A 57,671-nucleotide genomic window follows, 5' to 3' on the forward strand; every position below is an offset into this window, starting at 1 on the left:
GTCTTGGTTTGAGTTCCAGTTTCTCGCGCAGGTGCGTTATCAGCGCTTTCACGATCGGACTCCCTTTCCTCTATGGTTACCGCGCACCGGGGCCGGCCCCTTTCACAGCAACGTTTTGGAAGAAGACAGTTGGGTGGGTAACGCAGAAACCCGAAGCATTCAGACAGCGTTTCAGGCGGCGGGTTCAACGATCAGCGGGTGCATGAGCATGTCGAGGTAATGCAGGGCGGCGTCGAAACTGGCGGCCGAGTAGAGCGTACCTTCACCTTCCACCTCGACCCGGTAGAGGGTTTCACTGGCACTGGTTTCGTCTTTGATCAATCGGACCACGTCGTGATCGTGCAGTACGGATCGCATGGGGCACCTGTTCGGAATCGCTGAAAAAGCCAGCCATCCGTGGCTGTCCAGTCGATGCCATCCAGCATCGTTCATTGGCAACACGTTCGTTTCGACTGACAGATAAGCCGAAACCAGGTGCATTAAAACGACGCTGCGTGACAATCCGGTGAAACAGGGCCACGCCGGGGTACGTGGTTACCACGATGCGCCGGGTGCGCCATGTGGCCAGCACGCGTCAGAGGGTCACGGTCTTGCGATCGACCAGCGTGTCGTCGGTGTCGTATTCGAAGTATCCGAAGAAGTCGTTGTCGACCTGCCAGGCCTTGTAGCGGCACACCAGGTTGTCCCTGGCGTCCAGCAGTTGGAACCGTTCGCTCTGACAGGTTGATACCCGGTCCTCGTCGGCCTCTGCAGCATCCGCCGCCTGGCGGACCAGCCGATGCCCTTGGGGAATATAGATACAGTCGCGCAGGTGCTCTTCGATCATGCTTGCCTCCGATGTTCATCAGTGAAATGCGGGGCGCCACAGCCACATGGCCATGGTCCATGGATCTGTCTGGGTGGCGAACGCTCTCCTGCCAGCGCTTCATAGGGTAGCTTTGGGCAAATGGCAATGCGATGACACTTTTATGACGGCCGGGGCACGACCAACCCACAAGCCGGGCGAAGGGCAAGGCTGGCTCAGCAACGGGAACAGCCGCCGGAAGGGAAGATGCCAGGAAACGAGGGAGAATCGCTCAGGCTGGAAAAGGTTTCGTTCGAACGTGCGGGAAAAAAGGATGCCCTTTCACGTGACCTCCGGGGGGACTCCGGCAGGCCCAGGGCATCAACGACCCATGAAAAAAGTCCGACTGCTATACGGACAGGCTCGACAGACCAATCTCTCTGATCGGTGTGTTACACGCAATCCATCCATTAGAGACGTCACCAGAATAACGACAACACGCACCGGGTTTGAGACGAAATGGATGAGGCGGATGTAGGAAAATGGCCAACGCTATTCGGGTCAGTGGACCACAGCCGATGGCTACAGAGCGAAAAGGGCCTCAAGCAGACATAAAAAAGCCAGGCAAAAGCCTGGCAAGCAACGATGTCCACTCCAGAAGAGTCTGAGCACTGAACTTTTTCAGAGGCTCTTGGCACTGCTGAATAAAGCTACTGACAGATGATGACAGCTGGATGACAAAATGCCGGCAGAATCGCCGGCCACAATCGTTCAGCCCTGACCTCCCGGTCCAGGCCAAACAGGGATCAACCAGATGCAGGATCCATCCTGGCGCAGTCGTGTTTCATTTGCGTGAAGCCAGGAAGCTCAGGCCACGGTTCCGGTATCGACGGGGTGAACCAGCATCTCAAAATAGTGCATGACAGCCTCGAAGCTGACATGGCTGTAGAGCGAGCCTTCGCCTTCCACCTCAATGCTGTAGAGGGGAACGTCGTCCTGACGCTTTTCCTGGACGAGTTGTACACAGAAATGTTCGAGAATCACGGATCGCATAGGACTCACTTTGAACGTTCAATCGAGTTCCGGATCGTCCCTGATCTCAACCACTGCCCCGACATAATGACCCGGCCGGAGCAGGCGCTTTTTATATCAACCGGCGGCAGCGGGCCGACACATCATCGCCCCTCAAAACCGGCCGCTATCCAGTCCGATCTCCAGATCGATCTAGACCGGGAATTCATACTCCACCGGCTGCTTCATGCGAAACAGTCGATGCAACAGGTGCGTGCCGTCCGGGTGATACCTGTGGTAACCGAAATAACCGCAAGCCATCCGTCGTGCATCGAAAAGGGCGATGATACGGTTGCTGTCGTCACGAAGGCAGAAGTGCTGACACTTGCCCGCCGGGGCGTCCGGCAAACGGGTCATCATGGCTTCGGGTTCAACCGGTCGGAGTTGGTGACCGGGCGACAAATGGAGGGTACTGCAGAGGCAATGTTCGAGCATGGGTGGTGCCTCCGTGCTGGCCGCACGTTTTTCGTATTGTTCGGTTTGGCGCTCGCCTTATTCCTCCCTGTTCTGATCATCCCTCCATGGGGAAAAACAGCTTAAGAACTGATCACCCCGGGTGCAACCCGAAATTCATGAAGACGCGGCAAGGATTCCCGCATCCAGTCCTAGCCTTTTGATCTGCCATGAAAAGAAAAAACTGGCCTGTGAGGGCCCTTCGCAACAGATTGACGGTCGACGTTGCGTACCGGTCATGGAATAGACAACGCCGCGCCCCATTCGCTATGCTGCCATCATCAGTCAGGAGACGTTTCTTATGTCCGTGGGATTCTTCGGATTTTGGAAAAAAGGGAAAGACAGCAGCGGTAAGGACGCCGGCCGCTATCGCGTGGATCGTGATGGCAATGTCAAACTGAACCTCGAAAACGAAGAGGTCGTCCGCTCCATTCGCGCCCAACTCCAAAGCCTCAAGGATTTCGAACCCGACCGCAAAACCGCCTGAAGCGCATGGGCGTCCTTTACGTTGCGTTTGTCCTCGTCTGCGGTTTCATCTTCACGTCCCTGCACCTGCCGGCACGCTACCAGCAAAAGCGCCTTTCCGGCTGGGAAAGCTATTTCTCGGTGGCCCTGTACGGGTTTGTCTTTGTTATCCTGGCGACCCTGATCGTCCTGCTCATCGACGCATTCGACCTGCCCTCCGGCGCCCTGCCCCTCCTGGACATCACACTGGATCATCTGACCCGCAACATCGGCGACTACACCAGCCAGGCCATCACGCCCCGGGAGTTGCTGATCGCCCTGCTCGCCTTTTTCCTGGCCACCGTCAGCGGCTACGCGAGCAAGCGCCGCACCCGACACCCGGCCGTGCGCCTGAAGAAGCTGCGCAAGGCCTGTCTGGGGGATGAGCTGGAAGGCATTTTCCTCGACGCCGTGCGCGGCGAGCAGTGGGTCTCCCTGACCCTGGACACCCGCAAGTGCTACATCGGGCTGGTGACCCACGTGCACACGGAGGCGTCGCTACTGGACTCCATTTCCATCATCCCCACCCTGAGTGGCTACCGGCGCGACGACGACCTGGAGCTGGTGCTGCTGCGCAACTACTACCACCACTACGAGGAAAAGGGACTGCTGGAAGAAGGCGCGCGGATGGCCGGGCTGTCGGATTTCCGCATCGTCATCCCGACCCGGCACATCGTGCACGTGTCTTTCTTCGACCTGAACGCCTACAAGAGTTTGCGCGAGAGCCAGACGATCCCGGCCAGCGGCTGACCGGGACCGGGACCGGGAGCGCCGTTTACTGCGCTGTCTGGAAGCTGTCGATAAAGGACTGGGACTCGGCAATGGCGGCTTCCATGTTCTGGATCAGCGCGTCCACATCCTGCTGGATGCGGCCCAGTTCGCTTTCCAGGGAACCAATGGCCTGGGCATTGAGGTTGTGCTTGAGGAACAGTACCTGGTCCTCGAACGCTTCCAGCACCGGGTCCATGCGCGATTCGGCCTGATGCATCCGGTCAATGAGCTGGGCATAGCGCTGCTGGGTTTCCTGCAACTGACGCTCGCTGGAACGGCGCAGCGACGCGCTTTCATAGCGATCCAGCTCGTCCTCCCACTCCTCGAACAGCGCCCCGGAAACGTCTTCCACGGCGTCGATCCGGTCGCGCACGTCGGCGGCCACCGCTTCGCTGTCTTCATAAGCATCGCGGATCTCCTCGTACTTCGCCTTGAGATCGGTATCCGGCGTATTGACCACACTCTGGAAGCGCTCCAGCGAGGAACGGAAGGTCTCCTGCGCCTCGCCCTGGGCATCTCGCGCCTCTTCCACCCGGTCGACCAGGATATCCCGCTTCTCGAACCCCAACTGCTCCATGGCGTCGTAATACATCGAGCTGCAGCCGCCGACCAGCACCAGCGCCAGCAGTACCAGGACGGCCGCATAGGATCGGCGCACAGAGTTAATCGATGGGGTCATGGTTTTCTCTCCCTGAATCGGCAAGGTCGGGACCGGCGGCAAGCTGTCAGGCCCGCAAAGACTTGCGAAGCCGCGCCAGTCAGTTACAACTATGGATAGAGCCAACAACAATACAAGGACACGCCATGGCCTTCACATCCGACCAATTGCATGAACTCAACCTGTTGACCCTGTTCAATCTGCATTCCACCCGCGAAGGTATCAAGGTTCACAGTCACGAGGCGACCTTCGATGCGGTCGCGGCGGCCGAGCGCCTGTACGATAAAGGCCTCACCACCCAGAAAGACGGCGGCTATCTGACCCAACTGGGCATCGAGGCGGCAGAGCATGCCCAGAGTCTGCTGTCGATCCTGGGCGAAAAATAGCAGGAGCGCGGGCGCGGGCCTTCAGGAGTCATCCGGGGCCGGCGCCACCATATCGAGGAACTGGCGTGCCTCGTCAAAGGTGGGGAACGTCTTGAGAATCTCCTGCCCGGCGATTTCCACATCATAGGCACGCCGGGTCACCGACTCGTCGGGATCGCAGGCCCTCGCCGTCACCCGCAGCAGGCCGCGCTCAAGCAAGACATCGTTATCGGAAAAAACCATTCAACGTGTACCCGTTCTTGTTCTTTGGGGTACTCCCTTACACGTCTGCTTCATCCCTGTCCGGCCGTAAACGGCCGATCAACACCAACGTTTTACCTTAAAACGCCAGCTTTCCACCTTAACAGGTTGGCCCATCGAATCGGTTATTTTTTGTCACCGGGCGGAAGCACTCCGCGCCACTTCGGGAGCCCCTAACCCGCTCATGTAGCGATGCTTTTCAGGATGCCCGTGATACATCGCATCGCGAAGCATGTTGACGCCGAACAGGCCAACTATTGATTTTTATCGCAACAGTCCGTAAAACTTGGCGCTATTCAACCGCACTCCCGGTAAGCAATCGGTGTCAGCCACGCGCTTTAAAAGAGCCGCTGACCCAGGCCGGGGCAAGACGGTCCAAAAAAGAGAAGGGCAATGCGGCCCGCCGGCGATCCCGGTCGCGGCTGCTGGAAAAAGCAGATGCAAAGCCTTCAGATGACGACAGACCCATCGACAATCCCCACGGTGATTCGCCCGCGACTCCAGCCGGCAGCCCTCATCGGCCAATCGCCCGTGGCCAAGCTCGTCCTCGCCAAGGTCCTCGACGAGTAGATCTCCCCCTTTCCCGACTGCTTCGGATGCCAGCCCAATCGTCACGCGTGCTCGTGTTTCCGCGGGTTAGTGCAGCCACTCGAATGCGACTATCTTTACTTCAGATATCGGTCCAACTCAGATATCGATCGTTACCGACAGGCCCAGGAGTCATTCATGGCGGACAATGCGCCCTTGATCTGCAAAGACATCCACAAAACCTTCAATGACAACGAAGTTCTCAAGGGAATCTCCCTGGAAACCCGCAAAGGCGATGTGGTGTCGCTGATCGGCAGTTCCGGCTCCGGCAAGAGTACTTTCCTGCGTTGTATCAACATGCTGGAAACGCCCACCTCCGGGGACGTTATCGTCCACGGTGAACCAATCCGGTTCAAAACCAACCGCAAGGGTGTCCGCATTCCCGCCGATAACAAGCAGGTGGAACTGATGCGCGCCAAGCTGTCGATGGTCTTCCAGAGCTTCAACCTCTGGTCCCACATGACAGTGCTCGAGAACATCATTGAAGCCCCGATCAACGTGCTCAAGGTACCCAAGAAAGAGGCCATCGAGCGCGCCGAAGCCTACCTGCACAAGGTCGGCATCTACGAGCGCAAGGACTATTACCCGTCGCAGATGTCCGGCGGCCAGCAGCAGCGCGCGGCCATCGCCCGGGCCCTGGCCATGGAGCCGGAAGTCATGCTCTTTGACGAACCCACTTCCGCCCTCGACCCTGAGCTGGTCGGCGAGGTGCTGCGCGTTATGCAGAGCCTGGCCGAGGAAGGCCGCACCATGATCGTCGTGACCCACGAGATGGCGTTTGCCCGTGATGTGTCGTCCCAGGTCCTGTTCTTGCATCAGGGCCGCATTGAAGAACAGGGGACGCCGGAAAAAGTCTTCGACAATCCGGACTCGGAGCGCATGAAGCAGTTCCTGGCGCCCAAGTTCTGATCACCCGTTCTGTTCCAACCACGGCGGGATTGGCCCGCCGGAAAGCGTTCAGAAAAAAGAGAAAACAGTGATCCCGAATCACTGGATAAAAAGGCAAAACAATGGAGAAGCGACTCATGAAAAAGCTGATTGTTGCAGCAACCTGTGCCCTGGCCGTCGCAGCGGGCTCCGTCCAGGCACGCGACTGGAAAGACATTCGCATTGCATTCGACGTGCCCTACGAGCCGTTCGAATACAAAAACCCGGATGGCACCCTGACCGGTTTCGAAGTGGAACTGGCCGAAGCCATGTGTAAGGAACTGGAAGCCAACTGTGACTTCGTCATCCAGTCCTGGGACGGCATGATCCCGGGCCTGCTGGCGCGCAAGTTCGACGCCATCATGTCTTCCATGTCCATCACCCCGGAGCGCGCCGAGAAGGTGCTGTTCTCCGAGCCGTACTACATCACCCCGGGTGGCTGGTTCGCCAAGAACGACGAAAACACCGACCCGTCTGACATGGACGCCATGAAAGGCAAGATCGTCGGCGTCCAGCGCGGTACCACCATGGACACCTACGTCACCGAGAACATGAGCGGCACCGTGGAAATCAAGCGTTACACCACCGCCGACGACATGGTCCTGGACCTGGAAGGCGAGCGCCTGGACATGGTCTTCGTCGACTACCCGGTGGGCGAGCAGACTCTGCTGGGCCGTGAAGGTTTCCACGAAATCGGCGAGCCGGTGAAGCTGGGTGAAGGCGTGGGCGTTGCCATGCGCAAGCGCGACGCGGATCTGGCCGAGCAGATCAACGCCGCCCTGGAGACTCTGAAAAATGATGGCACTTACGACACCATCATGAAGAAGTACTTCTCCTACGACATCAAGATGTAAACCCGGCACGGCCGCCGGCAACGCTGCCGGCGGCCTGTCCCCAACACGGACCTATCCATGCTCGACCTGCACGGCTACGGCCCTTCATTAATGAAAGGCGCAGTGGTTACCGCTGAACTGGCGTTGTTGTCGCTGGTGCTTGCGGTAGTCCTCGGACTGATCGGCGCCTCGTCCAAGCTTTCCGGCAATCGCGGCCTGTACGCTGGCGCGACCTTCTACACCACCGTTATCCGCGGCGTACCGGATCTGGTCATGATGCTGCTGCTGTACTACGGCGGCCAGGTCATGGTGAACAGCCTGTCCGACTTTCTCTACTACGAATTCGAAATCGACTGGTTTATCCAGTTCGATCCGTTCATATCCGGTGTGCTTACCATCGGCCTGATCTTCGGCGCCTACATGACCGAAACCTTCCGCGGTGCCTTCCTGGCCGTTGAGAGCGGTCAGATTGAAGCAGGCAAGGCGTACGGCTTCAGCCGCTGGCACACCTTCCGCCGCATCATGTTCCCGCAGATGCTGCGCCACGCCCTGCCCGGTATCGGCAACAACTGGCAGGTGCTGCTCAAGACCACGGCCCTGGTCTCCATCATCGGCCTGACCGACATGGTCCGCATCGCCGAACAGGCCAGCAAGGCCGAACACGCGCCCTTCAAGTTCTTTGTGCCGGTAGCGATCATGTACCTGCTGCTGACGGCCGTGTCCGAACTCTTTATCAAGTGGCTCAATTCCCGGGTCAGCGTCGGTATCGTCAAGGGGGACTGAGCAAATGCCAGAATTCATTACCGAGCTTCTCAACCAGAACCAGGTGTTCACCGCCACCACCATGCTGCATTACTGGGATGGCCTGGTGACTACCGTACAACTGGTTTTCCTGTCGCTGGTCATCGGCCTGGTGCTTTCCGTTCCGCTGGCGGTGATGCGCACAGTGCGTAACCCGTTCGTGTCCGGCCCGGTATGGCTCTACACCTACCTGTTCCGCGGCACGCCGCTGCTGATCCAGCTTTACATCATCTACTACGGCATCGCCCAGATTGAGGGCATCCAGGACACCTTCTGGTGGGTGATCTTCAAGGATCCGTTCTACCCGGCCCTGCTGGCGTTCGTGCTGAACACCGCGGCCTACACCACGGAGATCATCCGCGGCGCCCTGGAAGCCACGCCCTATGGCGAGGTGGAAGCGGCCAAGGCTTACGGCATGTCCTGGATGAAACGCATGCAGCGGATCATCCTGCCCAGCGCCGCCCGCCGTGCCCTGCAGGCCTATTCCAACGAAGTGATCTTCATGCTGCACGCCAGTGCCATCGCCAGCGTGGTGACCATCGTGGACCTGACCGGCGCCGCGCGTGACATCTACTCCCGCTTCTACGCGCCGTTTGATGCCTTCATCGCCGTGGCCCTGATCTACATGGCCCTGACCTTTACCATCGTGTTCTGCTTCCGCCTGCTGGAGAAGCGAATGCTGCGCCACCTCAAGCCGCTGAGTTAAGGGCCTGAGACATGTTTATCCGTACCATCCTGTTTGAGGGCGAGCCGGACTGGCTCGCCCACACCCTGGCCCACGCCAGTGAATCCTCGGCGCCGGCCGAAGTCAAACTGGCCGACGGCACCGTGATCCGACGCCTGGACACCGGCCTGCTGGACCTGATTCCGGCCGACGCCGACGATCGCCGCCTGATCATTTCCGCCGGTGTGCACGGCAACGAAACCGCCCCCATCGAAGTGGTCAACGGACTGCTCAACGAGCTGATCGACGGTCGCTGGACCCTGGGCCGGCGCACCCTGCTGATTCTGGGCAACCCGCCGTCCATGGTCGCCGGCGACCGTTTCGTCGAACACAACATGAACCGCCTGTTCAGCGGCGCCCACGCCAAAGCGGAGTATGCCGGCAGCGATGAGGCGACCCGCGCCGCCCAGTTGGAGCAGGCCTGCCGGGACTTCGCTGGCAACGCCCAGGACGTGGTCCACTACGACCTGCACACAGCCATCCGCCCCTCCCTGCGGGAGAAGTTCGCGCTCTACCCGTTCGTCGCGGGTCGCCAGGTGCCGCAGAGCCAGTGCGACTTCCTGCTGGAAGCGGACGTCCATACGCTGCTGCTGCAACACAAGGCGGGCACGACCTTCTCGTCATTCTCGTCCAGCCACCTGGGCGCGGAGAGTTTCACCATCGAGCTGGGCAAGGTGCGGCCATTCGGTCAGAACGACCTGCTGCGCTTCAAGGGCATCGAAAACGCCCTGCGCCGCCTGATCGCCGACGAGCCAACACCGCCACCCCGCGACTCGGACGAGCTGACCGTGTTCGAAGTGGTCCACGAGATCCTCAACACCGGCGACCGGTTCCGCTTCCACGTGCCGGACGATGTCTCCAACTTCACGCCCTACAAACCGGGCACCGTGATCTGGGAAGACGAAGAGACCCAGCACAAGGTGGGCGACAGGCCGGAGGCCATCGTCTTCCCCAACCGCAACGTACCTGTCGGGCAGCGGGTGGGGCTGCTGGTGCGGGAGAAGGCCTGACGGTCTTCTTCACGAGGCTCACCTTGCCTGCCTGTAGCCGGAGCTTTAGCTTCGGAGCAGGCCGCCGGCCTGCCGTCGTCTTGCGCCGGGGCCTGGACGGCCCCTCCGAAACTGAAGTTTCGGCTACATTTCAGGCCCTGCCTCGCATCCTTCAGGCCGCGTCCGGCGCCATATCCACCACCGGCCCGCGAATCACCTTCACGCACAGCGCCGGCACCACCAGCAGCGTCAGCACCGTTGAAGCCAACAGGCCGGAAATGATCGCCCAAGCCATAGGCGGCCAGAGGGTCGAGCTGGAGAAGGCCAGCGGCAACAGGCCCGCCACCGTGGTCGCCGTGGTCAACAGGATCGGCCGCGTGCGCTGCTCGACCGCCTCGCGCACGGCGTCACGAATATCGGCTCCCGTTTCCAACTGACGATCCATCACATCCAGCAGGACGATGGCGTTGTTCACCACTATCCCCACCAACGCGATCACGCCCAACAGCGACTGGAAACCGAACGGCGACCCGGACAACACCAGCCCCGGGAAAATCCCTACCGTCGCCAACGGCACCGTGAGCAGGATGATTCCGACCCGCTTGAACGAGTTGAACTGCAGCAACAGGAAGAACATCAGCAGCAACACGCCGATGGGCGCGGTGGTCAGGATTGCGTTGTTGGCGTCGCTGGAGCCCTCCGCGTCGCCGCCGTATTCCAGGCGAGCGCCCGGCGGCAACGGATGCTCCGTCAGATAGGCTCCCAGCCCGTCCAGGGCCTGGCTGAAGCTGTAGCCGGTTTCCAGATTGGCCGTCACGGTGTTTACCCGAACGCCGTTACGCAGGTAGCGCGCGGCCGGCTCCCAGGTGGTCCCCACGGTGGCCACGGCAGACAGCGGCACGGCGCGGCCGTCGTTGGTGTAGACGTTGATCGACAGCAGACGCGAGAGCGAGAGGTCCGTGCCGTCCCGGGAACGCAGCACCAGCGGAATGGGATCATCCTCGCGACGGTACTGCTCAGCGACCATACCGAAGCTCTGTCCGTAGAGGCTGCGCGCCACATCGGCACGGGTCACGCCATAACGGGCGGCGATGGCATCGTCCACATTGACGCGCACGCTGGGCACGCCGGGGTCCAGGTCGTGGCGCACGTCCACCGCTCCCGGGGCCCGCCGCAGGCCAGCATAGACCGTCTCCACCGCCTGCGCGCGGATCGCATCGTCCGGGTGGTACAGGCGCACTTCCACCGGCGCTACCCGCGGCGGACCCTGCCCCAGGATGCCCACGGTCAGGTCCGCCTCGGGCAGGGCCTCGGCGGCGTAGTCGCGCACCCAGTGCACCAGGGCCGTGGTCTCCGACAGGTTATGCGTCCTGACCACCAGCCGGCCCCGGTTGGGCGCCTGCGGCGCGCGGCTCAGGTTGTAGTAGAAACTCGGCCCGGTAAAACCGACGAAGCGGTGCACGTTGACCGTTTCCGGGCGTGTACGCAGGGCCCGCTCCAGCTCCGCCGCCACCATGGCGGTGCGCGCCTGGTCGGTGCCCTCCGGCATGTAAAGCTCCACCACCACCCGCGGCCGGTCGGCGTTGGGGAAAAACTGCTGCTTGAGGAACGGCGTCAGCGCGACACTGGCGACGACCATCAACAAACCCAGGCCGACCAGCAGACCGGGCAGCCGGGCGACCAGGCTGCCCAGCCGGCGCGCCAGCCCCGCCAGGGGATCGACGTTTACACGACGCCGCGGCTTGAGAAAACGGGACGCCAGCAGCGGCACTGCGGAAATCGCCAGCAGATAGCTGATGGACAGGGTAAGCATGATCATCACCGGAATGCCCCGGGTGAAATCCGCCGTCCCGCCCTTGGACAGCAGCAGCGGTGCAAACGCCGCCAGCGTGGTGCCGGTGGACGCGCCCAGCGGCCCGGCCAGCGACTTCACCGACTGCACCAGCGCCTCGCGCCGGGCCGCTCCCTGGTCCAGCCGGCTCTGGATGTTCTCGACGATCACGATGGCGTTGTCGATCAGGATCCCCAGTGAGATGACCATGCCGATCACCGCAATCTGGTGCAGGACGCCGCCGCCGAGATCGTAAAGCCCGATGCTGATCAGCGTGACCATGGGCAGGATCGTCGCCACCAGCAGGCCCATACGCAGCCCCATGCCGGTAAACACCACGGCGATGATGATCAGCACGGAAAACAGCAGGCTCCAGGCCAGGTTGTCCAGGCGCGCCTCCACCTTGTCGGGCTGGAAGAACATTTCCTCGATGGTGTAAGGGGCAAAATCGGGCGCGATCTGCGCCAGCCGTTCCCGCACGCGCTGGCCGAAGCGAATGGCGTCGGTGGTGCCCTCTTCCAGGATCAGCGACACCAGCACCACCCGCTCACCGTCTTTCCAGGTTTCCGGCTGGCGCGGTTCTTCCGGCCCGCGCCAGATGTCGGCGGCGGCGGCCAGCGGCACCTGGGAACCGTCCGGCAGGGCGATGGGCGTGGCGCGAATGGCATTGATGTCGGTGAATTCGCTGTTGGGCAACACCGACAGGCGCTGGCCGTCGACCACGAGGAAGCCGCCGGGAATCACCTGATTGCGCTGGGCCAGGGTATCCAGCACCCGCGATGGCGAGATGCCCAGCCGGTACAGCGCCGCGTCGTCCAGGGCCAGGGTGATCTGTTCGTCCACATCACCGTCCACCTCAATGCGGGACACGCCGGGGAGATCCAGCAGGTTGTCCTTCAGGCGTTCGGCCTGCTCCGTCAGCGCCGTGACCGACGGTGAACCGCCCACCGCCAGTACCACCGCCGGTATATCGATCAGGCGGTCGTCCAGCCGCAGTGGCCCCACGCCGTCGGGAAACTCCAGCCGGGCCCGATCCAGCGCCTGACGCACCCGGTCCCAGGCGGCATCCGTATCGTAGAGGGTGTCGTTAAGACGGATATTGACCACCGCCACGCCGGTGCGCGCGGTGCCGGTACTGAAATCCACCTCCTCCACCTGGCGCAGCTCGTCCGCCAGCGGATCAAGCACCAGGCGCTCCACCGTGTCGGCGTTGGCACCCGGATAGGACACGGTCAACAGCCCGGCCCGGTAGGGAAACGACGGATCCTCCTGGCGCGGCATGGTATTGTAGGCGGCGGCCCCCAGCAGGCAAAGCATGACCACCACCATGCCCAACAGGCGCCGGCAGCGCATCAGTTTGCCGATCATGGCAGGACCTCCAGCGCGTCTCCAGGCGTGACCCGGGTCATGCCGGCGTAGACCACGCGATCGCCCCGCTGCAGCCCACCTTCCTCGAGCAGCGCCTGCTCGCCCACGATGCGGCGGACGGCCACGTCCACCCGTTCCGCCGTGGGCCGGTCACCGTCCGCCGCCACACGAAACACGCTGGTGCCCGAAGGCGAGCGCATGACCGACAGCAACGGCACTGACAGGGTCGTCCGGTCCGAAGCCGCAATCCCCACTTCCACCGGCACGCCGGCGTCGAGCGTGTGCTCCGGCAGGTTCACCAGCACCGCATGCAGCTCGCCGCGCAGACCGCTGGGCTGTGCGATTTCCACCACCGTGCCGGTCACCGGCGCCTGCTCCCGCGCCTGCACGGACCAGACCTTGACCGCATCCCCCAGGCGAACCTGGCCCAGCAAGTAAGCCGGCACCCGCACTTCCACTTCCTGCCCGCTGGGCGAGGACAGGCGCGCCACCGGCTGGCCGGCGGAGACGAACTCGCCCGACTCCACGAGCAGCGCCTCGATGCGGCCGCTGAATGGCGCTTTCAGCGTGCTTTCCGCCACCATGCGCTCAGCCTCGGCCAGGGAAGCCCGGGCGGTGGACACGCTGGCCTGCAGCGCATCACGCCGCGCCGCCAGTTGCTCCAGCGCCTGCTCCGACACCACGCCCCGCTCGAACAGGCTTTGCGAGCGACGCCACTCACGCCCGGCTTGGTCGAGCTGGGTCCGCAGCTCCTGCAGGCGGGCCCGGGCGGAATCCCGGGCCGGCTCCAGCCCCGGGTTGTACAGTCGGGCCAGCGTCTGGCCCTCAGCCACCTGCTCCCCCAGCTCCACCGGGCGTTCCCGCAGCGTGCCGCTGACCTGGAACGTCAGGGTGGCGCGCTGACGCGCCTGGACGATGCCTGCAAAGCGCAGCGGTTCACTGCGCTCACCGCCGAGCTGCACTGGTGCGGTACGCACACTGACCGAGGTGTTCATGGCCGCCGGTGCACTGACGGATTCCGAGCAGCCGGAGAGAACGGCCACCAGCCACACAAGACATCCTGAAAGGACAACGGAACGAGCACTTCGGGGAGCGGAGATCATGGCGTTCACCTGCGTTCTGACGCGATCCGGATCATTCGGGCAGCGTCGCCGCCCTTGCATTAGTTCAGTAACTGAACGACTATTTCGACATCATGTCACTCTTTGACACATTGTCAATAACTGGAGCGCACATAAATTCGCGGGATGGCTTGCCAGCCCAGTAAGATGGTCCTCAAGCAATCGGAAAGGTCGGAAGTATGAGCAACCTGCAGGAACGTCGGGAACGGGAAAAACAGCAAAGGCAGTTATCGATTCTCGACGCGGCCGAAACCATGTTCGCGGAGAAAGGCTACGACCGCACCTCGATGGACGACATCGCGCGGACCGCCAGCCTCAGCCGAGCCCTGCTCTACGTCTATTTCAAGGACAAGGCGGCGATCCAGCGGGGCATCATGCTGCGTGCCGCCGAACGCTTGCGGGAACGCTTCCGGGCAGCCCTGGAGACGGGCGTCACCGGGCTGGACAAGATCCAGGCCATCGGCACAGCCTACTACCACTTCTGGCAGGAGGAGCCGGACTACTTTGCGGCGCTGACCAAGGCCACCACCGCCATGCAGGAGGCCGAGACCGAGGAAGCGCAGGTCATGGTCGGTTGCGAGATGGAAACCATGCAGTTGATGGTGCAGGCGCTGGATATGGGCATCGCCGACGGCAGCGTCGATGCGCAACAGGTCAGCGACAGTTTCCAGACCGCCCTCTACCTGCGCGGCGCGCTGCACGGGGTGATCATGATGTGCCAGCAGGAAATGGGCGACGACGGGCCGCTGGCGACCTACCCGGGTGACGCGCTGATCCGGCACACCATGGAGATGCTGCTGCGCTCCATCAAGGCATAGCGTTCAACACGCCGGGGTCAGCAACAAAAAAGGGCGCCGAAGCGCCCTTTTTGGTCCAAGCCACGATTACCGCTGGAAATCGTAGATCGAGCCCAATCCCAGAATCCCGGTCAGTTCATCCAGCGCATGCCGGCTCTCGTCCAGCAGCATGGGATCGGCCAGGTCCGCCTGGGTCAGCTCGCTGCGGTAATGGCCTTCCACCCAGGTGCACAGGCGCTCGTAGAGGGCGTCGTTCATCAGCACACCGTCGTGCATGGCCTTGAGCTCGTCGTCGGTCAGCACGACGCGCAGACGCAGGCACGCCGGCCCGCCGCCGTTGCGCATCGACTGCTTGACGTCAAACACCTCCACCGCGGCGATGGGCCCGCCCTGGGCCACCAGCTTGTCCAGATAGCGGCTCACCGATTCGATCTCACGGCATTCGCCCGGCACCGCCAGCAGCATGGAACCGTCCTGGCGGGTCAGCAGCTGGCTGTTGAACAGGTAGGAGCTGACCGCATCGGCAATCGGCACCTCGTCGGAGCTGACCCGCACCGGCTGCAGCTCGGCGCCCTTCAGGCGAGCCCGCACGTCAGTCAGGACCTGGTCTTCATTGAGGAACGCCATGTCGTGATAGAACAGCACGTTGCCGTTGCCCACCGCGATCACGTCGTTGTGGAACACGCCGGCGTCGATGGCGTGCGGATTCTGCTGGGCAAAGACCGAGTGGGCGTCGCTCAGCCCGTGCAGTCGGGCAATGGCGCGGGACGCCTCCAGGGTCTGGCGCGCCGGGAAGCGCTTGGGCGCCGGCGCGGTCTCATCAAACGCCGACTGCCCGAACACGAACAGCTCCACCCCGGGGTCGCCATAGGCGCCGCACAGGCGGGTGTGGTTGGCCGCACCTTCGTCGCCGAACTGGCTCACCGCCGGCAGGGCCGGATGGTGGGCGAAGTAGGCGTCGTCGGAGAACATGGACTTCAACGCCCTACCGGTCACCTCGTGCTCGATGGAGCGGTGGAACTTGGCGTTCAGGTTGGCCGGGGTGAAATGCACCCGGTGATCCGCGGTATCGGCGCTGGGAGACACCGTCGCCGCGTTGGCCGTCCACATGCAGGAGGCGGAGGAGGCCGCCGCCAGCACCACCGGATTGTCTTTGGCGGCGGCCGCCAGCACGTCCGCGTCGCTGCCGCTGTAACCCAGCTTGCGCAGCGTGGGAATGTGCGGGCGCTCGTGGGGCGGCAGGATGCCCTGCACAAAGCCCCGGTCGGCCAGGGCCTTCATCTTGGCCAGGCCCTGCAGGGCCGCTTCCTTCGGGTTGGAGACCGCGCTGACGTTGGACTTGGAGGCCACATTCCCCCAGGACAGGCCCGCGTAGTTGTGGGTCGGTCCAACCAGACCGTCGAAATTCGCTTCTGTGGCGTGTTGGGTCATGAAAACCTCACCAAAATTCGTCAGGGTGACATTCGGGTATCACCCGGCATGTCTTAATGTAGCTGCTTTCCAGAGAGTCAGACTGAAGACTCCCCCTCCCCTCGCGGGGTGACGGCGGAAAAGCGAAGCGTCGCTTCGCCCGCCGGAACGCCCGGAGCCTCTGGCGAAGGGCCGGGGCTCAGAGCGGAGTCAGGGAGAGGGGGAGACGCCGGTAAGCGCCCATGGCGGCCCCCAAAGGGCGCTCGGCGAGGCTGTCGCCTCGTCCCCCTCTCTCCAAACCTCTCTCCCTCAAGGGGAGAGAGGCTTCAAAGCCTAGACATCTTAAGACGCTCTACAGCATCGGCGACACGTACTCATCGCCTCAGTCGAAGCTCAGGCCCGGCGCCAGGGCGTCCGGCATGGCGCTCTTCTCCGACTCCAGCGAGGCCATCGGCCAGGCGCAGTAGTCCGCCGCGTAGTAGGCGCTGGGGCGATGGTTGCCGCTGGCGCCCACGCCACCGAACGGAGCAGCGCTGCTGGCGCCGGTCAGGGGCCGGTTCCAGTTGACGATGCCGGCGCGGACTTCTTCGGTCAGGCGCTCGTATAGGGAGCGATCGTCGGTGAGGATGCCGGCGGACAGGCCGTAACGGGTGTCGTTGGCGAGCTCCAGGGCCTGGTCGAAATCCCGGTAACGGATCACGGTCAGCAGCGGGCCGAAGAACTCTTCATCCACGCCATCCTTCACGTCGGTCACGTCGATGATGGCCGGGGACAGCAGGGAGGTGTTCTCTTCCAGGCGGCGCATTTCCAGCAGCGACTTGCCGCCTTTCTCGATCAGGTTGGCCTGGGCGTCAAGCAGCGCATCCGCCGCCGCGACCGAGACCACACCACCCATGAACGGCTGCGGATCGGCGTCGAAACGCCCCACCTGGATCTTGCTGGCCACCTCGACGACACGATCGATAAAGCGGTCGCCGGCCTCGCCTTCCGGTACCAGCATGCGGCGGGCGCAGGTGCAGCGCTGACCGGCGGACAGAAACGCAGACTGGATCGCGTGGTGGACGGCGCCGTCCAGGTCGGAAACGTCCTGCACGATCAGCGGGTTGTTGCCGCCCATCTCCAGCGCCAGGATCTTCTCCGGCTGGCCGCCGAACTGCTTGTGCAGCAGGTGGCCGACGTTGGAGCTGCCAGTGAAGAACAGGCCGTCGATGCCCGGATGATTGGCCAGGGCCACGCCGGTGTCTTTCTCACCCTGGACCAGGTTGATCACGCCGTCCGGCAGACCCGCCTTGAGCCACAGGCGCAGGGTCAGTTCGGCCGTGGCCGGGGCGATCTCGCTGGGCTTGAACAGGGCCGTGTTGCCCGCCAGCAGCGCCGGCACCAGGTGACCGTTAGGCAGGTGGCCCGGGAAGTTGTAAGGGCCGAACACCGCCACCACGCCGTGGGGGCGATGGCGCAGGACCGCCTGGCCGCCGGCCACTTCGTTGGCGCTGTAGCCGGTGCGGTCTTCGTAGGCTTTCCTGGAGATGCCGATCTTGCCGATCATGGCGCCCACTTCGGTGCGGGACTCCCACATCGGCTTGCCGGTCTCTTCACCGATGGTGTGGGCCAGCGCTTCCTTGTTGGCTTCCAGCTCCTTGGCGAAGGCTTCGACGATCGCCAGGCGCTCCTCGAACGACTTGCGGCGCCAGGCCGGGAATGCTTTGCGGGCCGCACGTACGGCGGCGTCCACGTCTTCCACGTCGGCGCTCTGCCCCTGCCAGACCGCATCGCCGGTCACCGGCTGGATGGATTCCAGGGCCGGGCCGTGGCCGGTCAGCCATTTGCCGTCGATGAGCAGTTCGCCGGTCAGTTCAATGGTCATATCTCACTCCTGTCATTCTGTGGCGTGCAGTCGCGAACGCCTGCACGGGAATTCGTATTGTCAGCCGTCGGGGTCAGTGATTCTGGGCCGCGCGGGTGCGGTTGCCGTCTTTCAGGGGCGACAGTCGCACCAGATCGCCGGAGGTCACCTGCAGGGCGTCGGCCACTTCCGCCGGCATGCTGACGGTGTCCGGTTTGATGCAGCTCAGCGGCAGCGTGGTGACGCGGAAATCCCGGAACGAGCGGTTGGACACCATGGCGCGTTCCTCGGGCGGCACGTCCAGGTTCACCGGCTGGCGCGTCACCAGCACGTGGCGCTTCATGCTCTCGCGCACGGCGCGGACGTTGTGGATGAACGCTTCCACCACCGGGCCGCCGTCGAAGATGTCCACCAGCCCGTTAAAGTTGAAGCCTTCGGCCTGGAGCATGCGCAACGCCGGCTTGGTGTTGTCGTGCACCTCGCTCAGCACCTCGCGCGCCGCCGGCGGCAGCAGCGGGACGTAGATCGGGTATTTGGGCATCAGCTCGGCGATGAACGACTTGTTGCCCATGCCGGACAGGAAGTCCGCTTCGCTGAAATCCATGTCGAAGAAGCGCCGGCCCAGGGCGTCCCACAGCGGGCTGCGGCCATCGGCGTCGGACACACCGCGCATCTCGGCGAACACCTTGTCGGAGAACAGCTCGCGGAAGTCGGCCATGTACAGGAACCGGCTGCGGGACAGCAGCAGGCCGTTCCCGCCCTGGCGGTGGGTGTCGGACAGCAGCAACGAACAGATCTCGCTGGTGTCGGTCATGTCGTTGGTCAGGTGCAGGGTGGGCGTGCGCACGTGGACACCCAGTTCCCGCGACGCGTTGACCGTAGTGGACAGACGGTAGTTGTACCAGACCTCGTCCAGGCCGACGCGGGCCTCGATGCCGCTGATCCCGACGCACTTCCTCAGCTCAGTGTCTTCCAGGGCAAACAGATACATGCCCGCCTCGGGTTCACAACGCTCGTTGAAAGTCTCTTCGGCGCGGGCAATCTTGCTGGCCAGCAGGTCGCGGTTGGGCGGCAGGGACGTCAGGCCCTTGCCAGCGCCGTGCGCCATCTCCAGCAGGTCTTCCAGGTCGCCCTGGTTGACGGGTCGAATCAAAAGCATTCTACGTCTCCTTTCAGGGCTAGAGGGCGACCAGGGCCAGATCGTCGCCGTCGGACACAGCCAGCACATCGGCCACGGCGGTATTGAGACGCACCACGTCGCCCAGGCCATCGCTGACGTTGGTCAGGGTGCAGCGGAACTGTTCGCTTTCACCATTGGCCACCAGGTAGCGCACGCCCCGGCTGCCCTCGCCCCGCCGGACGTTCTTGGTGCGACGGCTGGTGATGGTGTTGAGCGCATCGGTGCGGGCCTCCAGCACCGGGCCACCATCGAAAATGTCGATGTGCTTGCCGACGCGGAAGCCTTCCCGCTCCAGCAACTGGCAGGTGCGCGCCGCGGCGTCGTGGGGCTGACTGATCGCGGCCTGGGCCGGTTCCGACAGCAGCGTCTCGTAGATCGGGTTGGGCGGCATCAGTTCGGCGATGAAAGTCTTGCTCTTGACGCCGGAGTAGTAGTCGGCGGTGGCAAAATCCATATGGAAGAAATGCCGGCCGAGGCTGTCCCAGAAGGGCGCGTTGCCCTCGTCGGTCTGCACGCCCTGGATCTCCACCACCAGCTCGTCGGTGAAGCGTTCCCGGTGCCGGTCGATGAACAGCAGGCGGGCGCGGGACAGCAGCTCAAACGCCTCGCCGTCGCGCAGGTCCGGGTCGATGGTGAACGAGCACAGCAGGCTTTTGCCGGTCAGCTCGTGGGTCGGGTACAGCACCGACACGCGCTTGGACACATCCAGCTCGTGGGACGCGTGAATCAGCTCGTCGCGGCGGTAGTTGTAAAACGGCTGGCCGTTGCCGGCGCGGGCGTCGATGCCGGCGCTGCCGTGAATGCGACCGGTCTCGGAATCTTCCAGCACAAACAGGAACCGCTCACGGTCCGCCAACGCGGGATCTCCCGCCAGCGACCGCAGGGAATGGTCGATCTTCTCGCTCAGCTTGTCCCGGGACTGGGGCAAGGTGGATACACGGGCACCGTGACCGGTGGCCAGCTTTTCAATGCCGGCCAGGTCTTCGTGTCGTGCGGGTCGGACAATCCACATGGATCCGTTTCTCCTGTGAGTCGTGCGAATCGCGGGCCCGACCAGCGGGCCCGCACAAGCCCGGTGTTAACCGGCCACCTTGGCAACGGCGCGTTCGAAGCGCTCCAGGGCCTCGTCGATGTCAGACTCGGGGATGATCAGCGACGGAGCCAGGCGGACTACGTTGGCTCCAGCCACCAGCACCATCACACCCTCTTCCAGGCCGGCGTTGAGGAATTCCTTGGCCTTGCCCTTCCACTCATCAGTCAGCACACCACCAAGCAGCAGGCCGGCGCCGCGAACCTGCTCGAACACGCCGTACTTCTGGCCGATTTTCTCCATACCTTCGCGCAGGCGTTTGGAACGCGCTTCGACGCCTTTGAGCACTTCCGGCTGGCTGACGATGTCGATCACGCGCTGGGCCACGGCGCAGGCCAGCGGGTTGCCGCCGTAGGTGCTGCCGTGGGTGCCCACGCCCAGGCTCTCGGCGATTTTGGCGGTGGTCAGCATGGCGCCGACCGGGAAGCCACCGCCCAGGGATTTGGCGGTGGACAGGATATCCGGAGTCACGCCGTACATCTGGTAGGCGTAGAGGTGGCCGGTGCGGCCCACGCCGGTCTGCACTTCGTCGAACACCAGCAGGGCGTTGTGCTTGTCGCACAGCTCACGCAGGCCTTCCAGGAACGCCTGCTCGCCCGGCAGAATGCCGCCCTCGCCCTGGATCGGCTCGACCACGATGGCGCAGGTCTTGTCGGAGATCAGGGCCTCGACGCTGGCCAGGTCGTTGAAGTCGGCGTGGTGAATGCCTTGCGGCGCCGGCTCGAAACCTTCCAGGTACTTGGGCTGGCCGCCGACGCTTACGGTAAACAGGGTGCGACCGTGGAAGCTGTTCCTGAAGGAGATGATCTCGTTCTTGTCACCGCCGTGGTGCTGCCAGGCGTAACGGCGCGCCAGCTTGAAGGCCGCTTCGTTGGCTTCGCCGCCGGAGTTGGCGAAGAATACGCGCTCGGCAAAGGTCAGGTCGCACAGGGTCCTGGCCAGGTGGATCGCCGGCTCGTTGGTCATGACGTTGGACAGATGCCAGATCTTCTCGGCCTGGCTGGTCAGGGCGCCCAGCAACCCCGGGTGAGCGTGGCCCAGCGCCGTGACGGCGATACCGCCGGCCAGGTCGATGTACTCCTTGCCTTCCTGATCCCAGACGCGCGAGCCTTCGCCGCGGACCGGGATGATCTTGCCCGGCGCGTAGTTGGGGACCATCACGTCATCAAACATTTCGCGGGTAATGGAAGGTGTTGTCATAGCATCCTCGTTATCGTGTTGTCAGAAACTGCCACGATTCTATGAAGGTGCTGTGGATGTCGCTTTCAGGATTGCGACCCGGACGTTACAGGATTGCGACCTGTGGCGGGTGAGATGGTCGCTCCCGCGTCGACGGCCGGAACGTCAGATTCGGAAGGGCCCCGGGCTATATCGGCAGGCCTTCGGCCTGCTCCGAAACTGACGTTTCGGCTACATCCGCGACGGGTACATTCACGACGGCCACATCCGCCACTCGCTCGCCTCAGACCTCCCGGTCCTCCGACGGCGTCAACCCGAACGCATTGCGGTAGGTGGTGCTGAAGTGCGCCCCCGACGAAAAGCCGCAGGACAGCGCGATCTCGGTCAGGCTCAGGCCGCTGTTGCGCACCAGTTCGCGGGCACGGTCCAGTCGCAGCTTGAGGTAGTAGCGTGAGGGAACGGTATCGAGATGCTTGCGGAACAGTCGCTCGAGCTGCCGCCGGGACAGGTTCACGTGGCCGGCGATGTCGTCCCCGGACAGGGGTTCCTCGATGTTGGCGAACATCAGGTCCACCGCCTCCGCCAGCGCCGGCTGTTCCTGGCGGGTCGCCTGGTCGAGTTCGGTTCCGCCGCCCAGATCCGGTTCCCCCACCCGCTCGCGGACGAACCACTGGGCCAGGGCCTCGGCCACGTCGCGCCCCAGCTCGCGGCCGATGGTCCAGATCATCAGGTCCTGGGCGGCGGTGGCGCCGCGACAGGTAACGCGGTTGCGGTCAACGCAGAAAACGTCATCGCTCTGGCGGATACCGGCGTAACGACGGCGACGCTCCGCCGCCGGCAGACCGTGCAGGGCGGCGCGGTAGCCATCGAGCAACCCCGCCTCCGCCAGCACCAGACTGCCGCTGGCGAGACCGCCGATCAGTTTCAGGGCGGGTGCGCGGGCCCGCAGCTGGTCCGGCAAACTGTCCTGCAGCGAACGGGGCGGGGCGTGACCGCCGATCACCAACAACCAGTGCAGCGGTGTGTCGTCATCCTGCAGTGCGGTTTGCGGCAGGGGCAGGCCAGCGCCGAGCGCGCCACCTACGCCGAAGTGATGGATGGCAAAGCAGGTTTCGCCCAGCAGACGATTGGCCGCCAGCAAAGGTTCGACCGCTGCGGCGTAGGTCAGCGCGGAGGCGCCGGGCAGCAGCAGCAAACCGACATTCAGTGACAAGTGATACCCCTCAAACAGCCCGGTGCCCCGGCGTGGATTCGTTCAGGCGTCGGCGTCCGGCATCAGCACATCGGGCGACCCGACCGCCGGCAGCTCGATGATCCGTCGCTTGTGGCCATCGCGCGCCATCAGCGCCTTCACCACCAGTTTATAGGAATCCAGGTCAAAGGTGACACTCCCGGACGACAGGGACAGATCCGCCAGTTCGGCTTCGTCGTGGACCGTCGCCACGTGCATCCAGTTGTAGATGATGAGAATGTCGGTGCGGTCGCGCTCCCGGTTGTACTCAACCACCCCCACCGGCCCTGGCCAGGGCCAGGTGGTCAGGCGCAGGCCGTGGAAGCCGATCTGCATGCGCAGGTTGTAGCGGGTGACGTCTTCCTCGCCCTCGCAGGCACCCTGGCAACGCCCAAGGGTGCGCTGAAAGCAGGGGCCGTCGTTGTCGGGCTCCAGCCCCAGCAGCCGGTTACAAAGCTCATTCTTGGCAGCGATGCCCTGCAGGGCCCGCTGGGCGTCCTTCACGCTGCGGAACAGCCCGAAGTAATCCCCCAGCCGGTGCGGCCCAATTTCACGCACCAGTCGCGCCTGCAGGTAGCCGGAATCGCTCTCGGTCAGCTCGATGCTGACCAGCGTCTTGGCCGCCCGCGAGCGCCGGTTGTAGAGCGGGCTGAGGGTCTTGATCTGGCGCAGTTCCAGAAGCATTGCGCCCAGCTCGCCGGCGGTCTCTGTCCAGTCCACATGGCGCAGGCTCTGGGACATACGTACCCCGCGGTGGGAGTTGTGGTCGCCGGAAAAATGCGAAGCCACCCGCTGCAGGATGTTGGTGCTCTTGCCCACATACAGCAGTACATCGTTCTCACCGTAGAACCGGTACACCCCAGGCGCCTGCGGCAAGGTATCGAGGATGTCTGTGGGCAGGTGCGAGGGCACGCTCGGTCGGCGCAGCAAATGACGCACCGCCGCTTCGACCGCCTCTCCGCCCTTGTCCGTCAGCGTCGTTTCGAAGAACGCCAGCATGGCTTCCACATCCCCCATGGCACGGTGACGCTGCACGGTGGGCAGGCCGTGCCGGGCAATCAGCGTGTCCATGTTGTGGCGCCGATGCTGCGGGTACAGACGCCGCGACAGCTTCACCGTACACAGCACCCGCGCCGAGAACGCCTGCCCCAGCCGGCGGAATTCCGCCTTGATGAAGCCATAGTCGAAGCGCGCGTTGTGGGCCACGAACACGCAGCCGTCCAGTTTGTCGCGCAGGGTGTCGGCGATGTCCGCGAACAGCGGTGCGTCCGCAACCATCTCGTTGCTGATGCCGGTGAACCGCTCGATGAACGGGGAGATGCGGGTCTGGGGGTTGAGCAGGGTCTGCCACTCGTCGATGACCTCGCCATCGTGCCAGAAGCGAATACCGATCTCGGTGATGCGATCCGCCGCGGAATTGCCGCCAGTGGTTTCCAGATCGATGAACGCCAGCGTCGCAGAATCGAGAAAAGCCGCAGTCTCAGTCATGTTTATCCTCTACGTGAATAAATCGCCACTGGACCGCGATTCCAAAGGGAATTTGAAGATTAGACCTTAGTATAATTTTTGATCAATTTACTTTGTATTGTCACATTACCGTAACTAGGTTGAATTTGACGCAACACAACAATAACGCACGGAGAACACCAGGATGAACCGCAACAAAATAACAATCGCAGTTCAGGCTACAACCTCTGCCTTTATCCTCGGCTTGGCCGGTCAGGCCAGCGCCATCGAGCTCAACCCCGGCTCAATCGAAGCCGAGCTCTACGGTTACGCCCGCCTCAACGCCGTCTATGACATTGACGAAGACATCGGTATTTCCACCCAGGCCGGTTCCTTCGACGAAGTGAATACCGGGGCGGCGGAAGACGATGAAGTGACCGGTCACTTCGACGCCGACGCGGTCCAGAGCCGCTTGGGTGTCAAGGTCATGACCGAACAGGGCCTGCAAGTCGTCGTGGAAGGCGACTTCCGCGGCAACGGCGGCGGCGACCTGCGACTGCGTCATGCCTATGGCGAATATATGGGCGTCCTGCTGGGCCAGACCTGGTCCAACTTCAACAGTTTCGTCGGCAACACCTCGGTGCTCGATTTCGACGCCCTGGCCGGGAACGCCGGTCTTCAGGGTCGCGTGGCCCAGGGCCGGTACACCTCCGGGCCCTTGTCGGTGTCGCTGGAGGAAAATATCAGCTCCGTCTACTCCGTTGGTGGTGTGGACGATAAGCACAGCCTGCCCACGTTGACCGCCCGCTTCGAGAGTGCCTCCGGACCACTGTCGTTCTCGGCCGCCGCCCTGGCGCAGCAGGTCGAGTACGACACAGGCACCGAAGACGACAGCGCCGTCGGTTTTGCGGTTTTCGGCGCGGCCAAGTTCGCGCTGACCGACACGATCAGCCTGCAGGGGGCGCTGGTCTACAGCGACGGCGGTAACGCCTACCTGTATCGCTCCGGCGACAACTTTGCCGCCGAGGACGCCTACGTCGACGCCAACGGCGATCTGGAAACCATCAGCGGCTACGGCGGCACAGTCGGTGTGGGCGTGGATGTCGGCCCCGGTTCCATTAACGCCGGCTACGGCTTTGCCACCAACGACTGGGACGATGCCGAGGACGATCTTGGAACGGCCAACGTCGGCGAGAAACACGAAACCAACAGCAACGCGATGATCAACTACCAGTGGAGCCCGGTGGAAAACGTCACCATGGGCGTGGAATACGCCTACTTCATGGTGGACAAAGTAAACGGCGATGACGGCGACGCCAGCCGCATCCTGTTTGCCAGCCAGTACAACTTCTGACGAAGCGCGCCACAAAAAAGCCCCGGTCGCCATGGCCGGGGCTTTTTTGTGGCACCGCGATCGCTCACCGGGCACCGGTTTGGCGCAGCACACCCCGTGCACCTGGCCCGATCTGACAAACCCGATCTTCGAACCGACTGATTTCCCGCCTGCCCCTGCCCATGGCACGCCCTATGCTGCGTTTCCCTTACCGGGCATGACCCGGTCCATTTCGAAGACGAGGGTTTGACCATGAAACGGACTGACGACCAAAGCGTTCTGTTTGAACTGACCCACCCGTTCGAGGCCGCCGTAATGGACGACCTGCACGATTATTTCGACTGGATGTACTTTGCCAACTAGTGTTCCGTCTGGTGTAGCCGGAGCTTTAGCTTCGGTGGGCCCGACGGGCCCCGACAGAAATCGAGAGTGATCTTGCGGGGAGCCTTACGGCTCCTCCGACGCTCAAGCTTCGGCTACATTGAACAGCCCGACTACCCAATACGAAAAAGCGGGCCGAAGCCCGCTTTTCCTGGATCGCCTTCACCTCAGAGCAGTAACCGTCGAACGTCCCCCAGCACCTGCCCCAGCAACGTCGTGAAGCGTGCGGCATCGGCGCCATTTACAGCCCGGTGGTCATAGGACAGGGACAGCGGCATCATCAGCCGGGGCTGGAAAGCGCCACCGTCCCACACCGGTTGCATGGACGCCCTGGACACACCGAGAATCGCCACTTCCGGCGTGCTGACAATGGGCGTGAACGCCGTACCGCCAATACCGCCCAGGCTGGTGATGGAGAAGCACCCGCCCTGCATCTCGTTGGGCTTGAGCTTCTTGTCCCGCGCCTTGGCCGCCATTTCGGAGGCTTCCTCCGCCAGCTCCCAGAGTCCTTTCTTATCCACATCCCGGATCACCGGCACCATCAGCCCGTTGGGCGTGTCCACCGCAATGCCGATGTGGATGTAGCGTTTGCGGATCACCTCCCGGCGCTCCATATCCAGCGACACGTTGAACTGCGGCAGTTCCAGCAGCGCATGGGCACTGGCCTTGAGCAGGAACGCCAGGGGCGTCATCTTCACGCCGCGTTTTTCGCCCTCCGCTTTGAGGCTCTTGCGGAAGGCCTCCATGTCGGTGATGTCCGCCGCGTCGTGCTGGGTCACATGAGGCACGTTGAGCCAGTTGCGCTGCATGTTGTTGGCAGTGGCCACCTGGATGCGCGACATGCTCTCGCGCTCGATGTCGCCGAACTGGCTGAAATCCGGCAGTTTGACGCCGGGGATGCCGGCGCCGCCCGCAGCGGCCGGAGCGCTCCCTTCCTGGGTTTTCTGCAGCTCGCCTTTGACGTAGGCCTGGACGTCGTCCTTGAGGATGCGGCTCTTGGGCCCGCTGCCCCGGATGCGCGCCATGTCCACGCCGAGTTCCCGCGCCAGCTTGCGCACGGCGGGGCCGGCGTGCACCTTGCCGGAGGTTTTTGGTTCGTCAGAGACTGACTCCGCGGCCGGGGATGCTTGCTCCCCTTCCGCCCGGGACGGCTTGTTCTCCTCCGCAGCCGGGGCTTCGTCAGCCCCCTTGTCCGCCGCCTCACCGTCACCGGCGACGGTCATTTCCAGCAGGTTGTCGCCTTCGGAAAGCTTGTCGCCCTCGCTGACCAGAACCTTGTCCACCTTGCCCGCATAGGGCGACGGGATCTCGAACGTTGCCTTATCCGACTCCACCGTCACCAGAGGATCTTCCTCAGCCACTTCATCACCGGCGCTGACGTTGATTTCCAGAACCGGCACACCTTCGGCGCCATCCATGTTGGGCACCTTGACGGTTTCCTTGCGTGAACCGCCGGAGGCTTTCTTCTGCGGTTTGGGCGCGCTTTCCGGCGAGGATTCCGCCGATGCCTCGCTGGCCTTTGCTGACGCTTCTTTCTCCTCGCCGTCGCTCTCACCGCCGCTGACCGTCATCTCCAGCAGCTTGTCGCCGGCGGAGAGTTTATCCCCCTCCTTGACCAGCAGCTTGCCCACCTTGCCGGCGAAGGGTGACGGAATTTCGAAGGTGGCCTTGTCGGACTCCACCGTTACCAGCGGATCATCCTCGGCCACGTCGTCCCCTTCTTTCACGTTGATCTCGAGGACAGGCACGTCTTCCGCCCCGTCCAGATCAGGAACGGTGACCGTCTCCGTGCGCGAGCCGCCGGCAGTCGATGCTGCCGGTTTGGCGGGCTTGTCGTCCGCTTTGTCCTCAGTGGTGTCCTCAGAGGCGTCCTCAGACGGTTCGTCCGGCGTGTCGTCATCAGACGTTTCATCGGCCGCCGCGCCGTCGGCGTCGATCAGCCCAACCACGTCGCCTTCCTTGACCGAATCCCCCACGGACACGGTAATTTTGGTGATCTTGCCGGCCATTGGCGACGGCAGGTCCACCGACGCCTTGTCGGACTCCACGGTCAGGATCGGGTCCTCCTCCTCGACCGTATCCCCCGCGCTGACAGCGATTTCGATGATTTCCACCTCATCCGCGCCGCCAAGATCGGGTACCTTGATCTCCTGCTCACTCATGGCGGTCTCCTCAGCTCTTCACCGGATTCGGCTTGTTGCGGTCGATGTTGTACTTGCGCATCGCCTCCAGCACCTGTTTCTGTTCCATCTCGCCATCCGCGGCCAGGGCCCGGAGCGCCGCCACCACCACATGGTAGCGATCCACTTCGAAGAAGCTGCGCAGACGCTCTCGGGTGTCGCTGCGGCCAAACCCGTCGGTCCCCAGGACCTCATAGTGCTTGGGCACCCAGGCGCGAACCTGGTCGGCGTAGAGTTTCATGTAGTCGGTGGACGCCACCACCGGCCCGATCTGCTTCTGCAGGCACTGGGTCACGTATGGCTGCTTGGGCTTGTCGTCCGGGTGCAGCTTGTTCCAGCGGTCCACGTGCTGGCCGTCCCGGGCCAGTTCGTTGAAGCTGGTGACGCTCCAGATGTCGCTGGCCACGCCGTAGTCGTCCCGGAGCAGCTCGGCCGCCGCGCGAACCTCGTTGAGGATGGTACCGGCGCCGAGCAGTTGAACCCGCGGCTTCTTCTTGCGGCCCTTGGTATCCACCGTGCCGAACTTGTACATCCCCTTGATGATGCCGTCCTCGGCGCCCTTGGGCATGGCTGGCTGCTCGTAGTTCTCGTTCATCATGGTGACGTAGTAGAAGACGTTCTCGTTGTCTTCGTACATGCGCCGCATGCCGTCCTGCACCACCACGGCCATCTCGTAGGCGTAGGCCGGATCGTACGCCACGCAGTTGGGAATGGTCTGGGCCAGGATCAGGCTATGACCGTCCTGGTGCTGCAGGCCCTCGCCGTTGAGCGTGGTGCGCCCGGCGGTGCCACCCACCAGGAAGCCCCGCGCCTGGATGTCGCCGGACGCCCAGGCCAGGTCACCGACCCGCTGGAAGCCGAACATGGAGTAGAAACAGTAGAACGGGATCAGCGGGAAATCGTTGGTGCTGTAGGACGTGGCGCAGGCCATCCAGGCGGCCATGGAACCATCCTCGTTGATGCCCTCTTCCAGGATCTGGCCCTTCTTGTCCTCCTTGTAGTACATGATCTGGTCGCGGTCCTGGGGCGTGTATTTCTGCCCCTCCGAGGTGTAGATCCCCAGTTGCCGGAACATACCTTCCATGCCGAAGGTGCGCGCCTCGTCCGGCACGATCGGTACCACCCGTTTGCCCACGCGCTTGTCCTTGGTGAGGGACGTGAGCAGCCTGACGAACGCCATGGTGGTGGAGATCTTGCGGTCGCCGGAGCCCTCCAGCAGATTCTTGAAGATATCCAGCCCGGGCACTTTCAGCGGCTGACTGTCCTTGCGGCGCTTGGGCAGGAAGCCGCCCAGCTCCTGCCGGCGTTTCTTCATGTAGACCATTTCCGGGCTGTCCGGAGCCGGCCGGTAGTAGGGCACCTTTTCCAGCTCCTCGTCTTTCAATGGCACCGCAAAACGGTCACGGAAGCGCTTGAGCTGGTCGATGTCCAGCTTCTTCAGGGAGTGGGTGGTGTTCTGGGCTTCACCGGCGTCTCCGAAGCCGTAGCCCTTGATGGTGTGGGCCAGGATCACCGTGGGCTGCCCCTTATGGTGCACAGCATTGTGGTAGGCCGCGTAGACCTTGTAGGGATCGTGCCCGCCACGGTTGAGCTTGTTGATGTCGTCGTCGGTCAGGTGCTCGACCATCTTGGCCAGTTCCGGGTAGCGGCCGAAGAAATTCTTGCGGGTGTAGGCCGGGCCGTTGCTCTTGTAGTTCTGCAGGTCGCCGTCGCAGGATTCATCCATGGCGCGCTGCATCAGGCCGTCCTGATCCTGGTCGAACAGTGGGTCCCACATGCGCCCCCAGACCACCTTGAGCACGTTCCAGTTGGCGCCGCGGAAGACGCCTTCCAGTTCCTGGATGATCTTGCCGTTGCCTCGCACCGGGCCATCGAGACGCTGCAGGTTGCAGTTGACCACGAAAATGAGGTTGTCCAGTTTCTCGCGCCCGGCCATGGAGATCGAGCCCAGGGTTTCCGGCTCATCGCATTCGCCATCGCCGACGAAGCACCACACGTGACGATCGCCCATATCCACCAGCTCGCGGCTGTGCAGGTACTTCATCACATGGGCCTGGTAGATCGCCTGGATCGGCCCCAGCCCCATGGACACGGTGGGGAACTGCCAGTAATCCGGCATCAGCCAGGGGTGCGGGTAGGACGACAGGCCGTTGCCGTCGACTTCCTCGCGGTACTTGTCCAGATGCTCTTCCTCCAGGCGCCCTTCCAGGTAGGAACGGGCGTAGATACCAGGCGCCGAGTGCCCCTGGAAATAGACCAGATCCGATTCCTGTTTCTCGTTACCGGCATTGAAGAAGTAGTTGAAGCCCACGTCGTAGAGGGTCGCCGCCGACGAGAAGCTGGAGATGTGACCGCCCAGCTCCCCCGGGCGCTGGTTGGCCCGCAGTACCATGGCCATGGCATTCCAGCGGATCAGCGAACGGATGCGGCGTTCCATGAACAGGTCACCGGGCATCCGGGCTTCCTGCTTCAGCGGAATGGTGTTGCGGAACGGCGTGGTGATGGAATATGGCAACTGGGTGCCTTCGCGGCTGGCGCGCTCGGACAGGCGTTCCAGGATGAACTTGGCGCGATCGATCCCCTCGTTGTCGATCAGGGAATCCAGAGCCTCCATCCACTCCTGGGTTTCGATAGGATCTTCGTCCTGATACATCCGACCCTCCTCATCAAGCATCATGTTGGCAATGCGGAAGACGTTTGTCGTGGCCGACTGGCGGTTCGCGCCGAGCCGAAATCACAGCGTTCTGGCCCAAACGGGCTCACAAAAGGTTCCAGTAAGCATAGAACAGGATCGCCCGGGTCATGGGTTTGTCGGTAGATGTTGTCAGAGTTCCCGAACAAACCGATGAACCCGATCCAAGGTCCGGGGAAACCTTCAGCGTGGTCGCTGGCTCCGCCTCCGACAAGCCGCCTGCGACCAATGTCTGAACAGCGCAGGACTCGTACTGCCCGATATCTCACACTAGTCTACTAGTGAGTAGTGAGCCCCTGATCAACGCGGGGCCCGTCACCGGCTCGGGGAGTCCAATGACCAAAGCTGCTGTTGATCGCGTGTACCTGTTCGGCACCTGCCTGATCGATGTGTTCCATCCGGAAGCGGGCATGGCCACAGTCCGGCTGCTGGAGCGGGAAGGTGTCGAGGTGATCTTCCCGCCGGAACAGACCTGCTGCGGGCAGCCCCCCTACAATTCCGGCTACGATGACCAGGCCCGCACCGTGGCGCGCCAGGTGGTGGAACGCTTCGCCGAGCCCATCCCCGTGATCGTGCCATCCGGCTCCTGCGCCGGCATGCTGCGCCACCACTACCCCGATCTGCTGGCCGACGATCCCCTGGCCGACGCCGCCCGCGACCTGGCCGCCCGCACCTACGAACTGCACGAGTTTCTGCACCGTATTCTGGCCGTGAAACTGGAAGACCACGGTGAGCCGGTGACGGTGGTCATGCACACTGCGTGCAGCGCACACCGGGAAATGGGCGTGCGGGAAGACGGCCTGGCGCTGCTGGGGCAACTGGCCAACGTAACCGTGTGCGAGCCGGAAAACGCCGAGGCCTGCTGCGGCTTCGGCGGCACCTTCGCGGTGAAGATGCCGGAGATCTCGGTCGCCATGGCCAGCGACAAGTGCCAGGCCGTGCGCGCCAGCGGCGCCGATCACTTTCTCAGCAGCGACTGCGGCTGCCTGCTCAACATCGACGGCATGCTGCGCAAACAGGGCAATGCCCTGCCCGCCCATCACCTGGCCACCTTTCTCTGGGAACGCACCGGAGGCGCATCATGAGCGGCTTCACCAGCCAGCCGGACCAGGACTTCGGCGTCCGCATCCACGAAGCTCTGGAGGACGCCGAGCTGCGCGAGAGCTTCCACGGCGCCATGACCTTCCTGCGGGAGAAACGGCGCAGCCAGTTTCCGGATCCCGATGCCCTCGAGAACCTGCGCGACAGTGGCGCCGCCATCCGCGACCGGGCCCTGGCCAAGCTGCCGGATCTGCTCGAACAGCTGGAAGACCGCTGCCGTCACAACGGCATCCAGGTGCATTGGGCCGAAACCAGTGATGAGGCCAACGCCATCATCACCGGGCTGATCCAGTCGGTGCATGGCCAGCGCATCGTCAAGGGCAAGTCCATGGCAACCGAAGAAATCGGCCTGAACACCGCGCTGGAGGCCGCCGGCTTCACCTGCCTGGAATCGGACATGGGCGAGTACATCGTCCAGCAGGCGGGCGAGACGCCATCCCACATCATCATGCCGGCGATCCACCGCAACAAGGCCAGCATCGCCCGCCAGTTCGCCGACCAGATCCCGGACACCCCCTACACCGAGGACGTGGACGAACTGATCGGCACCGGCCGACGGGTATTGCGCCAGGCCTTTGCCCATGCGGATGTGGGCATCTCCGGGGTGAATTTCGCCATCGCCGAAACCGGCACCCTGTGCCTGGTGGAGAACGAAGGCAATGGCCGGATGTCCACCACCGTGCCGGACACCCACATCGCCGTCATGGGCATCGAGAAAGTCATCGAAAAGCTGGCCGACCTGCCGGACCTGATGCGCCTGCTGCCACGCTCCGCCACCGGCCAGGCCATCACCACCTACATCAACCTGATCAGCGGACCGCGCCGGGACGACGAATGCGACGGGCCGCGTCAGGTGCACCTGGTGCTGGTGGACAACGGCCGCAGCCGTATCTACGCCGACCGCCAGTTGCGCGCCACTCTGCGCTGCATCCGCTGTGGCGCCTGCATGAACCACTGCCCGGTGTACGAACGTCTGGGCGGGCACGCTTACGGCACGGTCTATCCCGGTCCCATTGGCCAGGTGGTGATGCCGCAGCTGTTCGGGCTCGACAAGGCCGGCAAGCTGACCCAGGCGTGCAGCCTCAACGGTGCCTGCGGCGAGGCCTGCCCGGTCCGCATTCCGCTGCCCGACCTGATCCGCCGCCTGCGCCACGAAGGCGTCACCGACGATCCCGCCAGCCCGGTACGCGGTCATGGCCGCCAGCGTAAGGCCAGTGAAGCCCTGATCTGGCGGGCCTGGGCCACGATCCACGCCCATCCGCGGCTCTACCGACTGGTCACCCGACTGGCCACCCGGTCACGCCGCCTGCTTCCGCCCCTGCCCCGAGCCTGGACCGCCCGGCGCGCGCGCCTTGAGCCGGCGCCACGCAGCTTCCACGAACAGATGGCCCAACGCCGCCAGACGGAACCGCGCCCATGAAGTCGAGAGATCGCATCCTCGCCCGCCTGCGTCACGGGCGCACCGCCTCCCCGGCAGCGCCCATGACGCCCCCGGAGTCGCCGCCGGCAACGGTCACCCAACCAGACCTGGAGGCCATGATCGAGGCTCTGGGCGCGGCTCACGCGGAGGTCATCCGGATCGAGGAAAGCCAGTGGCCGGACCGGCTCGCCGCCATGGCCGCCGAACGGAGCTGGCAGCACTGGTGGGTGGGTCGCGACGAAGTCGCACAGACCTGGCAGCAGCATGCGTCCGCCCCCCAGGTCACCGTGTTCGACGACTGGACGACGCAGAAAGACGCGCTGTTTCGCGAGGCTCCGGTCGCCCTGAGCCTGGCCCAGGGCGGGATCGCTGAAACCGGCACCCTGATCGTGGAAAGCCGGCCCGAAACGCCCCGGACCCTGTCACTGGTGCCACCGGTACACGTGGTCGTGGTGCGCGAACGGACCGTCTACCCGGACATGGCGAAGGCCCTGGCCAACTACAGCCACAGCGGCCTGCCCACCAACCTGATCTTCATCTCCGGCCCGTCCAAGACAGCCGACATTCAGCAGACCCTGGCCTACGGCGCCCACGGCCCCAAGGAGCTGATCGTCTTCCTGTGCCGTTGAGGCCCGAATTCATCGCCACTCTAAATATTGAAGTGCGAACATCTTCCTGTCACATACCTGCAATTTCGCGGCCTTTCCATTGAATTGAGAACAGAGCATGCCGCCAAGCACCTGTTTGCACGCGCAATTTAATTAGACCTGAAAATAAAATCCCGATTGGTTATACTCCGCTCCCCGATTTTCAGGCGGGGCAAAAGGAGGGGTTACCAACCACAGGAATACCACGTCACGGGGACGCACCCATCCGCGTTCACGCCCCTCCCTGCCCTGAATTGTCATGACCGGCGCCGCAGAAGCACCGGAATCGATCCAATACGAGAGAGGGAGGCCTATGAACTCCGTTGTAAACGCCCCTGAAACATTCTCCGCCCGCATTCCCACGGTGGAATTCGAGGAGCGCCGCTTCCAGGTCTACACCGACCGCCAACTGGACAAAATCGAAGCCATCCAGTCCCTGCCGGAAGACACCCTGTTCGAGATGAAGGTCGTCTCCAGCGTCCTGCCTTTCCGGGTCAACGAGTACGTGATCAACGAGCTGATCAACTGGGACAAGGTGCCCAATGATCCGCTCTACCAGCTCGTCTTTCCCCAGCGCGAGATGCTCAAGCCCGAGCACTACGAGCGCATGGCGGAGATGCACCGCAGCGGCGCCGACAAGAAAGAGATCCAGGCGGTCGCCAAGGAAATCCGCGACGACCTGAACCCACACCCGGCCGGCCAGATGCAGATGAATCAGCCGGAGCTGGACGGCGAGGCCCTCGAAGGCCTGCAGCACAAGTACCGCGAGACCGTGCTGTTCTTCCCGTCCCAGGGCCAGACCTGCCATTCCTACTGCACCTTCTGCTTCCGCTGGGCGCAGTTTGTCGGTGACAAGGACCTGAAAATGGCCAGCACCGACGCTGAGAAACTGCACGGTTACCTGCGCGAGCACACCGAGGTCACCGACCTGCTGATGACCGGCGGCGACCCGATGGTGATGAAGACCAAGAACCTGGTGCAATATCTGGAGCCCCTGCTGGAGCCGGAGTTCGACCACATCCAGACCATCCGCATCGGCACCAAGGCCCTGACCTTCTGGCCGTACCGCTTCGTGACCGACAAGGACGCCGCCGAGCTGATCGACCTGTTCGCGCGTCTGGTCGAGAACGGCAAACACGTGGCGGTCATGGCCCACTACAACCACTGGCAGGAAATCACCACCGACATCGCCGAGGAAGCGATTCGCCGCATCCGCGCCACCGGTGCCGAGATCCGTGCCCAGGGCCCGATCATCAAGCACGTCAACGACGACGCCGATGCCTGGGCCAGGATGTGGAAGAAACAGGTGCAGCTGGGCATCATCCCCTACTACATGTTCGTGGAGCGGGACACCGGCGCCAAGAACTACTTCGAACTGCCACTGGCGGAAGCCTACGAGATCTATCGCGAAGCCATGAAGAACGTGTCCGGCCTGGGCCGCACCGCGCGCGGCCCCTCCATGAGCGCGGGCCCGGGCAAGGTGGAAGTCCAGGGCATTGCCGAGATCCACGGCGAAAAGGTGTTCGTGCTGCGTTTCCTGCAGGGCCGCAACCCGGACTGGGTACAGCGCCCGTTCTTCGCCAAGTACAGCGATACCGCCACCTGGCTGCACGAGCTGGAGCCGGCCTTCGGGGAGGAGAAATTCTTCTTCGAGGACGAGTACGAGGCGATGCGCAAGGGCAACGGTTAAGCCGTTCGCCACGCGCTCCGAAAGCCGGGCCCTGTGCCCGGCTTTTTTGTGGGCGGTGACGCGTCCATCACTGCCTGAAACGGGGTAGCCCACTCACTGTTTGCCGATACCCCGGAGGTCTGGCGCCGACCGGATGTGCTGAATAGGGACAGCAAGGCCCTATTCAGCACCCTGATTACTATCTGGAAAGTATTTTTATGTCGGTCTTGCCAAAGTCGAAGTAGCTTGCAAACTCGTCCAGCTTGTCGATGCCACCGTCGATTGTACCGACCCCATCATTAATGGACTCTTTGATGCCCTTTTTCCCCAATACATAGTCATACATAACCTGACTGGGGATGTTGAGTATTGCCTGGGCGTCGTCCGGAACATATTCGTAAAAGGCTGCAATGCCATTGCGAATATGAAACCCGTACTGCTCATCCCGGTCGGTGATGTTGAAGCCAATTTTGAAATCAGCGTCCACGGCCTTTTCCGCATCAACTTTTACCCGCAGGTTTTCAAGAATGGTACCGATGCTCAGCTGAGACACGATGGCCGGACTTCCGAAATCAACAGGAGGCAATTCCTTCTTGGTATTGTCCAGTTCAGCAGCGCCGCTCAAGGCAAACTGCCTGAAATACGGGTTTGCCTGATCATAGCCCCATTGCCTGAGGGCCTGAGCTTTCAGGTCTTTGGCTGACTGGTTGTCAGGCTGTGCACGAACCAGGTGTGTAAGGACTTCTGCCGCCCAGCCGTAGTCTTCCGCCTCGATCGCCTGGTTGGCAATAGCAATCACACCGTCCGGGCCGCCCATCGCTTCGACATAGAGCTTCGCCTTTCGATGAAACGACGGCGCTGCCAGTTCCGTTGCATCGCCCTGGAACCATCCCATATAGCCGACGTAAATGTTGCGTACCGAATGCTCTACGCTCCCGTAAAATTCCTGCAACCAGGGGTCCTCTGCCAACTGCGGAGGCAGCTTGACCAGATCCACCAGTTCTTCACGAATAGCGCCTTTGTTCATATGACGGATGGTCTGATCGTGAACATACTGTATGGCATCCCGATAGTTCTGAATGCGCTCCACGATAAAGTCTCTGCCCATCCACGCACGACCGTGGGAATGGCTATAACTGTCTGCCTGTTTTGCATACTCCAACAACCGGTCTATCCCTTTGTACCACTTAACCGGGTCCCGGAATTTTGTGCCACGGAGGGAATAGATGTTGGGAAACGACTCCCCCTGGATCGTCTCGGCGCCGTTAACGTGATTGAAGTCCGGAAAGAATACGGAAATTTCGTCTTCGGCATCCCCATAGGCTTCGAAAATCACCATGTTTACGCCAGCGACTTCCACTTCTAACTTGTCCGTCACGAACTCGGTGGGACGGTAAAGAGATTGTTCCCCGAAGGTAAATGCCGGCCCAAGTCCCCCATGCACGAATCCATCTTCGCCAACACCGATATAGGACGCCGCCGCATAGGCAGAGCGCTGGGTCAGGATATCACTGACGACACTGGCGTCGTTGGCCAGGTAATCCATGAATTCATGGTGAGCGAAGATTCGCACGTCTCCATTGTCCACCATTTCCTGAGTCACCCCGACACCCGCCACACCGAAAGGATGGTCAATGTGCCGATGGGTATAAATGACCCCCTTGACCGGCATGGCGTTACCGGTTTCGTCACGAAAGACCTTCATCAATGCACTGGCGGCGTCATCATTTTCACCGGGATCGATAACGATCAGGCCATCATCGCCAACTACAATGAGCGTGGAGGTCAACTGCCACCCACTCATTAGAAAAACCCGGTCCTTGACAGGCTCGTACATGGTTTTTTCCATGTGCCTGGCAAACGCCGTCATCCGCGGGTTCACCTTATCTGACGACTCCGTGTAGGCCAGATTGCCGTATGTCCCTCTCTTGGGAGCCAGGTGCTCCAGGACATCAGGACTTTCGAACGACTCGACCTCTCTCGGAACGTTTTGATCGAGCACTTCCGGTTCCAACAGACTTGAATCAAACTCACCCTGTTCATTCGCTCGCACCGAGGAGGTCACAACAGCGGCCATCGCCAACGCAACAACGGCTTTTGACGAAAAAAGCCGCACCAGCCTGCTCCTGGTCATCACTACGGGGTGTTCTTCGCTCCGCGGGTAAGGTTTCCATCTCATGTGCTCGCTCTCCTTGTCTTCCGTTACGGACAGAGGTTTAAAGCCGGGCCCCCGGCCAGATACAAATCAAGCCCTTGATGCCCATAGGGTTCTGCCATAACCAAGGCGGGCATATTCCAGACATGTCTTTCCACTAAAGAACAGTTCAGTCTGTACCGCAAATTTTCCCGGAATAAGGGACACCTAGGATTCAAAAGGATTTTCTTTGGGCGACATCGGGATATTTAACTCGCAGAGCATCCAGGATGCGCTCAGGCTCTGACCTTCGAACGGTATCTGCGGCGTAATACTTTTACCTGGCCTCAGCAGAGCTGACACCGGCTAAAGCAACGCTTTGAACCTGACTTGGAGGGTGGGAACGATCATATCCTCACGGCTGAACAGTTTCTGGAAACGCTTCTTGCCATGAAGGCGACGGGGGATGAGGTGGTGACGCGTGAGCTGGGCGACCGGGCGGTCGCACAGCTCACAGCAGTCCGGTTGCGGGGGCAGTTTCAGCATGACGGGCCAGCCGCTGCGCCCCGACGACTCAGTGCATCAGGGTGTAGAGTTTGCGGCGGTAGGTACGCACGTCCGGGTTGGCATTGCCGAGCTTGTCGAACAGCTCCACCAGTGTCGTCTTGGCGATGCCGTCCTTGTAGCCGGCGTCGGCCTGCATCAGCCGCACCAGCAGGTCCATGGCCGCGGCGTTGTTTTCCTTGATCACGTGCTGCAGCGCCAGCTGGTGCAGGGCGTCGCAGTCCCTGGGATCAGCCTCCAGACGCTTTTCCAGTTCCGCCACCGGCGACAGTTGTCCCGCCTGCTCCATGAACTTCAGACGCGCCGCCAGTTGCCGGGCGTGGGGCTGCATCTTGTCTTCCGGCGCCAGGCTGTCGAGGATCTGCTGGGCGGTGTCGGTATCGCCCAGTTCCGCCTTGATCTGCGCCAGATCAATCAGTACCGCGGTGTCTTCCGGATCGGCCTGATTCATTTCGGTGAGGATCGCCAGCGCGCCATCCAGGTCGCCTTCTTCCCACAGCCGGTTGGCCTTGTCATGGGGATTTTCCTCAGGTGCGTCCACGTGCTTCTCCAGCACCTTGCGGATTTCGCTTTCCGGCAGCGCCCCGTTGAAGCCATCCACCGCCTGGCCGTCCTTGACCAGCAGCACCGTGGGCAGACTGCGCACACCCAGGTGACCGGTCAGCTCCTGCTGCTCATCGGCGTTGACCTTGGCTAGGGTGAAGGCGCCCTTGAACTCTTCCGCCAGCTTTTCCAGCACCGGCATCAACTGTTTGCACGGCGCGCACCACTCGGCCCACACGTCCACCAGCACCGGCGTCTGCGCGGAGGCCTGCATGACCTTATCCTGGAAATTGTCGAGGGTGGCTTCGAAAACGTAGGGCGACTCACTCATAGGAAAACCTTGTTCCGGTGTTCGATCGATATCAGGGGTATTGGCAACAGATGTCTACTATGGTGTTCAGCAGCGCGAATTCAAGACGCAGCCGCCTCGCAACCGGCGATTACCGCAAACCTGCTTGAATTTCCGGCAGACGCCGTTACATACGGAGAATAAGCCATTTGGCAAGAGTCCTGAAGCCAATCACACGAGGATGCAGCGTGATCAAGACCGATAGCCACCACGAGGAAGAGAGCATGGAGTACATCGGCAAGGACGAGAACCGACAGAGCCTTGCCCTGACCCAACAGGTCATGCCCAAGCGCATGTACCTGCTGCCGGTCCAGAATCGCCCGTTCTTCCCCGCCCAGGTACAACCGGTCGTGGTCAATCAGGATCCCTGGCAGGAAACCCTCAAGCGGGTCAAGGAGACGGACCACCAGGTTCTGGGCCTCTGCTTTGTCGACTCCGATGAGTCAGCGAACATTCCCGACAGCGACGACCTGGAGATCATGGGCTGCGCGGTGCGCACCCACCAGGTTCAGCACGAAGGCGGCAAGGTGCAGTTCATCGCCCAGGGCCTGCAGCGTTTCCGCATCGTCCAGTGGCTACGGCGCAAACCGCCGTTCCTGGTGGAAGTCAGTTACCCACAGGAGCCGGAGGAAGAGGCCGACGAACTCAAGGCCTATACCCTCGCGATCATCAGTGCCATCAAGGAGCTGCTGCGCAGCAATCCGCTTTACGGCGAAGAGGTCAAGCAGTACCTGTCCCGCTTCGGGCCGGACGACAGCTCACCACTGGCCGACTTCGGCGCGTCCATGACCAGCGCCAAGGGTCCGGAGCTGCAGGACGTGCTCGACACCGTGCCCCTCCTGCGACGCATGGAGAAAGTGCTGCTGCTGATGCGCAAGGAGCAGGAGGTCGCGCGCCTGCAGGCGGAAATCAACGAAGAGGTGAACACCAAGGTCCAGAAGCACCAGCGCGAGTTCTTCCTGCGTGAGCAGCTCAAGGTCATCCAGCGTGAACTGGGGATGGCCAAGGACGACAAGACCGCCGATGTGGAGCGTTTCCAGGCGCGCATGGACGAGCTGAACCCTCCCGAGCATGTACGGGACCGCTTCGACGACGAGCTGCAGAAACTGTCGGTGCTGGAACAGGGCTCGCCGGAGTACGGCGTCACCCGCAACTACCTGGACTGGCTGACCCAGGTGCCCTGGGGCCAGTCGTCGGAGGATCACTTTGACCTGGACCGCGCCCGCAAGATCCTGGACCGCGACCACGATGGCCTGGAAGACGTGAAGGACCGCATCGTCGAGTTCCTGGCCGAGGGCACCTTCCGCAACTCGGTCGCCGGCTCGATCGTCCTGCTGGTGGGGCCGCCCGGCGTGGGCAAGACTTCCATCGGACGTTCGGTCGCCGACGCACTGGGGCGGCAGTTCTATCGCTTCAGCCTGGGCGGCATGCGTGACGAGGCGGAAATCAAGGGACACCGGCGCACCTACATCGGCGCCATGCCCGGCAAGCTGGTGCAGGCCCTGAAAGACACCGGCGTGGACAACCCGGTGATCATGCTCGACGAGATCGACAAGGTGGGCGCGTCGTTCCAGGGGGATCCGGCATCGGCGCTGCTGGAAACCCTGGACCCGGAGCAGAACAAGGATTTCCTCGACCACTACCTCGATGTGCGCATGGATCTGTCCAAGACCCTGTTCATCTGCACCGCCAACCAGCTGGACACCATTCCGCGGCCGCTGCTCGACCGTATGGACGTCATCCGCCTGTCCGGCTACATCACCGAGGAGAAAGTGCTGATCGCCAAGCACCACCTGTTGCCGCGGCTGCTCAAGCGCTCGGACCTGAAGAAGAAGCAGCTCAACATCAGCGACGCGGCCATCCGCCAGGTGGTCGAGGGCTACGCCCGGGAAGCGGGGGTGCGCAACCTGGAGAAACAGCTGCACAAGATCGTGCGCAAAGGCATCGTCAGGCTGCTCGACGAGCCGGACCAGCCGGTGAAGGTGGGCGTCAGCGACCTGCCTGATTTCCTGGGCCAGCCCCACTTCAAACGCGAAAAGGCGCTCAAGGGCACAGGCGTGGTCACCGGCCTCGCCTGGACCGCGATGGGCGGGGCGACACTCAGCATCGAGGCCTCGCGCATCCACAGCAGCCAGCGTGGCTTCAAGCTGACGGGCCAACTGGGTGACGTGATGCGCGAGTCGGCGGAGATCGCCTACAGCTACGTCTCCTCGAACCTGAAACGTTACAAGGGCGACCCGGCGTTCTTCGACAAGTCCTTCGTGCACCTGCACGTGCCCGAAGGCGCCACCCCCAAGGACGGCCCCAGCGCCGGCATCACCATGGCCACCGCCCTGCTGTCCATCGCCCGGGGCGAGGCGCCCCAGGCGGGTCTGGCAATGACCGGCGAGCTGACCCTGACCGGCCAGGTGCTGCCGGTGGGCGGTATCCGCGAGAAGGTCATCGCGGCCCGGCGCCAGAAGATCAGCACCCTGATTTTGCCGGAAGCCAACCGGGGCGACTACGAGGAGCTACCGGACTATTTGCAGGAGGGGCTCGATGTGCATTTCGCGAAACATTTCTCCGATGTCTACTCGATTTGTTTTGCACACAAGCCTCGTCGCGGCGCGAGCGTGCACTGATATGGATCACTCCCCCTCAGACCGCATGAATAGTGGGTTACACGGAGTCGGAACACCCGTACGCGCAATCCACTATGGTTCAAAACGGGGCACATACCTATACTTCTAATCATTGGATTCATCGCATTCGCGTCGAATTCCTGTCATCTGAGAAGAGCCCATTAGGCGCCTGGTTTAGGCGCCTTTTTTTATGCCCAAAGAAAAGGTGTGGCCGGAGACAAATCACGCCCCGACACCCGGGCCGATGATCCTCCAGAACGAAAAGACAGAAGGGAAAGGCCCCGGTCAGTGCCGGGACCCCGAACTCCTTACCGGCGCCCGATAAAACGCGCCACCAGATCGCGCAGACCGCCCGAGAAGCGCATCAATTCCTCGCTCACCTTGTCCGCCGTCTGCGCCCGATCGGTACTGCTGTCCGCCAGCTCGGCGATGTTCACCACCTGCCGGTTGATCTCCTCGGACACCTGGCTTTGCTGCTCTACCGCCGCCGACATCTGCAGGAAGCGATCGGTGATGCGCCCGATGCCGTCGACGATCTCACCCAGCGCACGCTCCGCCTCGCGCACCCTGTCCAAACCGGAACCGGCCACCACCTCGCCGTCGCGCGCGGCGCTCACCGCGGTGCCGACCTGTTTGCGGAAATCCTCGATGACGCTGTGGATGCGCGTCGTACTCTCCCGCGTGCGGCCCGCCAACGAACGCACTTCGTCCGCGACCACCGCAAAGCCGCGGCCCTGCTCGCCGGCGCGGGCCGCCTCGATGGCGGCGTTCAGCGCCAGCAGGTTGGTCTGCTCGGCAATGTCACTGATCAGGTCGGCGGCCTCACCGATGCTGTCGGTGGACTGACCCAGCTTCTCCACCGCGTTGCCCACTTCGTGGACCCGCTCGACCAGGCTCTCGATCGCCTGCAGGGCCTGGCGCGACAGCTCCGCGCCCTGCGCCGCATGCTCATTGGCAGACTCCGCCTCCCGGGCATTGCGGGTGACGTTTTCCGAGACTTCGTGGATCGATGCGGTCATCTCATTGATGGCCGACGCCGTCTGGTCGGTTTCCGAACGCTGCCTGGCGATGTACTCGGAACCCTCACTGATGGCCTTGTGGCTGGTGGAGGCATGGCCGGCCAGGATGCCAGCCTGGTCCTCGATCCGGGCCAGAGCGGTGCGTAGCCGTGCTTCCTCGCTGATCAGCAGCATCGCCAGCTCGCCAAAACGGCCGCGCTGGTCGGTGTAGGTCATGGCGATGAGCGGGTCAGTGAAGGCATCATCGCGCAGGTCGACCAGGGACTTCATCCGGTTATCGATCATGCCGCGCAGGGTAAAGCCGGCCGTCAGGTGACCGATAATCACCACCGCCGTGGCCCAGCCCGGCGATGCCCAGTGCAGGGCCGCCACACTGGCGATAAGGGAGACCAGCAATGGCAGCGCCACGATGAACACGTTGCGCAGGTTGGCCATTTTGATCACGCCGTTCTTGCCGGCGTTGAGCTTGCGATAAAGGCCCTCGGCTCGACGCTTCTGGTCCTCGGTGGGGGCGGTGCGCACGGACTCGTACCCCACCATCTGACCATTTTCACGCACCGGTGTGACGTAGGCGCTGACCCAGTAGTGGTCGCCGTTCCTGCACCGGTTCTTGACCACGCCCATCCAGGCGCGGCCGGCCTTCAGGGTGTCCCACATATGCTTGAACACGGAGGGCGGCATATCCGGGTGGCGGATGATGTTGTGGGCCTGCCCCACCAGCTCTTCCCGGGAAAAGCCGCTGATGTCGACGAACTCGTCGTTGCAGTAGGTGATAACCCCTTTGGCATTGGTGGTGGTGATCAGGCGACCACCGTCCGACATGCGGACTTCACGCTGGGTGACAGGGAGATTCTTTCGCATAGGAGTTCATGTCCTTCTGACGTTACGCCAAGTACGGATCCATCGGTACCTGTGTAGCCACTATAGACGTTGGCCGGGGTTGTTTCCGCAGTTCCGGTTTATGGATGGCGTATCGGTACACCGAGCTGGTAGCGGCTGAAGGCTCGGCCACGGACAGCGCGACCCGCTCAGGGTTCTTGTTGAAGGAAGAGAGAGGCGGGGCCGATACGCTTTCCCCTCGTATCGGCAACCATACGGATTAGATTAGCTGGCCGGCTGCTTTTTTTTGGCCTTCCACCCGTCTTCACGGTTGATCGGCCCGACATCAAGCACCGGGGAGGCGTCGATCTCGTCGGCGTCCATCATGCTGGCGACCCGCTGCAGGGACGCCACGATCATGCTCTGCTCCCATTCGTGCAGGCTCTGGAACTTCTGGATGAAGTCTTCCTGCAGCGGCTGGGGAGCCTGGGCCAGCAATTCGGCACCGTCTTCGGTCAGGTGGGCATGGACCTTGCGCTTGTCCGCGGTGCTGCGCACCCGGTACACCAGCTTGCGATGCTCCAGACGGTCGAGGATGGTGGTCACGGTGGCCTGACTGAGGCTAACCTTGTCGGCGATGGTGCCAATAGTGACCTGCCCCAGATCGCGGATCGTCCGCATGATCAGAAGTTGCGGCGCCGTCAATCCGGCGTTTTTGCTGAGGCGCTTGGAGTGGAGATCGGTCGCGCGAATCACGCGCCGAAGAGCGACTAGCACCTGCTCGTAGTTGTTCATGAAGATTTCCCACGCTGCCGATTCGGCGAGGCCGAAATTATAGTGCTCCATGTTTTTCGAGTACAAAGCTTTTATATCAGACATTTCCACTACATCGCCGGCTCTGCAAAAACGATATGAAGAGAATGGCAACGCCCGTTCTGCCCTACAGAGCCCTAAAACGCCGGAGATTCGGTTTCAGGGTTGAGGCTGGCCGCTCTTCAATACTTATAACTCTAACTATTTGACCGCTTAAAGTCTAATCACTCATGACGCGAACCTTTGCCTCAAGCCCCGTCGTGAGGCACTATTCGGTTGCCCGGACTCAACGCGAAGCCCGTAAGCAAACAAGACCGCAGGGATTAGAAACCTTTATGCTTCAAAACAATCGCACTCGCAGCCATTTGCCGTCCTACGCGGTGCTGTCACGCCTCACCAGGAGCGCACTCGGCCCGCTATTCGTCCTGGCCCTCACACTGACGGCGGGCCCGATCCAGGCGCAGGACATGACGCCTCCGGCCGGCAATGGCGCGAACCAGGTCCAGGGCCCGACCGGCGCCGACGCGGACGACGTTCGGCAACGCATCGACCAGTTGGACGAGCCCCTCTACAACCCATTCGTCGAGCGTTACCTGCTGGATGAAGTAAAGACCCTGCGTACCGAGATCCAGAGCACCCGGGCCGAACTCATCGAGAAGGTGGTGGACAAGGAACTCACCGTCGCCGACAAGACCATGTCCTACGCCACCGACACGGTGACCTACTTCTTCTACCTGATCGCCGGCGCCACCTCCATTCTGGTGGTCATCGGGTGGAACTCCATCCGGGATATGCGCAACCAGTTGGCCAGCGTGGCCGAGAAGCGAGTCAATGAGCTGGTGGTGGAATACGAGCAGCGACTCAAATTCATAGAAGAGCAGCTGCAGCAGAAATCGGACATCATCAACCGCAACCAGGAAGAGATCGAACGCACCAACGAAGTGCATTCGTTGTGGCTGAAAGCCAGTCAGGAAACCTCCCAGCAGAACAAGATTGCGGTCTACGACCAGATCCTCGATCTACGACCAGACGATGTGGAAGCCCTGAGCTACAAGGCCGACGCCGTGCTCGAGCTGAACGAGCCGCTGTGGGCCATCAGCCTCTGCCTGCGGGCACTCAAGCTGGCGCCGGACAACGGCCACCCGCATTACCAGTTGGCCTGCGCCTATGCCGAGATCGGCCGCTGGGAGGACGCCATCAAGAGCCTGTCCGCCGCCATCGACATTTCCGAGGCCTACCGGGACGACGCCTCGGTCGACCCGAGCTTTGCGCCGCTCCACGATTTCGACCAGTTCCGCCAGTTGGTCCACCCCGAGGATATGGAGGAATCGGAGAGCGGTCCGACCGAGTCCTGAATCCTGGCATGAACCCTGCCTTATGATCCCGACCACTTGTCAGGACTTCACGCCCGGGTCGCTGCCGGTTCCGGCTTTTTCGGCGACCCGCTCCATTTCTTGACAACGAAGAACGGGTGGTGTTTGTTTGTTGCATCGCCGTGCTCCCAATGGCTCGGCACGGCTGAAAAAACACCAAAAAAATGTTCTCAGAAAGCAAGGCAGGACAGACCAAAATGAAAACCAAGCTGAGTAAACTTGCGGTCGGGGTTAGCGCTTCACTCGCCATGATGGCCACCGGAGCCGCCAACGCGGAAATCAAGATCGGCATCGCCGGCCCGATGACTGGCGCCGTCGCCCAGTACGGCGATATGCAATTCTCCGGCGCGCGTATGGCGATCGAGCAGATCAACGCCAACGGCGGCGTCAACGGCGAGGAACTGGTCGCCGTTGAGCAGGACGACGTCTGTGACCCGAAACAGGCCGTCACCGTCGCCAACAACATGGTCAACGAAGGCGTGCGCTTCGTGGTCGGCCACCTGTGCTCCAGCTCCACCCAGCCGGCGTCCGACATTTATGAGGACGAAGGCATCCTCATGGTGACCCCGGCTTCCACCAGCCCGGCCATCACCGAGCGCGGCTACGAACTGGTGTTCCGCACCATTGGCCTGGATAGCATGCAGGGGCCGGTTGCGGCCAACTACATCGCCAGCCAGAGCCCGGAGCGCGTCGCGGTCATCCACGACAAGCAGCAGTATGGTGAAGGCATCGCCAGCGCGGTCAAATCCACCCTGGAGGACGACGGCGTCAACGTGGTGATGTACGAAGGCATCACCGCCGGCCAGAAAGACTTCTCTTCCCTGGTCACCAAACTGAAGCAGGCCAACGTCGACTTCGTCTACTACGGCGGCTACCACCCGGAGCTGGGCCTGATCCTGCGCCAGGCGCAGCAGGCCAGCCTCGACGCCCAGTTCATGGGCCCTGAAGGCGTGGGTAACAAGGACATCAACACCATCGCCGGCGACGCCGCCGAAGGCCTGCTGGTGACCCTGCCCCCGAGCTTCGACGAAAAGGCCGAGAACCAGGCGCTGGTCAAAGCCTTCCAGGACAAGGGCGAAGATCCCTCCGGCCCGTTCGTCCTCACCTCCTACGCGGCCGTTCAGCTGATTGCCGATGGCATCGAGCAGGCCGACTCCACGGATCCGTTTGACGTTGCCGAGGCCCTGCGCTCCGGCAGCTACGAGACCCCCATCGGTACAGTCGAATACGATCAGGCCGGTGATCTGAAGTCATTCGACTTCGTGGTCTACGAATGGCATTCAGATGGCAGCAAAACTCCGGTAGAATAACTAACGATTAAAAATCGGTAATAGTTGTGAGCAAGAGAGGACGACCCGAATGGTCACGCCTCTCTGAGGACACCTTCCCCTCACGAGGGGGAAGGTGTTTTTTTGGAACCCCGGTTTGGGAAGTCGCTGGCGACGCCAGCCAGTGACCTGCGATACATGGACGTGATGGCCGCAAGCCTTGTGGCAACAGGGGCTTTTGCGTCGCGTGATCGCCAACCGGGGTTTTTCATTTTCGGAGTTTCAAAAAAATGCACGACGTTCTGTACTTTCTCCAGCAGCTCATCAACGGGCTGACGGTAGGAAGCGCGTATGCCCTGATCGCCATCGGCTACACGATGGTTTACGGCATTATCGGCATGATCAACTTCGCCCACGGTGAGATTTACATGATCGGCGCTTACGTCTCGCTGATCGTCATCACCGGCCTGGCGGTCACCAGCCCCGCCTGGATTCCCCTGGTCCTGCTCGTTGCCCTGATCTGCGCCATCATCGTCTCCAGCTCCATGGGCTGGGCCGTCGAACGCGTCGCCTACCGCCCCGTCCGCGGCCAACACCGCCTGATTCCGCTGATTTCCGCCATCGGCATGTCCATCTTCCTGCAGAACTACGTTCACCTGGCCCAGGGCTCGCGCAACATCGGCTTCCCCCTGCTGATCGAAGGCGGCGTCACCCTGGGCGGCAGCGAGGACGGTTTCCAGGCCACACTGACCTACATGCAGCTCACCATCTTCGTGGTGACCCTGGTCTGCATGACCGGGCTGTCCCTGTTCATCTCCCGGTCCCGCATCGGCCGCGCCTGTCGCGCCGTGTCCCAGGACCGCAAGATGTCCAACCTGCTGGGCATCGACACCAACCGCATCATCGCCGCCACCTTCGTAATCGGGGCCTCTCTGGCCGCCGTGGCCGGTCTGTTGCTGGGCATGTATTACGGCTCGATCGATCCGCTGTTTGGTTTCATTGCCGGCCTGAAGGCGTTCACCGCCGCTGTACTCGGCGGCATCGGCAGTATTCCCGGCGCCATGCTCGGCGGGTTGATACTGGGCGTGGGCGAGAGTTTCACGTCCGGCTACCTGAGCGGTGAGTACAAAGACGTGGTGTCGTTCGGGCTGCTGATCCTCATCCTCCTGTTCCGGCCCACAGGCCTTCTCGGCAAACCGGAAGTGGAGAAGATCTGATGGTTGCACAGAATTTCCGCCATGCGCTGTTCTGCGCATTCATTACCCTGATTATTTCCTACCCCATCCTGGGCCTGAACCTGGAGGCACAGGGCATCAGCGTCAAGCTGACCGGTGCCGAAACCCAGACCTACATCGGCATCGCCATCGCGGTGCTGATTGTCTTCCTGTTCCAGCTGTTCCGTCCTGCGATTATGGGAGCCCTGGGCCAGGCCAAGGCGATCAATCCGATGGCCGGCCGCGCGCCGATGCCCCAGGAAAAGAAACTGACGATCGAGCGCATCGCCCTGATCGTGATCGTGCTGGGCGCCATGGCCTGGCCGTTTATCGCCTCCCGCGGCGCCGTCGACCTGGCCACGCTGGTGCTGATCTACATCATCCTGGGCCTCGGCCTGAACGTGGTCGTGGGCCTGGCGGGCCTGCTGGACCTGGGCTACGTCGCCTTCTACGCGGTGGGCGCCTACACCTTTGCCTTGCTGTCGCAGTACTACGGCTTTTCCTTCTGGATGGCGCTGCCCCTCGGCGCAATCCTGGCGGCGGCCTTCGGCTTCGTGCTGGGCTTCCCGGTGTTACGCCTGCGGGGTGACTACCTCGCCATCGTGACCCTGGGCTTCGGGGAGATCATCCGCATCCTGCTGAACAACCTGACCGACCTGACCAACGGGCCGGACGGGATCGGCGGCATCCCCGACCCCACGCTGTTCGGCATGGAGTTCGGCCGGCGCGTCAAGGAGGAAGGCAACACCTCGTTCCATGAAGTGTTCAACCTGCCCTACGACAGCATGGACAAGGTGATCTACCTGTACCTGATCACATTGATCCTCGCCGTCGTCACGCTGGTGGTCATCCGCCGCCTGATCCGCATGCCGGTGGGCCGTTCCTGGGAAGCCCTGCGCGAAGACGAAATCGCCGCCCGTTCCCTGGGGCTGAGCCGTACCGCGGTCAAGCTCTCCGCCTTCACCATCGGCGCCTTCTTTGCCGGCTTCGCCGGTACCATCTTCGCGTCCAAGCAGGGCTTTATCAGTCCGGAGTCCTTCGTGTTCCTCGAATCCGCCATCATTCTGGCGATCGTGGTGCTGGGCGGCATGGGATCGCAGCTCGGGGTTATCCTCGCCGCGATCGCGGTCACCATCCTGCCCGAGCTGGCACGGGAATTCTCCGAATACCGCATGCTGATCTTCGGCGCCGCCATGGTGCTGATGATGGTCTGGCGCCCGCAGGGCCTGCTGCCCATGACCCGGGTCCACATCAAACTCAAACAGCAGGAAGCGGGAGTGACTGACCATGCTTGAAGTACGCGACCTGTCGATGCGTTTCGGCGGCCTGTTGGCCGTCGACCAGGTGTCCCTGGACGTGGGTGACCGCGAGATCGTGTCCATCATCGGCCCCAACGGGGCCGGCAAAACGACGGTGTTTAACTGCCTGAGCGGGTTCTATCGCCCCACCGGCGGCACCATCAAGTTCAAGGAGCGCGAGATCCAGGGCAAGCCGGATTACAAGATCTCGCGGATGGGCATGGTTCGCACGTTCCAGCACGTGCGGCTGTTCAGCAAAATGACGGTGGTGGAAAACCTTCTGGTCGCCCAGCACCGTCACCTGAACACCAACCTGTTTGCCGGCCTGGTGAAAACACCGGACTACCGCAAGCGTGAAGAGAAATCACTGGAGCGAGCCGCCTACTGGCTCGAGCGGGTCGGCCTGACGGAGATGGCCAACCGCGATGCCGGCAACCTGGCCTACGGCCAGCAGCGCCGCCTGGAGATTGCCCGCTGCATGGTGACCGAGCCGGAGCTGCTGATGCTCGACGAGCCGGCCGCCGGACTCAATCCCAACGAAACCCGGCAACTCAACGAGCTGATCATCAGCCTCAAGGAAGACTACTGCGTCTCCGTGGTCCTGATCGAGCACGACATGAGCCTCGTCATGGGTATTTCCGACCGCATCAACGTCATCAACCAGGGCCGACCGCTGGCCAGTGGGACGCCCGAGGAAATCCGGCAGAACGACGACGTGATCAAGGCCTACCTGGGCGAGGAGTAAAAGGATCAACCATGCTGGTACTTGAAAACATCCATACCCACTACGGCAAGATCGAGGCGCTGCACGGCGTCTCGGTGGAGGTCAAGGAAGGCGAGATCGTCTCCCTGATCGGCGCCAACGGGGCGGGCAAAACGACGCTGCTGATGACCGTCTGTGGCGATCCGCAGGCCAGCTCGGGGCGCGTGCTGTTCCGGGGCGAGGACATCACCCACAAGCCCACCTCCGACATCATGCGGTCGGGCATCGCTATTGTGCCGGAAGGCCGCCGGGTGTTCCCCGGTCTGACGGTGGAAGAGAACCTGCATATGGGGGGCTTCTTCAACACCAAGGCGGAGATCCGCAAGAGCCAGGACCACGTGTTCGAGCTTTTCCCGCGCCTCCAGGAGCGCCGCAACCAGCGCGCCGGCACCATGTCCGGCGGCGAGCAGCAGATGCTGGCCATCGGCCGCGCCCTGATGTCGAAACCCCGCATGATCATCCTGGACGAGCCCTCCCTGGGGCTGGCGCCGCTGATCATCAAGCAGATCTTCGACATCATCAGCACCCTGCGCGATGAAGGCATCACCGTCTTCCTGGTGGAGCAGAACGCCAAGCAGGCCCTGAAGCTGGCCGACCGCGGCTATGTGCTGGAGACGGGCCGTATCCGGCTGGAAGACTCCGGCGCCAACCTGCTCGCCAACGAAGACGTGCAGAAAGCCTATCTGGGCGGCTAGAACCCGCCGGCGCCCCTCGGGGCGCCGTGATCGTCAGGCACAAAAAAGCCGGGCCCTTGAGCCCGGCTTTTTCATGAAGGAAGACACCCGCGCTTATTGAACGCTCTTGATGGTGCCCTTGTAGCCTTCAACGGTTACGTCAATGGTGCCGTAAACCAGGTAGTCCGTCTTCTTGACGGTGTAACGCGGAGCCACGATCACGTCGGCACCGGAAGACTTGATGGCGTTGTAGGCCGCAGCGGCCTTAACCGGAGCAACCGCGTCCAGCATGGCCAGCGGAGAACCGCCACCAGCGCCGGCGCCGTATGCAACGCCGTCGGCGTATTCGGATTCACCGCCAACGGTGAAGAACAGGATCTTGGTCGCAGAGGAATGACCAGTGATCTTCTCGCCAACATCAATGTCAGCTTTCAGGTCAGTGTCTACGTGTCCAGACAGGGGAACCGGGTTGGAGCTTACGTTCATGGAGCTACAACCAGACAGTGCGCCTGCCAGAACCAGGCTTGAAGCGATCAGTACTTTTTTCACGACTACTTCTCTCCGTGTGTGATATGTGAGCCATCGTGGCGGGCGCAACTATAAATGAGTGACATCCATATTACAAATAATAAATATAAAGTTAGTTTTTAGATCTTTTTGGAATATATGTTATCACTGTGTTCATTTTTTATCTGAACAATCAGTCAATTGAGGCCCGGACGGGTCGCTGTCTACCAAAACTTGTCTATACTCTGTTGAACGGTCAGGCCGAGCCCCGGCGTTCGAGAACCGGGACGAGCACGACGTTGCCCGCAAAGGCACAACGTCAGGAGAACCACGTCAGGGCCGTTACGTTGTTTTCACATCGATGCAAGCACGACAAGGAGTTGGACCATGAAAAAAATTATCGCAGGAGCCATGCTTCTGGGCGCTTCCAGCCTCGCTTTCGCACAGCCGGGCTGTGGTGTCGGCGCCATGATCTGGAAGGGGCAGTCGGGGATGGCCCCGCACATTCTCGCGGCGACCACCAACGGCACGCTCGGTAACCAGACCTTCGGCATGACCACCGGAACCCTGGGCTGTAACACCAACGAATCGGTTCAGTCGATGGCCATGTACATGGATAACAACATCGACAAGATTGCCCGTGACATGTCCCGGGGCGAAGGCGAAAACCTCGATACCCTGGCGGTTCTGTTGAAAGTCGACGAGGCTGATCGTCCGGCCTTCCGCCAACTGATGCAGGACAACTTCGCCACCATTTTCCCATCTTCCGATACCACCTCGGATGAAGCGGTGTCCGCCATCGTGGCCTTGCTGGAGTCGCATGAGACCCTCGGCAAATACATCGCCTGATCCTGACCTGCAGGGATAGCCCTTCGCGCCAGGGACGGCGCACAGCACAGCTATTTCCCAAGCACCACCGATCCGAGATCGCATGCAACGACATTCGCTGTCGGGGCCACGGCCCCGTTTGTTGGCCCTGATCGCAACGGCCTTTCTGGCTTCGTCTGCCCTGGCCGCTCCGCCCCTTGATCAACTCGCCCAGGATCCGGCCTGGCTCACCCTGGGCCATTACCGCCCCGACACCCTGGGGAGCGGCTACACCTCCCAGGCCGATGACGCCGGCTTTTTTCTCAGCGTCGACGGCAAGGATTCCCCGGAGGCCGAACTGCGCGCCACTTTGGCGGCCATCCAGCAACCCGGCGACGGTGACCAGCACGCCCGCTGCCGCTTCCCGGCCAGGGACCGCTGGCTTCGCCAGCAACTGGACCTGCCACAGGGCTCGCCCGACTGCCCGGCCTTCGACACCTGGCGCCAGGAACTGAACACCGAAACCGTGACCCTGGTGTTCGCCGCGTCCTACCTCAACAGTCCATCGTCGATGTTCGGGCACACCTTCCTGCGGCTGGATCCGCCCGGCACGGAAAACGACGAAGAGGCGGACCTGTTGCTGGCCAGCACCATTTCCTACGCCGCGGACGCCGCCGCCCACGACAGCGAGATCATGTTCGCCTACCGGGGTATTTTCGGCGGCTATCCGGGCATCACCTCGGTGAAGCCCTATTACGAAAAGATCCGCCTGTACTCGGACATCGAGAACCGGGACCTGTGGGAATACCGGCTCAACCTGACGCCGGAAGAAACCGACATGCTGCTCGCCCACGCGTGGGAGATCCGCGAGAAGAATTTCGACTACTACTTCTTCGACGAGAACTGCGCCTATCGCCTGCTGGCGCTGATCGACGTCGCCCGGCCCGGCACCAACCTGCTCGACGAAGTCGGCACCCATGCCATTCCCTCCGACACGGTACGCTGGGTGGTCGACCACGATCTGGTGGCGTCGATCCACTACCGGCCTTCTTCCGCCACCGTCGTCGAACACTACCTGGAACAGCTCCCCCCGGATGAACGGGATCTGGCCGCTGACCTGGCCGACGGCGAGCGCACTGTGGCGGCACCGGCCATCCAGTCCCTGCCCGACGAGTCACGGGCCCACGTGCTGGACGCCACCTACGACTACGTACGCTATCAAGCGCAGGAAGAAGACTGGCCCCGGGACCGGGCCGCCCCCCTGTCCTACGACCTTCTCAAGGCCCGCAGCCGGATCAACGACGCGCCTCCACTGGAGCAGCCGGCCGAGCCGCCCATTCGCGACGACCAGGGTCACGACACGTTCCGGGCCGGCCTGACCGCTGGCCAGCAGGGAGACCGCGACTACATTCAGTTGAGCCTGCGGCCGGCCTACCACGACCTGCTGGATCCACCGGAAGGCTATCGTCAGGGCGCCCAGTTGCAGTTCCTGCGGCTCGATACCCGTTACTACACGGACAATGACGAAGTACAACTGGAGCAACTCGTGGGTGTGGAAATCCGCTCGCTGTCGGTCCGCGACCGCTTCTTCTCGCCGCTGTCCTGGCAGGTGGGCTTCGGCGGACGGCGGACGGACATTGAATCGGGCAAGCGCGTCTTCACCCCCTACCTGGATGGCGGCGCCGGCTTCGGCTGGGCGACCTCGTCCAACAGCCAGCTCTACGCCATGGGAACGGCCGACCTGGAGATCGACAATGACCTGGACAAGGGCTACGACACCGCACCCGGCGCCGATCTCGGCTGGCTCTACCAGGGGCATCGGTTAAGCATCATGGGAGGCGTTAAAAGCAAGGCGTGGCTGATCGGCGATCATCATCGCGAGGACATCGGCTACGCGAGCGTTTCCTGGCACCTGGATCCGTCCGCCAGTCTCACCGCCGGCTGGCAGCGCAAACACCACTTCGACAGGTATGAGACCCAATGGCACGCCGGACTGCACGTGTACTTCTAACGCTCTCGCTGGCCCTGCCGCTGCTGATGCTGGGCGGCTGTTCGAGTCTGTTCTTCTATCCGGACAAGACGGTCTACATCACGCCGGACCAGTTAAACCTGGAGTACCGGGACGTTTACCTGGACACGGTCGACGGCGAGCGGCTCCACGGCTGGTGGCTTCCGGCGCAGGGAGAGCCTCACGGTACCGTCTACTTCCTGCACGGCAACGCCCAGAACATGAGCAGCCACCTGCTCAACGTCGCCTGGATGCCCAAGGAGGCCTACAACGTCTTCCTGATCGATTATCGCGGCTACGGCCAGTCCACTGGCGCACCGGATATCGAGGGTGCCCTGACGGACTCGGAGACAGGATTTCGCTGGCTGGTGCAACAACCGGACACCGGGCCCTATTATCTGCTGGGACAGAGCCTGGGTGGCGGCCTGGGGCTGATGCTGGCCGCGGAATGGCAAGACCGGGGCGAACAGCCGCCCTTGACCGCGGTCGTGCTGGACAGCACCTTCGCCGGTTTCCGCGCCATCGCCCGGGAAAAGCTCGACAGTTTCTGGCTCACCTGGCTGTTCCAGGTGCCGCTGAGCTGGACCATCCCGGGGGACTACGAAGGCGTCGACCACATCGACCGGATCAGCCCGGTGCCGGTCATGGTGATCCACAGCCTGCGCGACGGCATTATCCCCTTCCACAACGGCACATCGCTCTACACGGCCGCGAAGCAGCCCAAGGAATTCCTGCAGACCAACACGCCCCACGCGTCGACGTTTGTGATCCCGGCCTACCGGGACGCGGTGGTGGCGTTTCTTAAGGAAGCCGCAGCCGATCCTGGAAGTCCGGCTTCGGGAGAGTAGAGGCCCGGCGGCCACGCCGAAGCACCTGGGCAAGAACGTTTATTGCGCCCCCGGCTCAGATCAGGCAGTGGATTTCAGGCACAAAAAAGCCGCCCCGTGGGGCGGCTCTCTCATTCAGGGCCTGGATCAGGCGCCGAACTCGGTCGGCTGCTCGCCTTCCTTCACTTCTTTCATGGACAGCTTCACGCGACCGCGGTTGTCCACATCCAGCACCTTGACCAGTACTTCCTGGCCTTCGCTGAGCTCGTCAGTGACGTTCTCAATGCGACGCTCGGCGATCTGGGAAATGTGCACCAGACCATCCTTGCCCGGCAGGATGTTGACGAAGGCGCCGAAGTCCACAATGCGCTCAACCTTGCCCTTGTAGATCGCACCGACTTCGATTTCGGCGGTGATCTCCATGACGCGCTTCTGCGCGGCCTGGGCGGCGGCCTGGTTGTCGGCGTAGATCTTGACGTTGCCGTCGTCGTCGAGGTCGATGGAGGCACCGGTGTCGTCACAGATCGCGCGAATCACGGAACCGCCCTTGCCGATCACGTCACGGATCTTGTCCGGGTGGATCTTCATGCTGGTGATGCTCGGTGCACGGTCGGACAGCGTGGAGCGCGGCTCGGAGATAACCTTGGCCATTTCACCCAGGATGTGCTGACGCGCGGAGTGCGCCTGCTCCAGGGCGATTTCCATGATCTCTTCGGTAATGCCGGTGATCTTGATGTCCATCTGCAGGGCGGTGATGCCCTCGGCGGTACCGGCGACCTTGAAGTCCATGTCGCCCAGGTGATCTTCGTCACCCAGGATGTCGGTCAGGACCGCGAACTGCTCGCCTTCCTTGACCAGACCCATGGCGATACCGGCCACCGGTGCCTTGATGGGGACACCCGCGTCCATCAGCGCCAGACTGGAACCACAGACCGAGGCCATGGAGCTGGAACCGTTGGATTCGGTGATCTCGGACACCGCACGGATGGTGTACGGGAACTCTTCAACGGTCGGCATGACCGCCGCCACACCGCGCTTGGCCAGACGACCGTGACCGATTTCACGACGGCCCGGAGCGCCTACGCGGCCGGTCTCGCCAACACTGAACGGCGGGAAGTTGTAGTGGAACAGGAACGGATCCTTACGCTCACCTTCCAGCGCGTCGATGATCTGCATGTCGCGCGCGGTGCCCAGCGTGGTGGTCACGATGGCCTGGGTCTCGCCACGGGTGAACAGGGCAGAACCGTGGGTGCTCGGCAGCACGCCCACTTCCACTTCGATCGGACGCACGGTCTTGTTGTCACGACCGTCGATACGCGGCTTGCCTTCGATAACCTGACGACGAACGATGGTCTTTTCCAGCTTGCCGAAGTAGGCCTTAACCTCGTCCTCGGACGGCTGGCCTTCCTCTTCGCCGGCCAGCTTCTCGACGGCGTCGTTGCGAACTTCGCCCAAACGCTTGTAACGCTCCATCTTGTCGCGAATGCCGTAGGCTTCGGTGACGGCGTCGCTGAAGCCGGACTCCAGCGCGTCCGCCAGGGACGTGTTGACCTCGGCCGGTGTCCACTCCCAGCGCGGTTGACCGGCTTCGGCGGCCAGTTCCTTGATAGCGGTAACGGCGGTCTGCATGGCGTCGTGCGCGAACAGGACCGCGCCCAGCATCTGGTCTTCGGTCAGGCCCTGGGCCTCGGACTCTACCATGAGCACCGCGTCCTGGGTGCCGGCCACGACCATGTCCAGCTTGGACGTTTCCAGCTGTTCGAACGTGGGGTTCAGGAAGTAACCGTCCTCGTCGGTGTAACCCACACGGGATGCGCCCACCGGGCCTTCAAACGGCACGCCGGAGAGGGCCAGTGCAGCGGAGGCGGCCAGCATGCCGGCGATGTCCGGGTCCTGGGTCTTGCTGGAGGACATGACGGTACAGATGACCTGCACTTCGTTCATGAAGCCTTTCGGGAACAGCGGACGGATCGGACGGTCGATCAGGCGGGACGTCAGGGTTTCCTTCTCGGAAGGACGACCTTCACGCTTGAAGAAGCCACCCGGGATCTTACCCACCGCGTAGGTCTTCTCGCTGTAGTTGACGGTCAGCGGGAAGAACGGCTGGCCCGGCTTGGGCTCTTTCTGGGCCACGACCGTACCCAGCACGGAGATGTCGTCGATAGTGACCAGCACGGAGCCAGTGGCCTGGCGTGCGATGCGTCCAGTTTCCAGGGTGACTGTCTTGCCACCGAGTTCAAATGATTTCTTTACCGGATTCACGGTAACTCCTTCACTTTCAGTCATATTTCCGGAAAACGCGGCGTTTTCCCCTCAGAGGCTTCGCGGGTCAGAGTGTCGGGACTTACCGGACTGAAAGCTAACAGGCTGTTGAAAAACGTCGCCAGAGTGCCGGCGCCTTTCAACAACCTGCTATTGTTCG

At 62.4% G+C, this 57,671-nt stretch carries 47 protein-coding genes (1 of these 47 cut by a window edge); 25 read left to right on the forward strand and 22 right to left on the reverse strand.

The window, feature by feature from the left end:
* The 3 genes from GQB00_RS08955 to GQB00_RS08965 form a co-directional block, all read right to left on the reverse strand.
* A protein-coding gene (locus GQB00_RS08955) for a hypothetical protein (RefSeq protein WP_165855968.1) crosses the window boundary here: on the reverse strand, positions 1 to 52 show its 5' portion. 260 nt of this gene lie to the left of the window's left edge; the window shows 52 of its 312 coding nt (coding positions 1–52); its start codon is at positions 50 to 52; the stop codon falls past the left edge of the window.
* Positions 53 to 171: 119 nt separating this feature from the next.
* Positions 172 to 357, reverse strand: a complete 186-nt coding sequence (locus GQB00_RS08960; RefSeq protein ID WP_165855969.1) for a hypothetical protein — start codon at positions 355 to 357, stop codon at positions 172 to 174.
* A 217-nt stretch (positions 358 to 574) separates the two neighbouring features.
* Positions 575 to 826: a hypothetical protein gene (locus GQB00_RS08965; protein WP_111494474.1), complete on the reverse strand. Its 252-nt coding sequence runs from the start codon at positions 824 to 826 to the stop codon at positions 575 to 577.
* An 852-nt stretch (positions 827 to 1,678) separates the two neighbouring features.
* Here GQB00_RS08965 and GQB00_RS08970 point away from each other — a divergent pair.
* The 3 genes from GQB00_RS08970 (at position 1,679) to GQB00_RS08980 (ending at position 3,562) form a co-directional block, all read left to right on the forward strand.
* Entirely contained in the window at positions 1,679 to 2,395 is a 717-nt protein-coding gene (locus GQB00_RS08970) for a hypothetical protein (protein WP_165855970.1), read from the forward strand.
* Between the two features lie 214 nt (positions 2,396 to 2,609).
* Positions 2,610 to 2,795, forward strand: a complete 186-nt coding sequence (locus GQB00_RS08975; protein WP_111494470.1) for a hypothetical protein — start codon at positions 2,610 to 2,612, stop codon at positions 2,793 to 2,795.
* Between the two features lie 5 nt (positions 2,796 to 2,800).
* A complete protein-coding gene (locus GQB00_RS08980) occupies positions 2,801 to 3,562 on the forward strand; it encodes a hypothetical protein (protein ID WP_111494468.1) in 762 nt (253 codons plus the stop codon).
* Between the two features lie 25 nt (positions 3,563 to 3,587).
* Here GQB00_RS08980 and GQB00_RS08985 read toward each other — a convergent pair whose 3' ends face one another.
* Positions 3,588 to 4,262 (reverse strand): DUF2959 domain-containing protein, encoded by a 675-nt coding sequence (locus GQB00_RS08985; protein WP_165855971.1) that lies wholly within the window; start codon positions 4,260 to 4,262, stop codon positions 3,588 to 3,590.
* A gap of 125 nt (positions 4,263 to 4,387) precedes the next feature.
* Between GQB00_RS08985 and GQB00_RS08990 the strand changes: the two genes are divergently transcribed.
* The gene (locus GQB00_RS08990; RefSeq protein ID WP_111494464.1) at positions 4,388 to 4,627 is read left to right on the forward strand and encodes a TIGR02647 family protein; all 240 of its coding nucleotides are present in this window, start codon (positions 4,388 to 4,390) and stop codon (positions 4,625 to 4,627) included.
* Between the two features lie 21 nt (positions 4,628 to 4,648).
* On the opposite strand, the gene GQB00_RS08995 is transcribed toward GQB00_RS08990, so the two are convergent.
* Positions 4,649 to 4,849 carry a hypothetical protein gene (locus tag GQB00_RS08995; protein ID WP_111494462.1) on the reverse strand — a complete coding sequence of 67 codons (201 nt, stop codon included), beginning with the start codon at positions 4,847 to 4,849 and terminating at the stop codon, positions 4,649 to 4,651.
* A gap of 744 nt (positions 4,850 to 5,593) precedes the next feature.
* Here GQB00_RS08995 and GQB00_RS09000 point away from each other — a divergent pair.
* The 5 genes from GQB00_RS09000 (at position 5,594) to astE (ending at position 9,750) form a co-directional block, all read left to right on the forward strand.
* Positions 5,594 to 6,364: an ABC transporter ATP-binding protein gene (locus GQB00_RS09000; RefSeq protein ID WP_111494460.1), complete on the forward strand. Its 771-nt coding sequence runs from the start codon at positions 5,594 to 5,596 to the stop codon at positions 6,362 to 6,364.
* 116 nt (positions 6,365 to 6,480) lie between these two features.
* Entirely contained in the window at positions 6,481 to 7,236 is a 756-nt protein-coding gene (locus GQB00_RS09005) for a transporter substrate-binding domain-containing protein (RefSeq protein ID WP_111494458.1), read from the forward strand.
* 57 nt (positions 7,237 to 7,293) lie between these two features.
* Positions 7,294 to 7,998, forward strand: a complete 705-nt coding sequence (locus GQB00_RS09010) for an ABC transporter permease (protein WP_111494456.1) — start codon at positions 7,294 to 7,296, stop codon at positions 7,996 to 7,998.
* 4 nt (positions 7,999 to 8,002) lie between these two features.
* Positions 8,003 to 8,722 carry an ABC transporter permease gene (locus tag GQB00_RS09015; protein ID WP_165855972.1) on the forward strand — a complete coding sequence of 240 codons (720 nt, stop codon included), beginning with the start codon at positions 8,003 to 8,005 and terminating at the stop codon, positions 8,720 to 8,722.
* 11 nt (positions 8,723 to 8,733) lie between these two features.
* Positions 8,734 to 9,750 (forward strand): succinylglutamate desuccinylase, encoded by a 1,017-nt coding sequence (gene astE / locus GQB00_RS09020; RefSeq protein WP_165855973.1) that lies wholly within the window; start codon positions 8,734 to 8,736, stop codon positions 9,748 to 9,750.
* Between the two features lie 151 nt (positions 9,751 to 9,901).
* Here astE and GQB00_RS09025 read toward each other — a convergent pair whose 3' ends face one another.
* Positions 9,902 to 12,928: an efflux RND transporter permease subunit gene (locus tag GQB00_RS09025; protein WP_165855974.1), complete on the reverse strand. Its 3,027-nt coding sequence runs from the start codon at positions 12,926 to 12,928 to the stop codon at positions 9,902 to 9,904.
* Positions 12,925 to 13,980, reverse strand: a complete 1,056-nt coding sequence (locus tag GQB00_RS09030; protein WP_323127262.1) for an efflux RND transporter periplasmic adaptor subunit — start codon at positions 13,978 to 13,980, stop codon at positions 12,925 to 12,927. The genes GQB00_RS09025 and GQB00_RS09030 overlap by 4 nt, the downstream gene beginning before the upstream one ends.
* Positions 13,981 to 14,228: 248 nt before the next feature.
* On the opposite strand from GQB00_RS09030, the gene GQB00_RS09035 reads away from it, so the two are divergent.
* Entirely contained in the window at positions 14,229 to 14,867 is a 639-nt protein-coding gene (locus tag GQB00_RS09035; RefSeq protein ID WP_165855976.1) for a TetR/AcrR family transcriptional regulator, read from the forward strand.
* 66 nt (positions 14,868 to 14,933) lie between these two features.
* On the opposite strand, the gene astB is transcribed toward GQB00_RS09035, so the two are convergent.
* The 7 genes from astB to GQB00_RS09070 all read right to left on the reverse strand — a co-directional run bounded on the left by astB (position 14,934) and on the right by GQB00_RS09070 (position 24,267).
* Positions 14,934 to 16,277 (reverse strand): N-succinylarginine dihydrolase, encoded by a 1,344-nt coding sequence (gene astB, locus GQB00_RS09040; RefSeq protein WP_165855977.1) that lies wholly within the window; start codon positions 16,275 to 16,277, stop codon positions 14,934 to 14,936.
* Positions 16,278 to 16,638: 361 nt separating this feature from the next.
* Complete coding sequence (gene astD / locus GQB00_RS09045) at positions 16,639 to 18,120, reverse strand: succinylglutamate-semialdehyde dehydrogenase (protein WP_165855978.1); 1,482 nt, start codon at positions 18,118 to 18,120, stop codon at positions 16,639 to 16,641.
* A 73-nt stretch (positions 18,121 to 18,193) separates the two neighbouring features.
* Complete coding sequence (astA, locus tag GQB00_RS09050; protein ID WP_165855979.1) at positions 18,194 to 19,258, reverse strand: arginine N-succinyltransferase; 1,065 nt, start codon at positions 19,256 to 19,258, stop codon at positions 18,194 to 18,196.
* Positions 19,259 to 19,277: 19 nt separating this feature from the next.
* Complete coding sequence (locus GQB00_RS09055) at positions 19,278 to 20,291, reverse strand: arginine N-succinyltransferase (RefSeq protein ID WP_111494438.1); 1,014 nt, start codon at positions 20,289 to 20,291, stop codon at positions 19,278 to 19,280.
* A 66-nt stretch (positions 20,292 to 20,357) separates the two neighbouring features.
* Positions 20,358 to 21,569, reverse strand: coding sequence for an aspartate aminotransferase family protein (locus tag GQB00_RS09060; RefSeq protein ID WP_111494436.1), 1,212 nt, complete (start codon positions 21,567 to 21,569; stop codon positions 20,358 to 20,360).
* Positions 21,570 to 21,831: 262 nt separating this feature from the next.
* Positions 21,832 to 22,761 carry a GlxA family transcriptional regulator gene (locus GQB00_RS09065; RefSeq protein WP_165855980.1) on the reverse strand — a complete coding sequence of 310 codons (930 nt, stop codon included), beginning with the start codon at positions 22,759 to 22,761 and terminating at the stop codon, positions 21,832 to 21,834.
* A 42-nt stretch (positions 22,762 to 22,803) separates the two neighbouring features.
* A complete protein-coding gene (locus tag GQB00_RS09070) occupies positions 22,804 to 24,267 on the reverse strand; it encodes an exonuclease domain-containing protein (protein ID WP_165855981.1) in 1,464 nt (487 codons plus the stop codon).
* A 163-nt stretch (positions 24,268 to 24,430) separates the two neighbouring features.
* Between GQB00_RS09070 and GQB00_RS09075 the strand changes: the two genes are divergently transcribed.
* Positions 24,431 to 25,579, forward strand: coding sequence for a DcaP family trimeric outer membrane transporter (locus GQB00_RS09075; RefSeq protein ID WP_111494429.1), 1,149 nt, complete (start codon positions 24,431 to 24,433; stop codon positions 25,577 to 25,579).
* Positions 25,580 to 26,106: 527 nt separating this feature from the next.
* Here GQB00_RS09075 and aceF read toward each other — a convergent pair.
* Together aceF and aceE are read right to left on the reverse strand one after the other, a co-directional pair.
* Positions 26,107 to 28,101: a dihydrolipoyllysine-residue acetyltransferase gene (gene aceF / locus GQB00_RS09080; RefSeq protein ID WP_165855982.1), complete on the reverse strand. Its 1,995-nt coding sequence runs from the start codon at positions 28,099 to 28,101 to the stop codon at positions 26,107 to 26,109.
* Positions 28,102 to 28,111: 10 nt separating this feature from the next.
* Positions 28,112 to 30,772 carry a pyruvate dehydrogenase (acetyl-transferring), homodimeric type gene (gene aceE, locus GQB00_RS09085; protein ID WP_165855983.1) on the reverse strand — a complete coding sequence of 887 codons (2,661 nt, stop codon included), beginning with the start codon at positions 30,770 to 30,772 and terminating at the stop codon, positions 28,112 to 28,114.
* Positions 30,773 to 31,146: 374 nt separating this feature from the next.
* On the opposite strand from aceE, the gene GQB00_RS09090 reads away from it, so the two are divergent.
* From GQB00_RS09090 to GQB00_RS09105, 4 genes are all read left to right on the forward strand, one after another.
* Complete coding sequence (locus tag GQB00_RS09090) at positions 31,147 to 31,896, forward strand: (Fe-S)-binding protein (protein WP_165855984.1); 750 nt, start codon at positions 31,147 to 31,149, stop codon at positions 31,894 to 31,896.
* Positions 31,893 to 33,332, forward strand: coding sequence for a LutB/LldF family L-lactate oxidation iron-sulfur protein (locus GQB00_RS09095; RefSeq protein WP_165855985.1), 1,440 nt, complete (start codon positions 31,893 to 31,895; stop codon positions 33,330 to 33,332). Before GQB00_RS09090 ends, GQB00_RS09095 begins: the two co-directional genes overlap by 4 nt.
* Positions 33,329 to 33,961 (forward strand): LutC/YkgG family protein, encoded by a 633-nt coding sequence (locus tag GQB00_RS09100; RefSeq protein ID WP_165855986.1) that lies wholly within the window; start codon positions 33,329 to 33,331, stop codon positions 33,959 to 33,961. Before GQB00_RS09095 ends, GQB00_RS09100 begins: the two co-directional genes overlap by 4 nt.
* A 331-nt stretch (positions 33,962 to 34,292) precedes the next feature.
* On the forward strand, positions 34,293 to 35,669 hold the full coding sequence (locus GQB00_RS09105) for a KamA family radical SAM protein (RefSeq protein WP_111494417.1): 1,377 nt from the start codon (positions 34,293 to 34,295) through the stop codon (positions 35,667 to 35,669).
* A gap of 178 nt (positions 35,670 to 35,847) precedes the next feature.
* On the opposite strand, the gene GQB00_RS09110 is transcribed toward GQB00_RS09105, so the two are convergent.
* A complete protein-coding gene (locus GQB00_RS09110) occupies positions 35,848 to 37,827 on the reverse strand; it encodes an alkyl sulfatase dimerization domain-containing protein (protein WP_165855987.1) in 1,980 nt (659 codons plus the stop codon).
* A 529-nt stretch (positions 37,828 to 38,356) separates the two neighbouring features.
* Positions 38,357 to 39,220 carry a thioredoxin gene (gene trxA, locus GQB00_RS09115; RefSeq protein WP_165855988.1) on the reverse strand — a complete coding sequence of 288 codons (864 nt, stop codon included), beginning with the start codon at positions 39,218 to 39,220 and terminating at the stop codon, positions 38,357 to 38,359.
* 242 nt (positions 39,221 to 39,462) lie between these two features.
* On the opposite strand from trxA, the gene lon reads away from it, so the two are divergent.
* Positions 39,463 to 41,859, forward strand: coding sequence for an endopeptidase La (lon, locus tag GQB00_RS09120; protein WP_165856578.1), 2,397 nt, complete (start codon positions 39,463 to 39,465; stop codon positions 41,857 to 41,859).
* A 308-nt stretch (positions 41,860 to 42,167) separates the two neighbouring features.
* Here lon and GQB00_RS09125 read toward each other — a convergent pair whose 3' ends face one another.
* A complete protein-coding gene (locus tag GQB00_RS09125; protein ID WP_165855989.1) occupies positions 42,168 to 43,739 on the reverse strand; it encodes a PAS domain-containing methyl-accepting chemotaxis protein in 1,572 nt (523 codons plus the stop codon).
* A gap of 243 nt (positions 43,740 to 43,982) precedes the next feature.
* Positions 43,983 to 44,492, reverse strand: a complete 510-nt coding sequence (locus tag GQB00_RS09130) for a MarR family winged helix-turn-helix transcriptional regulator (protein ID WP_165855990.1) — start codon at positions 44,490 to 44,492, stop codon at positions 43,983 to 43,985.
* A gap of 485 nt (positions 44,493 to 44,977) precedes the next feature.
* On the opposite strand from GQB00_RS09130, the gene GQB00_RS09135 reads away from it, so the two are divergent.
* From GQB00_RS09135 to GQB00_RS09160, 6 genes are all read left to right on the forward strand, one after another.
* Positions 44,978 to 45,865, forward strand: coding sequence for a TPR end-of-group domain-containing protein (locus GQB00_RS09135; protein WP_165856579.1), 888 nt, complete (start codon positions 44,978 to 44,980; stop codon positions 45,863 to 45,865).
* A 215-nt stretch (positions 45,866 to 46,080) separates the two neighbouring features.
* Positions 46,081 to 47,193, forward strand: coding sequence for a branched-chain amino acid ABC transporter substrate-binding protein (locus GQB00_RS09140; protein ID WP_111494409.1), 1,113 nt, complete (start codon positions 46,081 to 46,083; stop codon positions 47,191 to 47,193).
* A 248-nt stretch (positions 47,194 to 47,441) separates the two neighbouring features.
* Entirely contained in the window at positions 47,442 to 48,368 is a 927-nt protein-coding gene (gene livH, locus GQB00_RS09145) for a high-affinity branched-chain amino acid ABC transporter permease LivH (RefSeq protein WP_111494407.1), read from the forward strand.
* Positions 48,368 to 49,660 carry a high-affinity branched-chain amino acid ABC transporter permease LivM gene (locus GQB00_RS09150; protein ID WP_111494405.1) on the forward strand — a complete coding sequence of 431 codons (1,293 nt, stop codon included), beginning with the start codon at positions 48,368 to 48,370 and terminating at the stop codon, positions 49,658 to 49,660. The genes livH and GQB00_RS09150 overlap by 1 nt, the downstream gene beginning before the upstream one ends.
* Positions 49,653 to 50,408, forward strand: a complete 756-nt coding sequence (gene livG / locus GQB00_RS09155) for a high-affinity branched-chain amino acid ABC transporter ATP-binding protein LivG (protein WP_111494403.1) — start codon at positions 49,653 to 49,655, stop codon at positions 50,406 to 50,408. Before GQB00_RS09150 ends, livG begins: the two co-directional genes overlap by 8 nt.
* An 11-nt stretch (positions 50,409 to 50,419) precedes the next feature.
* Positions 50,420 to 51,121 carry an ABC transporter ATP-binding protein gene (locus tag GQB00_RS09160; protein WP_165855991.1) on the forward strand — a complete coding sequence of 234 codons (702 nt, stop codon included), beginning with the start codon at positions 50,420 to 50,422 and terminating at the stop codon, positions 51,119 to 51,121.
* Between the two features lie 93 nt (positions 51,122 to 51,214).
* Here the strand turns inward: GQB00_RS09160 and GQB00_RS09165 are convergent, their stop codons facing one another.
* Positions 51,215 to 51,649, reverse strand: coding sequence for a hypothetical protein (locus GQB00_RS09165; protein ID WP_111494399.1), 435 nt, complete (start codon positions 51,647 to 51,649; stop codon positions 51,215 to 51,217).
* Between the two features lie 345 nt (positions 51,650 to 51,994).
* Between GQB00_RS09165 and GQB00_RS09170 the strand changes: the two genes are divergently transcribed.
* The 3 genes from GQB00_RS09170 (at position 51,995) to GQB00_RS09180 (ending at position 55,270) form a co-directional block, all read left to right on the forward strand.
* Positions 51,995 to 52,456, forward strand: coding sequence for a DUF3015 domain-containing protein (locus GQB00_RS09170; RefSeq protein WP_111494397.1), 462 nt, complete (start codon positions 51,995 to 51,997; stop codon positions 52,454 to 52,456).
* An 82-nt stretch (positions 52,457 to 52,538) separates the two neighbouring features.
* Entirely contained in the window at positions 52,539 to 54,425 is a 1,887-nt protein-coding gene (locus GQB00_RS09175) for a DUF4105 domain-containing protein (RefSeq protein WP_165855992.1), read from the forward strand.
* Positions 54,395 to 55,270, forward strand: a complete 876-nt coding sequence (locus GQB00_RS09180; RefSeq protein WP_165855993.1) for an alpha/beta hydrolase — start codon at positions 54,395 to 54,397, stop codon at positions 55,268 to 55,270. The genes GQB00_RS09175 and GQB00_RS09180 overlap by 31 nt, the downstream gene beginning before the upstream one ends.
* Positions 55,271 to 55,396: 126 nt before the next feature.
* On the opposite strand, the gene pnp is transcribed toward GQB00_RS09180, so the two are convergent.
* Positions 55,397 to 57,511, reverse strand: a complete 2,115-nt coding sequence (pnp, locus tag GQB00_RS09185; protein ID WP_323127263.1) for a polyribonucleotide nucleotidyltransferase — start codon at positions 57,509 to 57,511, stop codon at positions 55,397 to 55,399.
* Positions 57,512 to 57,671 lie beyond the last annotated feature (160 nt).

The sequence above is a fragment of the Marinobacter sp. JSM 1782161 genome (assembly GCF_011421605.1).
Lineage (GTDB): Bacteria > Pseudomonadota > Gammaproteobacteria > Pseudomonadales > Oleiphilaceae > Marinobacter_A > Marinobacter_A bohaiensis.

What these genes read in the sequence shown, in the direction of transcription:
- GQB00_RS09150 (WP_111494405.1), top strand. Translation starts at nt 48,368, where the DNA reads ATGGTTGCACAGAATTTCCGCCATGCGCTGTTCTGCGCATTCATTACC.
- GQB00_RS09180 (WP_165855993.1), top strand. Translation starts at nt 54,395, where the DNA reads ATGGCACGCCGGACTGCACGTGTACTTCTAACGCTCTCGCTGGCCCTG.
- astD (WP_165855978.1), bottom strand. Translation starts at nt 18,120, where the DNA reads ATGACCATTGAACTGACCGGCGAACTGCTCATCGACGGCAAATGGCTG.
- GQB00_RS08965 (WP_111494474.1), bottom strand. Translation starts at nt 826, where the DNA reads ATGATCGAAGAGCACCTGCGCGACTGTATCTATATTCCCCAAGGGCAT.
- lon (WP_165856578.1), top strand. Translation starts at nt 39,463, where the DNA reads ATGGAGTACATCGGCAAGGACGAGAACCGACAGAGCCTTGCCCTGACC.
- GQB00_RS08990 (WP_111494464.1), top strand. Translation starts at nt 4,388, where the DNA reads ATGGCCTTCACATCCGACCAATTGCATGAACTCAACCTGTTGACCCTG.
- GQB00_RS09135 (WP_165856579.1), top strand. Translation starts at nt 44,978, where the DNA reads ATGACGCCTCCGGCCGGCAATGGCGCGAACCAGGTCCAGGGCCCGACC.
- GQB00_RS09170 (WP_111494397.1), top strand. Translation starts at nt 51,995, where the DNA reads ATGAAAAAAATTATCGCAGGAGCCATGCTTCTGGGCGCTTCCAGCCTC.
- GQB00_RS09090 (WP_165855984.1), top strand. Translation starts at nt 31,147, where the DNA reads ATGACCAAAGCTGCTGTTGATCGCGTGTACCTGTTCGGCACCTGCCTG.
- trxA (WP_165855988.1), bottom strand. Translation starts at nt 39,220, where the DNA reads ATGAGTGAGTCGCCCTACGTTTTCGAAGCCACCCTCGACAATTTCCAG.
- livH (WP_111494407.1), top strand. Translation starts at nt 47,442, where the DNA reads ATGCACGACGTTCTGTACTTTCTCCAGCAGCTCATCAACGGGCTGACG.
- GQB00_RS09105 (WP_111494417.1), top strand. Translation starts at nt 34,293, where the DNA reads ATGAACTCCGTTGTAAACGCCCCTGAAACATTCTCCGCCCGCATTCCC.
- GQB00_RS09035 (WP_165855976.1), top strand. Translation starts at nt 14,229, where the DNA reads ATGAGCAACCTGCAGGAACGTCGGGAACGGGAAAAACAGCAAAGGCAG.
- GQB00_RS09140 (WP_111494409.1), top strand. Translation starts at nt 46,081, where the DNA reads ATGAAAACCAAGCTGAGTAAACTTGCGGTCGGGGTTAGCGCTTCACTC.
- astB (WP_165855977.1), bottom strand. Translation starts at nt 16,277, where the DNA reads ATGACCCAACACGCCACAGAAGCGAATTTCGACGGTCTGGTTGGACCG.
- GQB00_RS08960 (WP_165855969.1), bottom strand. Translation starts at nt 357, where the DNA reads ATGCGATCCGTACTGCACGATCACGACGTGGTCCGATTGATCAAAGAC.
- GQB00_RS09095 (WP_165855985.1), top strand. Translation starts at nt 31,893, where the DNA reads ATGAGCGGCTTCACCAGCCAGCCGGACCAGGACTTCGGCGTCCGCATC.
- aceF (WP_165855982.1), bottom strand. Translation starts at nt 28,101, where the DNA reads ATGAGTGAGCAGGAGATCAAGGTACCCGATCTTGGCGGCGCGGATGAG.
- GQB00_RS09075 (WP_111494429.1), top strand. Translation starts at nt 24,431, where the DNA reads ATGAACCGCAACAAAATAACAATCGCAGTTCAGGCTACAACCTCTGCC.
- GQB00_RS09175 (WP_165855992.1), top strand. Translation starts at nt 52,539, where the DNA reads ATGCAACGACATTCGCTGTCGGGGCCACGGCCCCGTTTGTTGGCCCTG.
- livG (WP_111494403.1), top strand. Translation starts at nt 49,653, where the DNA reads ATGCTTGAAGTACGCGACCTGTCGATGCGTTTCGGCGGCCTGTTGGCC.
- GQB00_RS09130 (WP_165855990.1), bottom strand. Translation starts at nt 44,492, where the DNA reads ATGAACAACTACGAGCAGGTGCTAGTCGCTCTTCGGCGCGTGATTCGC.
- GQB00_RS09015 (WP_165855972.1), top strand. Translation starts at nt 8,003, where the DNA reads ATGCCAGAATTCATTACCGAGCTTCTCAACCAGAACCAGGTGTTCACC.
- GQB00_RS08980 (WP_111494468.1), top strand. Translation starts at nt 2,801, where the DNA reads ATGGGCGTCCTTTACGTTGCGTTTGTCCTCGTCTGCGGTTTCATCTTC.
- GQB00_RS09010 (WP_111494456.1), top strand. Translation starts at nt 7,294, where the DNA reads ATGCTCGACCTGCACGGCTACGGCCCTTCATTAATGAAAGGCGCAGTG.
- GQB00_RS08985 (WP_165855971.1), bottom strand. Translation starts at nt 4,262, where the DNA reads ATGACCCCATCGATTAACTCTGTGCGCCGATCCTATGCGGCCGTCCTG.
- aceE (WP_165855983.1), bottom strand. Translation starts at nt 30,772, where the DNA reads ATGTATCAGGACGAAGATCCTATCGAAACCCAGGAGTGGATGGAGGCT.
- GQB00_RS09100 (WP_165855986.1), top strand. Translation starts at nt 33,329, where the DNA reads ATGAAGTCGAGAGATCGCATCCTCGCCCGCCTGCGTCACGGGCGCACC.
- astE (WP_165855973.1), top strand. Translation starts at nt 8,734, where the DNA reads ATGTTTATCCGTACCATCCTGTTTGAGGGCGAGCCGGACTGGCTCGCC.
- GQB00_RS09110 (WP_165855987.1), bottom strand. Translation starts at nt 37,827, where the DNA reads ATGAGATGGAAACCTTACCCGCGGAGCGAAGAACACCCCGTAGTGATG.
- GQB00_RS09000 (WP_111494460.1), top strand. Translation starts at nt 5,594, where the DNA reads ATGGCGGACAATGCGCCCTTGATCTGCAAAGACATCCACAAAACCTTC.
- GQB00_RS09060 (WP_111494436.1), bottom strand. Translation starts at nt 21,569, where the DNA reads ATGACAACACCTTCCATTACCCGCGAAATGTTTGATGACGTGATGGTC.
- GQB00_RS09005 (WP_111494458.1), top strand. Translation starts at nt 6,481, where the DNA reads ATGAAAAAGCTGATTGTTGCAGCAACCTGTGCCCTGGCCGTCGCAGCG.
- GQB00_RS09070 (WP_165855981.1), bottom strand. Translation starts at nt 24,267, where the DNA reads ATGACTGAGACTGCGGCTTTTCTCGATTCTGCGACGCTGGCGTTCATC.
- astA (WP_165855979.1), bottom strand. Translation starts at nt 19,258, where the DNA reads ATGCTTTTGATTCGACCCGTCAACCAGGGCGACCTGGAAGACCTGCTG.
- GQB00_RS08975 (WP_111494470.1), top strand. Translation starts at nt 2,610, where the DNA reads ATGTCCGTGGGATTCTTCGGATTTTGGAAAAAAGGGAAAGACAGCAGC.
- GQB00_RS09160 (WP_165855991.1), top strand. Translation starts at nt 50,420, where the DNA reads ATGCTGGTACTTGAAAACATCCATACCCACTACGGCAAGATCGAGGCG.
- GQB00_RS09025 (WP_165855974.1), bottom strand. Translation starts at nt 12,928, where the DNA reads ATGATCGGCAAACTGATGCGCTGCCGGCGCCTGTTGGGCATGGTGGTG.
- GQB00_RS08995 (WP_111494462.1), bottom strand. Translation starts at nt 4,849, where the DNA reads ATGGTTTTTTCCGATAACGATGTCTTGCTTGAGCGCGGCCTGCTGCGG.
- GQB00_RS09125 (WP_165855989.1), bottom strand. Translation starts at nt 43,739, where the DNA reads ATGCGAAAGAATCTCCCTGTCACCCAGCGTGAAGTCCGCATGTCGGAC.
- GQB00_RS09055 (WP_111494438.1), bottom strand. Translation starts at nt 20,291, where the DNA reads ATGTGGATTGTCCGACCCGCACGACACGAAGACCTGGCCGGCATTGAA.